Origin of the sequence: Pseudomonas sp. WS 5011 (assembly GCF_012985775.1) — a bacterium.
Lineage (GTDB): Bacteria > Pseudomonadota > Gammaproteobacteria > Pseudomonadales > Pseudomonadaceae > Aquipseudomonas > Aquipseudomonas peli.
Window position 1 is genome coordinate 56178 of sequence record NZ_JAAQXA010000006.1, and the last position, 57420, is coordinate 113597.

Here is a 57420-nt window from a genome sequence, read left to right on the forward strand (position 1 = left end):
TGGCTAGCGGCGGCCAAGGCAGTAATGGTCAGCGCCGTAAGAGGCGAGGCATGAAACAGCCCAGCGAATACAGCAGCCCAGCACAGCAGCCCAGTCATTGCATAGGTCGCCACTGCCATGCCGAAACGCTTCAGCAGCAGGCTTTGCAGTGATCGCTGGGTTACCCGCTGGCTACTTAGGCTCATGGGTTTATGGGCTCCGTCCCATGCTGGCATCTAGCCGCCACTCTACCCCTGTGATCACAGAATGCCTAGGCCGCTGCCGCGTCATTAGTCGGCTCAAATAGCCGACCAGCGACCATGGTCTGGGCCGGCACAGGTGTCCGCCTGGCGGTGTGCGCGGTATACTGCCGCGCCTTTTTATCTTGTGCTTTGGCTATGCCCTTTGACCTTGATAGCACTGCGCAGGGCCGTGACCCTGCGCTGTTCGAAGTTCCTGCCCTACTCCTCCCCTACAAAAAGGAGCGCCAAGCATGACCGTGATCAAGCAAGACGACCTGATCCAGAGCGTCGCCGACGCCCTGCAATTCATCTCCTATTACCATCCCGTGGATTTTATCCAGGCCATGCATGAGGCCTACCTGCGCGAAGAGTCCCCCGCCGCGCGCGACTCCATGGCGCAGATCCTGATCAACTCGCGCATGTGCGCCACCGGTCATCGGCCGATCTGCCAGGACACCGGCATCGTCACCGTATTTATCCGCGTCGGCATGGACGTGCGCTGGACCGGCGCCACCATGAGCGTCGACGACATGATCAACGAAGGCGTGCGCCGCGCTTACAACCTGCCGGAAAACGTCCTGCGTGCCTCGATCCTCGCCGACCCAGCCGGCGCACGTAAGAACACCAAAGACAACACCCCGGCCGTCATCCACTACTCCATCGTCCCTGGCGACAAGGTGGAAGTGGATGTCGCTGCCAAAGGCGGCGGCTCCGAGAACAAATCGAAGATGGCCATGCTCAACCCGTCCGACTCGATCGTTGACTGGGTACTCAAGACCGTCCCGGAAATGGGCGCCGGCTGGTGCCCGCCGGGCATGCTCGGCATCGGCATCGGCGGCACCGCCGAGAAAGCCGCGGTAATGGCCAAGGAAGTGCTGATGGAGCACATCGACATCCATGAGCTGAAAGCCCGCGGCCCGCAGAACAAGATCGAGGAAATGCGCCTCGAACTGTTCGAAAAAGTTAACCAGTTGGGCATCGGCGCCCAGGGCCTCGGCGGCCTGACCACCGTGCTCGACGTGAAGATCATGGATTACCCAACCCACGCCGCAAGCCTGCCGGTGTGCATGATCCCCAACTGCGCCGCCACCCGTCACGCCCACTTCGTGCTTGATGGCAGCGGCCCAGCCGAACTGGAAGCGCCAGATCTGTCCGCCTACCCGGAAATCGCCTGGGAAGCGGGCCCGAGCGCGCGCCGAGTTGATCTCGACACCCTGACACCAGAAGACGTGCAAAGCTGGAAGCCGGGTGAGACCGTGCTGCTCAACGGCAAGATGCTCACCGGCCGCGACGCCGCGCACAAGCGCATGGTCGACATGCTGAACAAGGGCGAAGAGCTGCCGGTGGACCTCAAAGGCCGCTTTATCTATTACGTCGGCCCGGTCGACCCGGTGCGCGAAGAAGTCGTCGGCCCAGCCGGCCCGACCACCGCCACGCGGATGGACAAATTCACCCGGCAGATCCTCGAAAGCACTGGCCTATTGGGCATGATCGGTAAATCCGAGCGCGGCCCGATTGCCATCGAAGCGATCAAGGACAACAAGGCCGTGTACCTGATGGCCGTCGGCGGCGCTGCTTATCTGGTCGCCCAGGCGATCAAGAAGTCGCGCGTGGTGGCATTCGCCGAACTGGGTATGGAAGCCATCTACGAGTTCGACGTGAAAGACATGCCAGTTACCGTGGCGGTCGACACCAAGGGCGAGTCGGTGCATATCACGGGACCTGCGATCTGGAACAAAAAGATCCACGACAGCCTGGCCGTCGAGATCAAGTAAGCCCTGCGGCAAAAACAACAAACCCGGCCATGTGCCGGGTTTGTTGTTTTTAGCACTCGCGAACGCAGCGTCAGATTGAGCGGCCAGCCAGGCTGTGAACTACCAGGCAAGCTAGGCAGAAATACCAACCATCCATCCAGCAACCCGTCTCTGGGTGAACTCCCCGCGCTCGCTAAGTGTCTGTCTGCTGTCGGCCCGCCGGGTGGATTGCATGGCCATTTGCCCAGCGAGCAGCTGCATAGCGCCACTCCATCCCGATCGCCTAACTGCTCATGGCAATGCGCCTGGCCGGCCTTTATCGCACCCGCCTGAGGGTTTCGTTCAATCGCCATGTGAAGATTGCCCCATGTCCCTATCTCGCCATCTCCCATACATTTCTAGCCCTTTGCACAACCTCGCCTTCGCTACCTGCCTGCTGGCAGGCGTGAGCGCTCAAGCCGAAGAAAACGCCAGCAGCAACCGCTGGGTCAGCGACAGCCTGAACACCTATGTACGCAGCGGCCCAACCGACGGCTACCGGATCGTCGGCACCCTGGTTTCCGGGCAAAAGGTCACCCTGCTGCAAACCTCCGGCGATTACAGCCAGGTGCGTGGCGAAAACGGCAGCGCCGTATGGATCGCCAACCGCGACCTGCAGGACGTTCCTGGTCAGGCAGAGCGCCTGCCGCAGCTGGAACAGCAAGTGGCGCAACTGAGCAGCGAACTGGAAGGCATCAACGACACCTGGAAAACCCGCGTGCAAGGCATGCAGGAAACCCTGGATTCGCGCAAAACCCTGATCGACGAACTGCAAACCGCGCGCTCATCCCTAGACAGCGAACTCAGCCAGGCCAACGCGGAATTACGTGAACTGCAAGCGCAACTGGGCGAGGAACACCAGCAAGTGCTAATGCGCTATATGGCCTACGGCGCTGGCATCGCCGGCGCCGGGCTACTCGCAGGGCTGGTTCTGCCGACCATGCTGCGCGTAAGGCGTAAGCGCAATGATCAGTGGGTTTGAGGGCTGGCCAAATAAACATGCCGGCAACCTGAAATAAAAGACTCTTGGCAGCCTGGCGGCCAACCATCTGTCACGGGTAGAGTTTGAATGAGCTACTTCTAAAATCTGGATAGTTTCTAGAACAACTGGGACGACTCAGTCGTACACATGCATGAACTGACTTTCTGGTTTAATACCAATCGCAACCGGCACGCCCATGCAGTCGCAACTCGATCCACGCTTCTACTACCTAGCCAATTTTCGCCAAGCCCTTACCTGGCTGCAGGCGCGCTATGCCGATCTGCTGAGCGAGGCAGAGCATGAGTTTGTTCGGCAGTTCTTCGCCCTGGATACGCCCTCCCAGGCCCTGCTGGTGCGGATGATCATGCGCAAGGGCAGCCACTTTCGGCTGAGCAAGTTGAGTTACGAGGAAATCGGTTGCGCGCGCCAGGCGGCAACTCCGCTGCTTGAGGCGGGCTGGGTGCGGCATGACGCAGAACTCTCCCTGGAGGAGCTGTTCAAGCTGCTGCGCAAGGATGAAGTGCTCCAGCATCTGGCTGGCCACGGCTCACGGAAGTCGCAGAACAAATCCGAGCTGTTGGCGCAACTGACCGAGACTTGTGCCGAGCCACGCGCCTTTGCCGCATGGTGCCCGGGCAGTGAAGAGCAGATTGTCTCCCTGACTATTGATGCGCTGTGCGAGCGTCTACGCCTGATGTTCTTCGGCAATCTACGCCAGGACTGGTCCGAATTCGTTCTCGCCGAGCTCGGTATCTTTCGCTATGAGCGCGTGGAGTTGACGCCCGACTCGCGGGCCTTTCGTCACCGGGCAGATGTGGACTGCTACCTGCACCTGCAGCGCAGCCGCGAGCAGTTCGAGGCCGGCGAGCCGCTTGCAGATGTGCTGCAGCAGATCAGCGCCTTGGTCTGCGATACACCCTTCCTGGCCGCGCGACGTAATAAGCTGTTGTTCCGTATGGGCCAGCAATTGGAACGTGAGGCCGACCTGGAAGGTGCACTGGCGTTCTACACCGACTGCCGCTATGTCGGCGCTCGCTTGCGGCAGATCCGCGTACTGGAGCGCCTGGGCCGCCCAGAGCAAGCCTACAAGCTGACGCTGCAGGCCATCCAGACACCGGAAAATGATGCTGAAGCCCAGGCGGTGGAGCGCGCGTGGACCCGGCTGGCCCGTCAGCTTGGGCAACCGCTGCCCGGCAAGGCCAAGCCAATACCACCCGCACGGATTGATCTGAGCCTGCCGAGGCCTGAGGCGCAGAGTGTCGAGTTTGCCGTCAAAGCTCATCTGCACGAGCCCGACGCGCCGGTTCATTACGTCGAGAACAGCCTGATCTGCAGCCTGTTCGGCCTGCTCTGCTGGCAGGCCATCTTCGCGCCGGTGCCAGGGGCATTCTTCCACCCGTTCCACACCGCCCCGGTTGATCTGTTCAGTGCCGACTTCCATACCCAGCGCGAAGAGCTGTTTGCCAGCTGCATGGCTCACTTCGACTCGGATACCTACAAACAGGTAATCCGCGAAAACTACGCGGCTAAATTCGGCATCCAGTCGCCGTTTGTATTCTGGGCCGCGCTGGACGAAACCTTGCTGGAGCAAGCGCTCGACTGCCTACCCGCCGCGCACCTGCGGGCCTGGTTCAAACGCCTGCTGCTGGACATCAAAGCCAACCGCGCGGGCATGCCTGACCTGATCCAGTTCTGGCCGGCCGAGCAGCGCTACCGGATGATTGAGGTGAAAGGCCCAGGCGACCGCCTGCAAGACAACCAGCGGCGCTGGCTGGCCTTCTGCGCCGAGCACGGCATGCCGGTGGATGTGTGTTACGTGCAGTGGGCCGACGCGTGAACTATCAGGTGGCGGTGCGCGCGTTGTGCGAATTTACCGCCAAGGTCGGAGACCTCGACTTGCGCTTTACCCCCTCGCCCACCGCCCAGGAAGGCATGACCGGGCACGCCATCGTGGTGGCCAGACGCGGCCCGAGCTACTACGCCGAATTACCGTTGAGTGGCGCATACCAGGGCTTGAAGGTTCGCGGCCGGGCGGACGGTTACGACCCCGAAGAAAACCTGCTGGAGGAAATCAAGACGCACAGGGGCGATATCAGCCGCATTCCGGAAAATCATCGCCTGCTGCACTGGGCCCAGGCCAAGGTCTACGGCTGGCTACTCTGCCAGGAACGCGACATGCCAGAGATCAACCTGGCAGTGGTCTATTTCAACGTCATCACCCAGCATGAAACCGCCTTCCACCTGACCGCCACAGCGGATGAACTGCGTAAATTCTTCGAGCTGCAGTGCAGCCTATATATCCGCTGGGCCGAGTACGAACGCGAGCACCGCCGCCAGCGCGATGAAGCCCTGGTGCGCCTGCGCTTTCCCCATGTCGAGTTTCGCAGCGGCCAACGCCAACTGGCGAATCAGGTCTACCGCGCCGCACGTGATGGCCACTGCCTAATGGCTCAAGCCACCACCGGAATTGGTAAAACCCTCGGCACCCTGTTTCCGCAGCTCAAGGCATTCCCCGAGCAGCAGCTGGATCGGTTGTTTTTTCTTACCGCAAAAACACCGGGCCGACGCCTCGCGCTGGATGCACTGGCCACCCTACGCAGCAAGGAAGAGGCGATGCCGCTGCGGGTGCTGGAACATGTGGCGCGCGACAAGGCCTGCGAGCACCCCGACAAAGCCTGCCATGGCGACTCGTGCCCGCTGGCCAAAGGTTTTTACGACCGCTTGCCCGCCGCCCGCCAAGCCGCACTCGAAGGCCAATGGCTGAGCCATGAAAGCGTGCGGGCAACTGCCCTAGCGCATCAGATCTGCCCTTATTACCTGAGCCAGGAACTGTGCCGCTGGGCGGATGTGGTGGTCTGCGATTACAACTATTACTTCGACATGGGCGGTCTGCTGTATGGCCTCACCCAGCTCAATGAGTGGCGCATCACCCTGCTGGTGGACGAAGCCCACAACCTGATCGAGCGCGCGCGCGGCATGTACACCGCAGAACTCAATCAGCAGCGCTTTGAAGCGGTACGGCGCATCGCGCCGAGCGTGATGAAGGCGCCGCTGGAGCGTATCAGCCGGCACTGGCGGCAGCTTGAGCGCGATCAGGAAGTGGCGTATCAGGTTTACCCCACCGCGCCGGACCTGTTCGTCATGGCGCTGCAAAAGGCAGTCAGCACCCTCACCGACCACCTGAGCGAGCAGCCGGCTGGTAATGCCAGCGAGCTGCTGCACTTCTACCTCGATGCCATGCTGTTCTGCCGGCTGGCCGAGGCCTTTGGCGCGCACTCGCTGTTCGATATCAGCCGCGACGAGGGTAGTGGTCAATCGGTGTCCACCCTGTGCATCCGTAATATCGTGCCTGCGCCGTTTCTCGCCCCGCGCTTCGACGAGGCCCACAGCTGCACACTGTTTTCCGCCACCCTGAGTCCGGCGAACTATTACGCCGACCTGCTCGGCCTACCGGAAGAAACACCCTGGATCGATGTGGAATCGCCCTTCAGCGCCGAGCAGCTGCAGGTCCAGGCCGTCAGCAATCTGTCCACCCGCTACGCCCATCGCGACTTCTCGCTGGCGCCCATTGCTGCCCTGATTGCCCGCCAATACGCGGAAAAACCGGGCAATTACCTGGCCTTCTTCAGCAGTTACACCTATCTGCAGGCAGTGCTGCATGAGCTGCAGATGGCGCACCCGCAGATCCCGGTCTGGCAGCAATCACGACAAATGGATGAAGTCGAGCGCCAGGCCTTTCTTGATCGGTTCTCCAGCACGGGCCGCGGCATCGGTTTTGCCGTGTTAGGCGGCGCCTTTGGCGAAGGCATCGACTTGCCCGGCGATAGACTGATTGGAGCGTTTATCGCCACCCTTGGTCTGCCGCAGATCAACCCGGTCAATGAAGAGATCAAACAGCGCATGGAGGTGATGTTCGGCAGTAACAACGGCTACGGCTACACCTACCTCTACCCGGGCTTGCAGAAGGTCGTGCAGGCCGCCGGCCGGGTTATTCGCACCGTTCAGGACCAGGGCGTGGTTTACCTGATCGATGACCGCTTCAACCAGCCGGCGATCCGCAAACTGCTGCCCACCTGGTGGAAGGTCGAACGCTGCCGTTTGCCGTTAAACAAGGACCCGGTTCTCTAGCCGCGCAAGCCGTTCATTGTCGGCCTGCTTTGCGCTCAGTCAGGTAAGCAATGACCGCCGCCTGGTCACCGGCAAACTCGATGCGTGCCGCTTTGCTCTCGCGCTGGTAGGCGTACATCGGGTCGTAATACTCGCGCAGCAACCCGGCAATCCAGTCGCGGTGCAGCTCAACCGCCCCGCGACGCTGTTCCTCCAGCGCCGTCTGCATGATGGTCAGCAAACGCTGGTAGCGTTCGCCGCCCAGGCGCTTCTGGATATTGCTCAAGCTTTGCAGCAGGCGCTCGGCGTAAAGCCGAAAGCCCTCATCCTCACCGTGCAGGGCAGTAAATTCGGCGCACAGGTTGACCACGTAATCGCGCAGGATGCGCTCCAAGCGGTCCTCGAAGGCATCTTCCAGCCACACCAGCGGGTACTGCTGCATGCCCTGGTACAGCGCCAGCGGCACAGTGCAGCTTCCAACCATGCGCCCTTCATCTTCCAGCACAAACTGCTCGGTGCCACGGGCGCGTTGCTTGAGCAGATCGATGGCCAAACGGTTTTCGAAGTCGATCTGCGCCGGCTGGCCGCTGGCGCGTTTGCCGAAGCTGGAGCCACGGTGGTTGGCGTGGCCTTCCAGGTCCAGGCTGTTGTCCAGTTGCACCAGCACGTCGGTTTTACCGGTGCCAGTGAGGCCGCCGAGGATCACGAAATCACACTCGGCCACGGCTTGCTGAGTGGTTTCCAGCAAAAAGGTACGCATCGCTTTGTAGCCGCCGATCACCCGTGGGTAGTCGATACCGGCTTCCGCCAGCCATTGCTGGGTGATCTGCGAGCGCAGGCCACCGCGAAAGCAGTACAGATAGCCATGCGGATTGGCCTTGGCGAAGGCCGCCCAGGCCTCAACCCGTTCGGCCTTGACCTGGCCGCTGACCAGCTGGTGACCGAGCGCGATGGCGGCGTCCTGGCCATGCTGCTTGTAGCAGGTGCCGACACGCTGACGCTCGCTGTCATCCATCAGCGGCAGGTTGAGCACACCGGGGAAGGCGCCCTTGCTGAACTCGACCGGGGCGCGGGCGTCCATCATCGGCAGGTCATTGAGGAAGATGTCGCGGTAGTTGCTGCTGTTGTCGCGCATCACAGCACCTCTACCGCGTAACGCTGTCGCTCAACCAGGCGGCCAATTGGCGCCAGGTTCAGGCCCAGCTCGGCGGCTACGGCGAGAAACTCCGCTTCGCCCTCTGCGGTGACCGCCACCAGCAGACCGCCGCTGGTTTGCGGGTCACAGAGCAGATCACGCTGTTCGTCGCTGATAGGTGCGATCTTCTCGCCATAGCTGTCGAAGTTACGCAGGGTGCCGCCCGGCACGCAGCCCTCAGCCAGGTAGTAGTCGACACCTGGCAGGCGCGGCACGGCATCGTAGTCGAGCTGGGCGGTGAGATTGGCACCATCAGCCATCTCGACCAAATGACCGAGCAGGCCGAAGCCAGTAACGTCGGTCATCGCCGTGACCCCGGCCAGCTTGCCGAAACGCGAACCGGGCTTGTTCAGGGTGCACATCCAGTCGCGCGCCAGGCCAACGTCCTCGGGACGCAGCTTGGCCTTCTTCTCGGCGGTGGTCAGGATGCCGATGCCCAGCGGCTTGCTCAGGTACAGCTGGCAGCCGGCCGTGGCGGTGTCGTTGCGTTTCATATGGCGTTTAAGCACTACACCGGTGACGGCCAGACCGAAGATCGGCTCCGGTGCGTCGATGGAATGCCCGCCTGCCAGCGGAATGCCCGCTTCATCACACACCGCACGGCCGCCGCGAATCACTTCGCGGGCCACTTCCGGCGGCAGCAGATTGACCGGCCAACCGAGGATGGCGATGGCCATCAGCGGATCGCCGCCCATGGCGTAGATGTCGCTGATCGCGTTGGTGGCGGCGATGCGGCCAAAGTCATAGGGGTCATCGACGATTGGCATAAAGAAGTCGGTAGTCGACACCACCCCGCGCTCGTCGTCCAGGGCATACACCGCCGCATCATCACGCGAGGCATTGCCGACCCACAGCTTGGGGTCGAGGTTCTGCGCGCCGCTGCCGGCGAGAATCACCTCCAGCACTTTCGGCGAAATCTTGCAGCCGCAGCCGGCCCCGTGGCTGTACTGGGTCAAACGGATCGGCTCGCTCATCGGTCAGGCTCTCGGCAAATCGGAAAACAGGCGCGGATTCTAGCAAAGCTGGCCTTTAACACAGCGCTCCATATAATCGCGCCACGTCGACTACCCTGACTACTCGCAGCCCACCTATTCGCGGGCCTGCCATTTAGATCCTTTTCCGCTATTGAACCGGAGAATCTTCATGCTCAAACGTACCCTGGCGCTCGCCGCCGGTTTTGCCCTGTGCCTGTCCGCCAACCTCACTCAGGCTGCCGAAACCCTGCGCGTCAGCGCGATTCCGGACGAAGCGCCGACCGAACTGCTGCGCAAATTCAAACCGCTGGGCGCCTACCTGGAGCAGCAACTGGGCATGAAAGTCGAGTTCACCCCAGTCGCCGACTACCCAGCCGTGGTCGAGGCCCTGGCTACCGACCGCCTCGACCTGGCCTGGCTCGGCGGTTTCACCTTTGTGCAGGTGCGCCTGAAGACCGGCAACGCCATTCCGCTGGTACAGCGCGAGCAGGATGCGCAGTTCACCAGCAAGTTCATCACCGCCAACCCGGACGTGACCTCGCTAGCCGACCTCAAGGGCAAGACCTTTGCCTTCGGTTCGGTGTCGTCCACCTCCGGCAGCCTGATGCCGCGCTACTTCATGCTGCAGGACGGCATCAAGCCGGAAAGCCACTTCAGCCGCGTTGGCTACTCCGGTGCACATGACGCCACCGCCGCTTGGGTGCAGGCCGGCAAGGTCGATGGTGGCGTGCTCAACGCCAGCGTGTGGGACAAGCTGGTTGCCAGTGGCAAGGTCGATAGCAACAAGGTCAAGGTGTTCGCCACCACCCCGACTTACTACGACTACAACTGGACCGTGCGTGGCACCCTCGACCCGGCTTTGGCCGAGAAGATCAAAGCTGCCTTCCTCGCCCTCGACCCGGCTAACCCGGAGCACAAGGCGATCCTCGACCTGCAGGCCGCCAGCCGCTTTATCGAAACCTCGCCTGAGAACTACAAGGGCATCGAGGACGCTGCGCGCGCCGCTGACCTGCTGAAATGACCCTGCGCCTCTCTGGCGCCAGCCTCAGCCACGGCAACGGAGTCCACGCCCTGCGCGGCGTGGACTTGCATATCGCCGCCGGCGAGCAGGTCGCCATCATCGGTCCCTCAGGGGCCGGCAAGTCGAGCCTACTCAACCTGCTGGCCAGCGCCCTGCAACCAAGCAGCGGCGAGATTCAGCTGCTCGGTGAGCAGCCCTGGCAACTGTCCAGCAGCCAGCGCCAACGCCTGCGTGCACGTATTGGTTTGGTGCATCAGGCGCCGCCACTGCCGGCGCGCCAGCGGGTGGTTACCGCCGTACTGGCTGGCAAGCTTGGCCAGTGGGGGCTGGGCAAAAGCCTGCTGAATCTGTTGCACCCGCTGGATATCCCTGGCGCTCGCCGTGAGCTGGCCAAGCTGGACCTGGCTGACAAGCTGTTCGCCCAGTGTCAGCAGCTTTCCGGTGGTCAGCTGCAGCGCGTCGGCATCGCCCGCGTGCTGTACCAGGCGCCGGAACTGCTGCTGGCCGATGAGCCGGTGTCAGCCATGGACCCGGTGCTGGCCGAACACACGCTGAACGTGTTGTGCCGACATGCCGAACAGCATGGCGTCACCCTGGTCGCCAGCCTGCATGCGGTGGAACTGGCCCTGGCGCACTTCCCGCGGATTATCGGCCTGCGTGACGGGCAGATTCTCTTCGACCGCCCTGCCGGCGAAGTCGACCAGGCGCAGCTCGACGCGCTGTATGCCAATGAGCAATTGCTCTCACCGCCCGCGCCCAGCGTGACCTTGAGCCTGCAGATCCCGCGATGCTAAACCGCGACACCCGCGACCCTGCCGCCCTGCCCCGCCTGCTGCTCACCCTGCTGGCGCTGGCGCTGCTGTGGCCGGGTATACAGCTCAGCGAGCTGGACCTGGGCGTGCTGTTGCAAGCCGACAGCCAGAACGAGATGAGCCGCTTTGTCGCCGCCTTCTGGCCGCCGACCCATGACGCGGACTTTTTGCAGTTACTGCTCGACGCCACCCTGCAAACCCTGGCCATCGCCACCGCAGGCATGGCCCTGGCGCTACTATTGGCGATTCCAGCCAGTCTGCTGGCCAGCCGCGCACTATCGCTGTCGGCGGCCTCCCGTGGTGGTCGGCCGAAGCCGTTGGCGCAGTTGCTGCGCTGGCCGGTACGCGGCCTGCTGATCTTCCTGCGCAGCGTGCCGGAAATTGTCTGGGCCCTGCTGTTCGTCCGCGCGGTCGGCCTCGGCCCCACCGCCGGGGTGCTGGCCATCGCCATCACTTACAGCGGCATGCTCGGCAAGGTCTATGCGGAAATCTTCGAGTCGGTCGACCAGCGCCCGGCCCACGCCCTGCTGCAGGCCGGCAGCGGCCGACTAGCGGCCTTTGTCTACGGCACCCTGCCGAATGCCGCGGCAGAGCTGACCTCCTACACGGTGTACCGCTGGGAATGTGCGATTCGCGCTTCGGTGGTGATGGGCTTCGTCGGCGCCGGCGGCCTGGGCCAGCAGATCGATCTGTCGATGCGCATGTTCGCCGGCGGTGAAGTGGCCAGCATGCTGCTGACCTTCCTCCTGCTGGTGTTGCTGGCCGACCAGCTCAGCCGTGTGCTGCGCAGGAGGCTGACATGAGCCGGCTGATCAACCTGTTACTGCTGCTCAGCATCGGCGCAGCGGTAATCGCTTCATTCATTTATCTGGGCATCGACCTGGGCGCACTGATCAGCGGCGACAGCCTGGGCCAGATGGCCGGCTATGTGCAGCGTTTTCTCAGCCCCGACCTCAGCGCTGAACACCTGTCGGCCATCAGTCGTGGCGCCCTGGAAACCCTGGCCATGTCGGCCCTCGGCACCTTGATGGCGGCGGTATTCGGCCTGCTGCTGGCCTTACCAGCCGCCGGGCGCTTTGGCTGGCCGCTGCAAAGCGCCGCGCGTTTGCTACTGAATGCCCTGCGCGCAATTCCCGAACTGGTCTGGGCCGCGCTGATGGTGCTGGCCGCAGGCCTTGGCCCGAATGCCGGCACCCTGGCCCTGGCCCTGCACACCGCTGGCGTGCTCGGCCGACTGTTTGCCGAAGCGCTGGAAAACACCCCGACCGCACCGGCCGAGGCAATTCGTTTGCAGGGCGGCAGCCAGGTCGCGGCGTTCTGCTACGGCACCCTGCCCAACCTGTGGCCACAGCTATTGGCCTACAGCCTGTACCGCTGGGAAAACAATATCCGCATGGCCAGCGTGCTGGGTTTCGTCGGTGCCGGCGGCCTAGGACAGATGCTCTATGTCAGCCTCAGCCTGTTTCAGGAGGCGCAGGCCAGTACAGTGATCCTGGCCATGCTGGTGCTGGTATTCGGCGTCGACGCGCTGAGCGGCTGGACGCGGCAGCGCTGGGTACGGGCGTAGGGCGGGTGAAACCGGCGGTGCGCGCCACGCGGGTTTCACCCGCCCTACTCGGCACCAAAGCTGGTCACCGCTGTCCAACCCGGCGCGGCACCGCTCAGGCGGCACGGGCCGGTCATCATTGTTTCGGGAGCTGTCCTTGCCTTCTGTTTTCTCACGTCGCACCTTTCGCCTGACGGCCCTGCTCGGCGGGCTCGGCCTGGCCGCCTCAGTGCTGGCCTGCCCGAGTGGGCAGCAGCAGGTCTGCACAGTGGTGTGCTTCTGTGCGCCGTTCAGCCAGGCGGATATCGGGGTGCTGTACGAGGACGTCAGCCAGATGGCCGCCTCGGGCTTGGAGCAATGGCTGCTGCAATCACGCGAGACGGTGGCTGCCAGCGGCACCCATCCGATTCCTCTGCATATCCGCGCCCAGTTGGAGCCCTACTACGGCATCGGTGTACTTGATGCGGCGCGCTACAAGGTGGGTGACAGCGAAACCCTTAGCGCCGCCAATACCCTGCTGCAGAACCCTGATGTGCAGGCGGTGACGCTGATCGACATCATCGTCTTCCGCAATGCCGCGGACGCGCAGGACAATGTCGCGCTCTGGGCCCATGAACTGCTGCATGTGCAGCAATACCAGCAATGGGGCGTTCGCGAATTCGCCCGGCGCTACACCCGCGACCACAACGCCATCGAAGCGCCTGCTTACAAGCTGCAGATTGAGGTCGAACGCGCCCTGCGCAATCAGCTGATTAGCAACACCAAACAGCGCTAGCAGTGCTCTAAGAACGATTCAGCATCGGACAGCCACGCGCACAATAAAGCCGCACACGGGCCATGGCCAAGCAATCAGCCAATGGCTGCCTAAGGGAAACACGCAGGTGGCCGATGTGGAACGGAGCGTGTAGCTCCGTTCCTGCGCCGCCGGGTAGGCGAGCGCAGCGCATCGAAATGCCAGAGGGGAAGAAACGCATCGCACCGGGTGGGTAACCCTCCGTTGCCGGATGTACGACGGGCGCTGCATTGCAGCATCAGACACCTGGGCAAGGTGCCTGGAGGTGGCGGTAAGCCGGTGTTGCCAACCACCCCGGCCGGCGAACCGGTCAGGGTGGGATGCTCGTAGAACCGTTTAACCGATGGTCATCAAACTGGCGTTGCCGCCCGCTGCTGCGGTGTTAATGCTCAACGCGTGCTCAATCAGCAGACGCTCCAGCGGGATATCCGTCTCGCCTTTGTGCAGGCCATGCACACCGATAATCGCGCCAGGACGCTGGGCCGCCAGTTGGCAGACTTCGCGCAGCTGATCGGAGTCACCGTGATGCAGGATGGCGTCGAACGTAGTGTCACTTTCGCTCCACTGGCTGAGCACGCTGATGCGTTGCTGCACGGCCTTGGGCAGTGCGGCAAACAGCTCGCGGGTCAGCTCGCCTTCCTGCCACAGCACCTGGCAACCCACAGCCAAAGCCGCTGCCAGCTGCGCCAGCAGATCACTGCGCTCATCCGCCAGGCACAGCACATGCTCACGTGGCAGCAGGCTGTAGCTGTTGCGCTCACCGGTTGGGCCGTTGAGCATCTGCACGGTGCCGCTCTGCGCCAACTCGACATACTGCGCGCTTAGTGCGCTCAGGCTCGGCTCATGCTTGGTCGCCCAATCCTGCAGCGCCTGAATCACCTTGGCCTGCTCTGCCGGGCGCTGGATTTCGCCACTTTCCTGTTGCAGCTGCTTGGCCACCGCGTCCTGCGGACGGGTTGCCAGCAGGCGATACATATACAGCGGGCCACCCGCTTTCGGGCCGGTGCCAGACAGGCCTTCTCCGCCGAACGGCTGCACGCCGACTACAGCGCCAACCATGTTGCGGTTCACATACAGGTTGCCGACCTTGGCGGTGTTGACCACCTGAGCGATGGTTTCGTCGATGCGCGTGTGCACACCGAGGGTCAGACCGTAACCGCTGTCGTTGATCTGCTGCAGCAACTTGCCCAGGTCAGCACGCTGGTAGCGCACTACGTGCAGTACCGGGCCGAAGATCTCGCGCTGCATCTCGTCGAAGCTGTCCAGCTCGATCAGGGTTGGCAGCACATAGGTGCCGCGCTTGATGTCGTCACCCACAGCGCGGGCGGTCTGGAATACCTTGCGGCCCTTCTCGCGCATCTTCTCGATGTGCTGGTCGATATTATCCTTGGCTTCCGCGTCGATCACCGGGCCGATATCGGTGCTCAGGCGCTCCGGGTTGCCCAGGCTGTATTCAGCCATGGCGCCCTTGAGCATGTTGATCACTCGATCCGCCACGTCTTCCTGCACACACAACACGCGCAGTGCCGAGCAGCGCTGACCCGCGCTGTCGAAGGCCGAGGCCACGACATCGACCACCACCTGTTCAGTGAGCGCCGAGGAGTCGACGATCATGCTGTTGAGGCCGCCGGTTTCGGCGATCAGCGGAATGGTGCGGCCCTGGGCATCCAGGCGACCGGCGAGGTTGCGCTGAATGATCCCGGCCACTTCGGTGGACCCGGTAAACATCACGCCACGCACTCGCTCGTTGCCGATCAGGCCAGCGCCGACGGTTTCGCCACGGCCCGGCAGCAGTTGCACGGCGCCGCTCGGTACACCGGCGTCGAGCAGAATGCGCACAGCCTGCGCAGCGATCAGCGGCGTTTGTTCGGCCGGCTTGGCCAGCACGGTGTTACCGGCAGCCAGAGCGGCGGCGACCTGACCGCTGAAAATCGCCAGCGGGAAGTTCCACGGGCTGATGCACACCACCGGGCCCAGCGGGCGGTGGCTGTCATTGCTGAAGTGATTGCGTGCCTGCGCCGCGTAATAGCGCAGGAAGTCCACCGCCTCGCGTACTTCGGCGATGGCGTTGGCGAAGGTCTTACCGGATTCACGCACCAGCAGGCCCATCAGCTGCTGCATTTCCGCTTCCATCTGGTCGGCGGCGCGATCGAGCACGGCGGCGCGCTCGGCCGGCAGGGTCGATTGCCAGATCTGCCCGCTGGACACGGCGCAGAGCACGGCGTTGCGAACATCCTGCTCGCTGGCTTCATGCACATGGCCGACGATGTCGCGGTGGTCCGCCGGGTTGCGTACCGGCTGCGCTTCGCTCAGCTCAGGCGTTTCGCAACCGAGCAGCGGCATGGCTTTATAGACGGTGTTGGTGCTGCTCAGCAGCGCCGAGGACAGCGAACCGAGGCGGTGCTCGTTGGCCAAGTCGATGCCTTCGGAGTTCAAGCGGGCATCGCCATACAGCGCACGCGGTAGGGAAATGCGTGGGTGCGGCAGGCCGAGGCCGCCTTCCTGCGTGGCCATCTGCTCGACCTGCAGCACCGGGTCGAGCACCAGTTCCTTGATCGAGATGCTGGTGTCGGCGATGCGGTTGACGAACGAGGTGTTCGCGCCGTTTTCCAGCAGACGACGCACCAGGTAAGCCAGCAGGGTTTCATGGCTGCCCACCGGTGCGTAGATGCGGCACGGACGGTTCAGCTTGCCATCGGCGACCTTGCCCACCACCTGCTCGTACAGCGGCTCACCCATGCCATGCAGGCATTGGAACTCGTACTGGCCAGGGTAGTAGTTCTGCCCGGCCAGTTGATAAATGGCCGACAGCGAGTGGGCGTTGTGGGTGGCGAACTGCGGGTAGATGGCTTCCGGCACAGCCAGCAGCTTGCGCGCACAGGCGATGTAGGAAATATCGGTGTAAGGCTTGCGGGTGTACACCGGGTACCCTTCCAGGCCTTCGACCTGGGCGCGCTTGATCTCGCTGTCCCAGTACGCGCCTTTCACCAGGCGGATCATCAGGCGGTGACGGCTGCGCTTGGCCAGGTCGATGACGTAGTCGATCACATACGGGCAGCGCTTCTGGTAGGCCTGGATGACGAAACCGATACCGTTCCAGCCGGTCAGCGCCGGGTCGAAGCACAGGCGCTCGAGCAGATCGAGGGAGATTTCCAGGCGGTCGGCTTCTTCGGCATCGATGTTCAGGCCGATGTCGTACTGCTTGGCCAGCTTGGTCAAGCCCAGCAGGATCGGGTACAGCTCGTCCATCACCCGGTCGTACTGGGCGCGGCTGTAACGTGGGTGCAGGGCGGAGAGCTTGATCGAGATGCCCGGGCCTTCGTAGATGCCACGGCCGTGAGAGGCCTTGCCGATGGCATGGATGGCCTGCTCGTAGGACGCCAGATAGCGTTTGGCGTCTTCATCGGTCAGCGCGGCTTCACCGAGCATGTCGTAGGAATAACGGAAGCCTTTGCTTTCCATGTTGGTGGCGTTGGCCAGGGCTTCGGCGATAGTTTCGCCGGTAACAAACTGCTCGCCCATCAGGCGCATGGACATGTCCACGCCCTTGCGGATCAGTGGCTCGCCGCCTTTGCCGATAATGCGGTTTAGCGAAGTTACCAGGCCGGCTTCGTTGTGCGTGGCCACCAGTTTGCCGGTGATCAACAGGCCCCAGCTGGCGGCGTTGACGAACATCGATGGGCTGTTGCCCAGGTGCTGGCTCCAATTGCCGTTGCTGATCTTGTCGCGGATCAGCGCATCACGGGTGGCCTTGTCCGGAATACGCAGCAGCGCTTCAGCCAGGCACATCAGCGCCACACCTTCCTGCGAGGACAGCGAGAATTCCTGCAGCAAGCCCTGCACCAGGCCCTGACGGCCACCGGCGTTCTTCTGGTTGCGTAGCTTCTCGGCAATGCCCATGGCCAGCTTGTTGCTCGCCTCGGCCATGTCCTTGGGCAGACGCGCCTGCTCCAGCAGCATTGGTACCGCTTCGGTTTCCGGCCGGCGATAAGCGCCGGTAATGGCGGCACGCAGCACTGACTGCGGCAGGATGCTTTCGGCGAAATCGAGGAACACCTGCAAACCTTGCTCAGTCAGGTTTTCCACCACTTCTTCGCCCGCCACAGCGGCAAGGCCAGAATGCTCGGCCGGGGTCAGACCACCCTCGATCTGCTCCAGGTAATTGAAGATCGCCTGCTTGATCAGCCAATGCGGCGTGCGGTCAATCGACTGCGCAGCCTGCTTGAGGCGATCACGGGTTGCATCATCGAGCTTTACGCCAAGGGTGGTAGTGGCCATTGGTTTGTCCTGTATGGGCTGAAGCACGGCAAAAAATCGCCGAAAGCAATTTGCGCTACCTCCGCAACCAACCAGGGTGGCGGCCATAGAAGGTGAGGCGCAAAAAATCTGGCGAAAGATTAAACCTCACAAGGCTCAGGGTGCAACTAGGTGCAACCAAACAAAATCGCAACTCTTTGCCGCACAACACGGGACACAGGCTCACTCATTTCAGGCTAAAACCCAGCGTCCGTAAGGCTTTTGCAAAAATTGCCAACACCTTGAGGAAAACGCTCGTTTTAAAAAAGCATCGAGCTTCCGACGACAGGTACAACCCAAACACCAACAAGGTTGCACTGCGACATTTATCCCTGCTCACTAGAGCAAAGCACAACGGGTCAAAATCCGTGCAATGGCCGACGGAGTGCACCTGCACTCAGCGCAACCGCACACCTGCGAGTGAAGCCAACAGCACCGAAGCAGGACGAGTGAATCAACGCGATGGAGCGGATAGCCGGGCAACACAATGTCGCGTTAAGCTCAGAAGGGGATTCATAAGGAGATGACCATGACTGCCAAGGAAGCGCAATTGACTGAGCTACTCAGCCTGTCCACACGCACCCTCACCCACCTGACAGCCGCCATCACCGCGATGTCATTTGAACTGCTCAATACCTAGGACAACGCCGTGAACGCCACGGCACACAAGATGATCGAGCGCATGCTGGCGATCAACAGCGAGCTGGATCAGCAATGGCAACTGCTCGGCCAACTGGCCGGCACCCAGCCAGAGCCCAGCAACGCACTGGAACAGGTGGTTTTACAGAGCCTGGAAACGGTAGGGACCGAGGTCTAACGCCCCCCCGGAGCAGTCGAAACAAGCACTCAACGGCCCAGCATGCCGCAGAACAGGTCATCATCTCCGGCGAGATTGATGCACCAAAACGCCGGCGTCATGGCGCGCAACAAGGAAGCCGTGCAACTGGCCGCGGAGCTGACCGAAAGCGTGATGTCCTATCTGCATGTGCCGAGCAGCGATAAGCCTGTACGCAAGCCCATCAAACGACGCGCCAGCACCACGCCGCGACAGAGTTAGCGCGCACCAAGTTAAGGCTAAAACTGTCCGACAGGTCAGTTATCAGTGCACGCAACGTATTTACATCCCCCCAAAAACCACTAGAGTGCGCGCCCGACGCGCGCCATCTGGCGGCGCCGTGAACGATTTCAGGACTTGGCCTTGTTCTTGCTCAAGCTCCGACAGCCTGACCAATCAGACAGGTTTAAAACGATAATTCAGCACTTTGGGGAGCACCACTTGATGAACCGTACACTTTCCTCTCTGGTCCTGGCAGGCGGGCTTCTGGCGGGCGGCCAGGCAGTCGCGGGTGACCTGCTGCATTGGCAGAACAACAGCCTGACCTACCTGTATGGCCAGGATTACAAGATTGACCCGGAAATCCAGCAGACCGTGACCTTTGAACACGCCAGTGGCTGGGCTATCGGCGACCTGTTCTTCTTCGTCGACACCATCAAGTACAACACCGACGCCACCAATGGCGCAGGCGACGGCCACACCTTCTACGGCGAGTTCTCACCGCGCCTGTCGTTCGGCAAGCTGTTCAACAGCAAGCTGGAATTCGGCCCGATCAAGGATGTACTGCTGGCCACTACCTATGAATTCGGTGAAGACGATGTCGAGTCCTACCTGATCGGCCCCGGCTTTGATCTGGCGATCCCCGGCTTTGACTACTTCTCGCTGAACTTCTACAACCGCACGACCGATGGCAAGCGCGACGGCGATAACGTCTGGCAGATCACTCCGGTGTGGAGCTACACCATCCCGGTGGGTAAATCCGACATCGTGATCGACGGCTTTATGGATTGGGTGGTCGACAACGACAAGAGCTACCACGCCAACCTGCACTTCAACCCACAGATCAAGTACGACCTGGGTAAGGCCATGAACTGGGGCGAGAAGCAGCTGTATGTCGGTATCGAATACGACTACTGGAAAGACAAGTACGGTATCGAAGACAGCGGTTTTGTCAGCGACAACTTTGTCGGCGCGACCGATCAGAACACCGCCAGCCTGTTGGTAAAAGCGCACTTCTGATACTCAGTAGCAAACCCGCCAGTACCTGTGATTAAGGCTGGCGGGCATCTCCTGCAACAACCCTTCTCGCGCTAATTTGCCCTGCTGCGGCGTAATCGCCGCGCTCTCGGGGTCTTCTACTCTGTGATTACTCAGCAGTGGAAACCTAGCATGCCCAACGCCCTTCACCGCACATTCGTCCGCGCCCTGTTTGTCAGCCTGCTGCTCACCCTGGCTGCGTGCAGCACCCTGGCCACGCGCGACCCTTTGCGCATCGAACTGGTCGGTATCGAGCCGCTGCCCGGTGAAGGCCTGGAAGCACGCTTCGCAATCAAACTGCGGGTACAGAACCCCAATGGCCAGGCCATCGATTTCGACGGCGTGGACCTTGAGCTGCAGGTCAACCAGCAACCGCTGCTCAGTGGCGTCAGTGACCAACGCGGGCAAGTACCCCGTTACGGTGAAAGCATCCTGCGTATTCCGGTCAGCCTTTCCGCCTACGCCGCACTGCGCCAGGCCTGGGGCATGGCCGGCTATCAGGACGGCCAGGGGCTGCCCTATGAATTGCGTGGCAAGTTGGCCAACGGCCTGTTTGGCACCTGGCGTTTTAATGACCGTGGCACGCTTAACTGGCCACAACCGCCAGCACCCGGCGCGACACCATAAAACCCTATACAATATGCGGCCTTTTCCTATCGACCTATCAAGGACCCGCCGTGAGCACGTTGCCGCCCTGCCCTAAATGCAACTCCGAATACACCTACGAAGACGGCGCCCAGCTGGTATGCCCGGAGTGCGCCCACGAATGGTCGGCCACTGGCGCGAGCGACGCGGCAGATGACGCCAAGGTGATCAAGGACTCAGTGGGTAATGTGCTGCAGGACGGCGACACGATCACCGTGATCAAAGACCTGAAAGTCAAAGGCTCATCCCTGGTGGTCAAGGTCGGTACCAAGGTCAAAGGTATCCGCCTGTGCGACGGTGACCACGACATCGACTGCAAGATCGACGGCATCGGCGCGATGAAGCTGAAATCCGAGTTCGTGCGCAAAGTCTGAGTCAACTTGCAGCAAAAAAAGCCCCGGTCAGCTGCCGGGGCTTTTTTCATTAGCTAGCATCAATGCAGAGCTATTCGCTCGTTCGAGGCGCCCGCCTGGAGGACCTCATGCGTATTGTTGCGCTGTGCTTGACGCTATTACTGCCCTGGGCTGTGCAAGCCGAACCCTGGAAGGTGGTGGGCGATGAGCAGTTTGCACCCTATAGCTTTGTCACCATTGAGGATGACCAGCCGCGCGGACTGGATGTGGAGTTGGTGGAGGCGGTGATGCAAGAGGCCAAAATCCCCTACAGCTTGCGCCTGTACCCCTGGGAGCGGGTCAAGCGCATGATCGATCGCAGTGAAGTGGCCATGGCCTTTCAGTTCGCTGGGACCCCCGAACGGATGCAGCAATACGAGCTGGCCGGGCCGATCCGTACCGGTTCAACGGTGTTTATGACCTCGCGTAAAACCACCCTTAACGACTGGGACAAACTGGACGATCTGTCACTCTTCACCATTGGCCAGGTACGGGGGTATGCCTACCAATCGGATTTCGACAAAGCCGAACTGTCACGCGATACCAGTGCGCAGAACCCACGGCAGCTGGTGTCAATGCTGCTCGCCGGGCGCATTGATGTGATCGTCGGTGATCGTGTGCAACTGATGTATTTCGTTCGCGAGCAGCGCGCAGAACAGAGCGTACGCATTCTGCCCAAACCCCTGGTGGAAATGCCGCGTTATGTGGCCTTCGCCAAAGGCGATAGCGCACGTGCCAAACAGTTCTCGGCAGCGCTGGAGCGTTTAAGACAGGCTGGTGCCCTGGAAACCATTTACTCGCGCTGGCATTAAGCCGCGCGCCACTTGCCAGGAGCCGCCATGCGCGCCACCCGTGTGTTTTTACTGCTCTCAGCCACCCTGGTTCTGAGCGCCTGCGGTATCGGTGAAACCGCCGCAACTGCCAGCCTGCATGCCGAGCAGGCCACCCAACTGCAACAACAGACCGAACAGCTGAAACAGCAGATCGAAGCCGCCAACGCGCAAAGCAATAAACGCTTGGAAGAAGGCTACTGAGGGTTTATTGCACGGGCAGGAAGTTCATAAACAGCAGGCCCTGGGCATAACTCACGCCCATGCGCCGATAACGCTCATCCAGCACATCGGTGAGCAGATCCAGACGCGCGACGATCTTGCCGAACTCCACGGCATAGCTGAGGTTATGCCCCTCGGCAGAAATCTCGTTGGACAGCAGCCAAGGCTTGCCGCCGGCATCGGTGCGCTGAGCGAGCATCCAGCTGGCCTTCTCGACATTGCGCGCAGCGTTGTGGACAAACTGCGGGTCCAGCGTATCGCTCAGGTAGTACTCCGTGCGTCCGCCGTGGGCGGTAATCAGCATGCTTGCCAGCGAATAGATAAACGCCCCCACCCGATCGCCCTGGTACTCCGCGCTCAGGGCATAACTCAGCGCCGCAACATCAGTGCGCCCGCCTAGCTGGGGAAGCGGCTGATCAAGCTCAATGGCGCGGTGCACCGCGCGCTTGGCGGACTCCACATCAGGTAAACCGGTTTTACGCCACTCGCGCGGGTTGCGCAGATACAGCTTGTCCATCAAACGATAGAGGCTGTTGAGGTTGTTGCGCATGCCCAGGGTAGCCATACGGTCAGCATGGCTCTGGAAGAATTCGGTGGGTTTGATCGGACTGCGGTTGCTGACAATGGTCTGGTGATCTTGCCGGGTTGCGCAACCAGTGACCGCCAGTAACAGCACAACCAGCAGCGACAGGCGCATTGCCACAGCGTTGCCGCCCGACCAGACGGGCCCATTTCTTAGCCATTGCCAACGCTGCACAGTACTCATCAGAGGAGGTCGTCCGCTGCGGTGTGATGGGGTAACGCTAGCAACAAAATCCAGATTGGCCAGTTTTCCTCCTGAATACATGACTTTCAGCACAATCAATCACCTAGCTGCATAAGCTCAGGTGGACTGCCAACAGACCGCCTCAGGCGCAAAAGATTGCTAACCGCTTATCAGCAGCGCGGCAAAAGGCCCGTCGCAGAGCGCTTTAATCGGTATGATCCGCAGCTTTTTGGCTGCCGAGTGCCCCATGCTGCGTCTGCTTGTCCTGTTTTGCCTGCTAGTTGCCCTACCCGCTTTTGCCGATGCCCCGAAAACCTTCAGTGCCGCGAAGAAAATCGCCTGGCGGTTATATGCCGAACGGCCCAGCACCTTTTATTGCCATTGCACGTACAGCGGTAACCGCGTCGACCTCGGCAGCTGTGGCTACAGCCCCCGCAAACAGCTGCGCCGTGCCCAGAGACTGGAATGGGAGCATGTGGTGCCCGCTTGGGTAATCGGCCATCAGCGCCAGTGCTGGCAGGACGGCGGACGCAAGAACTGCGCGCGCAACGACGCCCGCTTCAAAGCAGCCGAAGCCGACCTGCACAACCTGGTGCCAAGCATCGGTGAGGTGAATGGTGACCGCTCCAACTACGCCCTCGGCATGCTCAGCGACAAACCCACGCAGTACGGCGCCTGCCCGATGGTGGTCAACTTCAAGGCGAAAACCGCCATGCCGCCAGCCCATACGCGTGGTGCAGCAGCGCGTATCTATCTGTATATGGCCGAACGCTACCAGCTGAAACTGTCCAAGCTCGACCGACGCACCTACGAGGCCTGGAACCGCCAATACCCGATCAGCGAGTGGGAGCGCTGGCGCAACCAGCAAGTCGGCTGCGTGATGGGCCACGGCAACCCTTATGTCGGCGCCATCGATCCGGGCCGCTGCAGCCCATTGCGCCGCGCTGGCAACCCACAGCGCACCAGCGGCTGAACGCTGACAAGCGCCCGGCGAACCCTGCACGCCACTATTGACGCTAAACTTCACCCCACGCCAGCCCGAGTATTGCCCTATGTCCAGCACCACCCTCCCGAGCGCAGCCCACGCCATTGCCGAAACCCGCGCCTGGGTTGATCGTGCCGTGATCGGCCTGAACCTTTGCCCGTTCGCCAAAGCCGTGCAGGTCAAAGGGCAAGTACGCTACGTGGTGTGTACCGACAGCGAGCCGGAAGTACTGCTCAGCATGCTGATCGACGAGTTGCATGCGCTCGCCCACTGCGAGCCCAGCGAAACGGACACCACCTTACTGATCCACCCCGCCGCCCTGACTGACTTCCTCGATTTCAACGACTTCCTCGGGGTGGTCGATGATGCACTCGACGAACTCGGCTACAGCGGTACCCTGCAAGTGGCCAGCTTCCACCCGCAGTTCCAGTTTGCCGACACGGCCGCCAACGACCTCAGCAACGCCACCAACCGCTCGCCCTACCCGACGCTGCATATCCTCCGTGAAGCCAGCATCGACCGCGCCGTGGCAGCGTTCCCTGAGCCTGAGGCAATTTTCGAAGCCAATATCCAGACCCTCGAAGACCTTGGCGCCGACGGTTGGGCGGCCCTGCAGGCGCAGTGCCGCAAAGACGCACAAAACAGCTAAGCCCCCTCCCCCAGTGTGCCGTCAGACCACCTGACGGCACCGCAGCGACACCGCGTCAACCCGCCCCCTTGCTTACCAGCACCCGTTGGCAACTTCTGCGCGCGCGACCGATGACGCATTTACGGCAATTCATGCCAAGAATCTTGAGCGTTTTGCTAGCTGATCAACACAATTAATCAGCATGAATCCATAAGATCCCAGCACTTTCGACGCGGCCCATGCTGGCCGAACCGCGTGTTGAGCAGGCCGCCTGCAACTAAAACCGCACTCGATTCAAGACCCTTTCGCGGGTCCATCAACAGATCAACCAAGGGATAACGCTATGGCTCGGGTTCGTAAACTGGTGCTGGCAATTGCAGCGACTTCGGCGCTGTCATCCGGCATGGCGCACGCGCTAGGGCTGGGTGAAGTAACACTGCAGTCAGCACTCAACCAGCCTTTGGTGGCGGAGATCGAACTGCTGGAAAGCCGCGACCTGGCCGCCAACGAAGTGATGCCGACCCTGGCCTCTGCGGAAGCCTTCAACAAGGCAGGGATTGACCGGTAGTTCTTCCTGACGGACCTGACATTTACCCCGGTCCTCAAGCCCAATGGCAAAAGCGTTATCCGGGTGACCTCGAATAAGCCGATGCGTGAGCCTTACCTGAACTTCCTGGTGCAAGTGCTCTGGCCCAATGGCCAGTTGCAGCGTGAATACACCCTGCTGCTGGACCCACCGCTCTATACCGCGCAAAGCGTAATCCCTGCTGCCGTACAACAACCGGTAACCGCAGCGTCTGCTGCGCCACGCACACAGCCGCAGGTAGCGCGCCCAGCAGTTAGCGCAAATCAACCAGCATCCGCCAGCACGGCTGCCGCCACACCACTGGCAGGCAATGAGTACACGACCACCGCCAACGACAACCTCTGGGACATTGCCAACCGTGTGCGGGCTGACGGTAGCGTGCATCAGGCCATGCTGGCGATCCAGGAGCTGAATCCGCAGGCCTTTATCGATAACAACATCAACCGCATGAAAAGCGGTCAGGTGCTGCGCCTACCCGATGCCCAACACATCAACAGCCGCACACAAAGCGCCGCCATTGCTCAGGTTAACCAGCAAACCGCCGCCTGGCGTGAGAGCCGCAATGTTGCTGCCAGCGCCCGCCAGTTGGATGCCAGTAAGCGCAATACTGCGGCCGCTACGCCAGCCACAATTGAACGCCGCGATAACTTGAAACTGGTTGCAGAAGGCAGCGACAAGGCGAGCGCCGGCAGTGACAAAGGCAACGCAGGCAACAAGGCCCTGCTTGATCAACTGGCAATGACCCAGGAAAGCCTCGATTCGACCAATCGTGAAAACGCTGAGCTGAAAAGCCGTATTGCCGACCTGCAAAGCCAACTCGACAAACTGCAGCGCCTGATCCAATTAAAGAACGACCAGATGGCGAAGTTACAGGCCTACCTGGCCGCACAGAACCAGGCACCGGCCGTAACTCCAGGCGTCGCCGCTGCTACAACCGACAATCAGACACCCGCTATTCCTTAAGCCTAAGCCGCCACCAGGTACTACCGAGTAATACCCTTAGGTTGATGCCGCGAGGCTTCCTCTTATCAAGGCTGACCAGCAACGCTATTGCCCTCATGGGTCGCCGTCAGCCCGCCACCCCTGGCGGCCTTATCACCAGGCATTACGCGCCGTACTGTTTTACACAGGCTTTACATTGCGCCCTGCAATGCCGCGCAACACCCAGTGTCGAAACTACAAGCCGGGAAAGACCGGTTTGCACAGGAGTTTCGATCATGCTGTCGCGTATCCCCCTTATCACCGGCCTGGTGGCCAGTCTGGCGCTGTTTGCCCAGGCCCCAGCGCAGGCCTCCAACCGTGACGCAGCGATTGCCGGAGCCGTGGTGGGCGCGGTGATTGGCGGCGTACTTGTGAGCCAGAGCCGTCCCGCGCGGGTTTACGCTCCGCCACCACGCGAGTACTACCCACCGCCACCGGCGTATTACCCTCCGCAACGGGTGTACTACGAGCGCCAGCCGGTCTACTACCAGCCGGCCCCGGTGTATTACATACAGGAGCGGCCGCGCCATAAACGTTGGCATGGCCACAAACACCGTCGGCACGACGGCTATGGTCACGGCTATCGCTGGTAAACAAAAAAGCCCCGCAATTGCGGGGCTTTTTCTCGGTATAAAGCAGCGCGGCCGGCCTACTCCGTACGGAAACGTACCACCAGCTGTTTCAGCTCACTGCTCAGGCCGCTTTGTTCCTGGGCGTAGCTTTCCACCTCGGCGGCCTGCACGGAGATCTGCGTCACTGCATCGTTGATGGCGACGATGTTCTGGTTGATTTCCTCGGTCACCAGGTGCTGTTCCTCGGTCGCGGTGGCGATCTGCATGGTCATGTCGCGGATCATCTGCACCTTGCCTTCAATGCTCTCGAAGGCGGCCATGACCTCATCGGACAGCACGATAGCTTTGCCCGATTCGACCAGGCTTTGGTCCATGCTCACCGTCACTTCCTTGATGCGGTTGACCAGCAGGTTGAGGATATTGTTGATCTGCTCGGTGGAGTCCTGGGTGCGTTTGGCCAGGTTGCGTACTTCATCAGCCACCACCGCAAACCCTCGCCCCTGCTCGCCCGCGCGGGCGGCTTCGATGGCCGCGTTCAAGGCCAGCAGGTTGGTCTGCTCGGCGATCTGCTGAATGGTCGATAGGATGTTATTGATGTTGACCGTTTCCTTCTCCAGCTCCTGAAGCACCTTGTTGGAGTTCTGGATGCTGGCGCCGAGCTTGTTGACCCCGGACGTGCTGCGGGCGATCACCTCTTTGCCATTGCGCGTGGCCACCAGCCCCTGCTCCGACACATCGGCGGTTTGCACACAGGTCTTGGCCACCTCGTTGGCCGCCGAGGACATCTCGGTCACCGCCGTGACGATCTGCTCCACCGAACTCAACTGGCGTTGCAGCGTGGCGGACATCGCCGTGGTGCGCTTGTTGGTATCGCTGGAAACCCCATCCATGCTGATGGCGTTCTCCTTGATCACCCGGATCATGCCCTGGATCGACGCAATAAACTGATTGAACCACTTGGCCAGCTCGCCGGTTTCATCCTTGCTGAGCAGGTCCAGCCGGCGGGTCAGGTCACCTTCACCCTGAGCGATGGTGCGTAGCCCATCCTTCACCAGGTTGATCGGGTTGACGATACGGTTGGCGATCACCACCCCAGCCGCACCGAATACCAGCACCAGCACCACGCAGACAATCAGGGTGATCCAGGTCAGCTCGCGGGCGCTCGCGTAAATCTCGTCCGCCTGCTTGAAGCCAACAAACTTCCAGCCCAGCTCAGGCGAGGTGTAAACGTTGGCCATATAAGCCACCCCGTCGATCTCCACCTCCACCAGGCCGTTCTCGGTTTTACCGATAACCGCAAAGTGCTCGCCGGGCAGCTCGCTGACCTTCTTGAAGTTGTTATCCGGATTGAGGCCATCCACCAGCAAGGTGCCGCTGCCCTCCGCCAGCATCAGAAAACCGGTTTCACCAAAGCGCACCCTCTGCGCCATATCCGTCAGCGCCTTGAGCGACACATCCACCGCCACCACCCCGGCGAACTGCCCGGCGGTGTCCTTGAAGCCCTTGAGCACCGAGACATACACCGCGTCATCCGGCTCCCAGTAATAACCGTCGCGGCGGGCCAGGGTGAAGTTGGCGTCGCGGCCGATGGGGTACCACTCGCGTTGCCGCGGGTCCCAATCACCGTAATCCCCGGTGCCCGGCCACTCCACATAGCCACCCTTGGTATCGCTCATGTACACGTAGCCGAAGGTGGGGTTGTTCTTACCGATGCTGGAGAAGTAATCGAAGATCTGCTTCTCGCGTCCACCATTGGCGGTCGCCACCTCGCCCGGTTTGCGCGCCTCACCGAAGTAGGTGGTCAGCTCGCCGTTCTGGGCATCCTGCACTGCGGGGTATTCCGCCAGGGCGGAAACGGTGTGGCCCACAGAATCAAAGAAAGTGGCAAAGCTGTTGTTCACCAGCTTCATATCCAGGCTGCTGGACACCAGAAAGTTCTCTTTAGCCTGCTGCGTGACATTGCGAATCGTCAGCAGCGCCACCACCAGAACCGGAATCAGGGTTGCCACCAGAAAGCTCAGCAACAGTTTGGATTTGATATTCATGGGACATCGCCTTCTAGCTGGCCAGTAATACGCTCTATCGGCGCTTGTAGAGGATAGTTAAGGCATATGACAGCGCCAGCGCTGGCCTCACCACGACACAGCTGCGGCGCGAAAGCGACTGTCGCGGTAAATCGGCGGCTGATTGATCGCAGGTATTCCGCAGCCGCAGCGGTGACGCGGATTAAGGGTTTCGCCCTTACGGCGAGTTACTTGATTCGCTGCGCTCCCCTTCGGGCCAGCCTGCGGCTGTTACTGCGCTTCGCTCCGTATCTCTTTGCACGCGCAGAAAGTAACCAAAGAGAAAGCACATCCGCCCTGCGGGCTTTTTTCTTTTCACCCGCGATTTAACAGACGACGCCAACCGCCCCATCTGGAGGCCGAGTGGAATCTTTGCGGAAGGGGTTGAGCGGCATGGATGCCGCGAGAGCCGCGATGGGCCATGGATGGCCCTTCGCGGCGTGCCCCTGGAGCAATGATGGAACGAGGGAAGTCGAGCGCAGCGAGACCCGTATGCAAGGGGCAAGACCTCTTGGTTACTTCTGGGGCGTTTGCCAGAAGTGACCCGCCGTAAGGGCGGAACCAATAGACCGGTCAGCACACAAGCGGCGGATACACACCGGCCCAAGACCAAAAGCCAATGCGCAAACTATGGCGCATTGCCATCCATTCGCAGTAAGGTCGAGCCAACTTCATTCAAGGAAGAAGCATGGCCGCCAAACCCAGCCCGCCCCGGCAGCAAAAGCACCTTGCCGTGCTGATCGACGCCGACAACGCCTCCGCCGCGATTGTCGAAGGCCTGTTCGAGGAAATCGCCAAATACGGCGTCGCCAGCGTTAAACGCATCTACGGCGACTGGACCGGCCCACAACTGGGCGGCTGGAAGAAGGTACTGTTGGAACACTCGATCCAACCCATGCAGCAGTTCGCCTACACCACCGGCAAAAACGCCACCGACAGCTCACTGATCATCGACGCCATGGACCTGCTCTATACCCGGCGCTTTGATGGCTTCTGCCTGGTTTCCAGCGACAGCGACTTCACCCGCCTGGCCGCCCGCCTGCGTGAAGAAGGGCTGGAAGTAATCGGCTTTGGTGAACAGAAAACCCCCAAGCCTTTCGTCTCCGCCTGCGACAAATTTATTTACACCGAACTACTGCGCAACGATGCCGAACCCGCAGAGCCGGAAAGCACCGGCAATGGCACATCAACCGCTACGCCGGCACCTACCGCCACAGCAGAAAGCAAACCCAGCGCGCCGCCAGCATTGGCCAAGGTCAAACCGCAAAAAGTGCCGGTGGACTTTATTGCCAAGGTGATCGAAGACAATTCGGACGAGGATGGTTGGTGTCATCTCGGCGCTCTCGGCACCAATATCAGCAAGCTGCGCTCGGACTTTGACTCACGCCTTTATGGCCATAAGAAGCTGAGCGATTTGATCAAAGCGCAGAACAGCCGTTTTGAACTACAAGAGCGCGGGATCACTTCTACAGGTGGAAAATCTTTGTATGCAAGAAATCGCAGGCCTGGCAAGTCGTAACTCAGCGCTAGAAAACTCATGGAAAACTGAAAATAAAATCATGAAATTTATTATTAGATAAAAACCAATCCGCTTTTATTAAAACCAGACAAGAGCCAACACATGAATTTCACAGATATAGAGTTCGGAAAAGCCACTGGAGAGCAGGAGAGCCTTTCCTTCCCAATATTATTAGAGAAAGGCTTTATAAATAAAGATAACGCTCTTGAAAAACTAAAAAGCAGCGATAAATTCCTAATACTAGGTTTCAAGGGCAGTGGGAAATCAATACTAGGCGAAAAAATAAAACACGAAAGTTTCCCGGAGAATAAAGACTCAAAATTCTGCACAACTGTTAACCACCTAGCCGACTTTCCCTTCAAAAGTTTTGCAAAAATATTTTCTGGAGATGCTGAGCCCGAATCAAAATACCCAACAACGTGGCAATACCTAATTTTAACCACTCTCCTTGAGGCTTTTGTAGAAGACCCAAATGGTAGAGACACTGAAAACCTAGAGTTCAGAGAAAGCATTTCAAAACTAAACGAACATGGCTTACTGCCAATAAAAAATCTCAAAAGCCTAGCTCTACGCTCATCTAAAACCTCTTTTAAAGTCAACCTATTCAAGCTCCTAGAATACAATCAAGAAAACTCACAGAACCCCAAAGAGCAGGATATATTATTCCTAGAGGTTGTTGATTATTTAAAGGAGCTAATACCCGAATTCAACACACAAAGTAAACACCTCCTAATAATTGATGGTTTAGACGACATACTTACGCTGAGGGACATCCAGCTAAAATCACTGGGAGCTCTTATATTTGAGGCGCAGAGGCTAAACATCTGGATGCAAAGAGAAAAAATACCAGCAAAAATAATAATACTTTGCAGAACAGACTTATTTGAAAAACTACCAGTACCAAATAAAAACAAAATCAGACAAGACTATTCAGTAAGCCTAGATTGGTACCACGACCCCAGAGACGCCAGCAACTCAATGCTAGTAGAACTCGCAAACCTGAGAGCATCCTTGTTCTTAGACGGCACAAGTAACATCTTTGATAGCTTTTTCGAAAAAGAAACTGAAAACAAACCAACTACACATTTCCTACTTGATCACACCCGCCACACCCCTAGAGACTTCACTCAATTACTAAACAACATAAAATCATTCTACAAAAATGAAAAAATCAGCAGAAATGAAATAATAAACGGAATAAGGAAGTACTCAACAGAATACTTCCTACCAGAAATAAAAGACGAACTAGTCGGCTATATAGATGACATTGTTTTTGACAACTTCACCCAGGCAGTAACACAGCTAAAGCAAAGAGAGTTCAAATACACAGCCTTAATTGAAAATATAGACCTACAAAAAACACCAAGAGACTCCGTCGACTCACTACTCAATGCGCTTTTTAAATGCAGCGCAATAGGAAACAAATGGAGTCACTCAGGAAATGAACGGTATGAGTTCATCTTCAGAAACCCACATGCGCAGTTCGACAAGACAAAAACGATTGTTTTACACAAAGGCCTTTGGAAATCACTGAATCTTATATAGTTATAAGACCTATCAAAACAATAAAAAGGCCCATCATTCGACGGGCCTTTTTTCAATCACCAGCGCAGTTTTTAGGCCAACGCAGCCTCGCTGCGACGTTCAAGTTTCTTCACCTGATACTCCCGCGCCGCCTGATGAAACGCCCCCAACAGCGCGTTGTAATCCGCCTTCTCCCAATAGCGATACTCGGGATGCCACTGCACCCCAACAGCAAACGCCTTGGCGCCAATCACACTGACCGCCTCGATCTGCCCATCCTCGGCCACGGCTTCAACCTGCAAGCCCTCGCCCAGTCGATCAACCCCCTGACCATGCAATGAGTTGACCTTGATCTGCCGCTCGCCGAACAGAGAATGCAACACACCGCCCTCGGTCAGGGCGACGTTGTGCATCGGGCCGTAGGCCACATCATCCGGTACGTCCTTCACCTCACGGTGATCAAGACGCCCTTCCACCTCATGCACTTCACGGTGCAGGGTGCCGCCAAACAGCACGTTCATTTCCTGCATGCCACGGCAGATGCCGAGGAAAGGAATGCCGCGATCAATACAGGCGCGCAGCAGGCGCAGCACGGTTTCATCGCGGGGTTTGTCGGCCAGGCCGAGGCCGGGATGCTCGTCGCCATAAAAGCTGGGGTGCACGTTGGAGAGTGAGCCGCCGAACATGATGCCGCTGACGCTATCCAGTACGGTGTCCATGTCCAGATCATCGCCGAAGGCGGGGATCATCAGCGGGAAGGCACCGAAGCCGGTGACGGCGTGGATGTACTTCTCACCGACTAGGTGAAACCAGCCGATATCACGGCTGGTCAGCTGCCAACGGCACAGGGGAAGGCCAATCATGGGTTTGCTCATTGCAAGGAGTCCTCTTCATAAATAATTGAAGTGGGCTGCCCTTGGGAGAGCGGGCTTGCGGGTCAGGAAACCCTGAACCCGCTCACCCAAGGGGTGCCGTAACCTGCGGTCACTGCACCAACGCCGCGCCCGCGCGGCTGGTTTGTTGCGTAAAGCGATGGCTATGTATCCATTACGTGCTGCATACAATCGGTAGGTTGGTGTTGAGCGCAGCGAAGCCCAACAGGCATTGGTATCGCTCGTTGGGCTTCGTCACTACGTTCCTCAACCCAACCTACGTCTGATCGCCTGTTAATCGCGGCCAAGACGGAACGCCGTCCGACCGCTCCTACAAGCCGTCATCCACATCTAAAAAAGGGGGCTGATCCTGCGATCAGCCCCCTGGGTGTTACTTAGCCATTACTCGGGAACGCAAACTGAGCCGCCTCGTGGCTGGCGCGCTGCGGCCAGCGCTGGGTGATGGCCTTCTTGCGGGTGTAGAAGCGCACACCGTCCGGGCCGTAGGCGTGCAGGTCGCCGAACAGCGAGCGCTTCCAGCCGCCGAAGCTGTGGTAGCTGACCGGTACGGGCAGCGGTACGTTGACGCCGACCATGCCCACTTCGATTTCGTCGCAGAACAGGCGTGCGGCTTCACCGTCGCGGGTGAAGATGCAGGTGCCGTTGCCGTATTCGTGGTCGTTGATCAGCTGCATGGCCGCTTCCAGGCTGCCGACACGGACGATGCACAGCACGGGGCCGAAGATTTCGTCGGTGTAGATGGTCATCTCCGGGGTCACCTTGTCGAACAGGGTGCCGCCGACGAAGAAGCCGTGCTCGTTGCCTGCCACCACCAGGTCACGACCGTCGACCACCAGGCTTGCGCCCTGGGCCACACCAGCATCGATGTAGCCTTTGACCTTGTCACGCGCCGCGCCAGTAACCAGCGGACCCATGTCCAGGCCGCAGGAGGTGCCTGCACCGATTTTCAGCGCTTTGATCTGCGGCACGATCTTCTCGACCAGGGCATCGGCGATCTGGTCGCCCACGCACACGGCTACCGAGATGGCCATGCAGCGCTCGCCGCAGGAACCGTAGGCCGCGCCCATCAGTGCGCTAACGGCGTTGTCCAGGTCGGCATCGGGCATCAGCACGGCATGGTTCTTCGCGCCGCCCAGGGCCTGGACGCGCTTACCGCGCTTGGTGCCTTCGCTGTAGATGTATTCGGCAATCGGCGTGGAGCCAACAAAGCTCAGGGCTTTGACTTCTGGCGCTTCGATCAGCGCATCCACCGCTTCCTTGTCGCCGTGCACGACGTTGAGCACGCCTTTTGGCAGACCGGCCTCGATCAGCAGTTGGGCGATATACAGGGTGGAGCTTGGGTCACGCTCGGATGGCTTGAGGATGAAGCAGTTGCCGCAGACGATGGCCAGCGGGTACATCCACAGCGGCACCATGGCCGGGAAGTTGAACGGGGTGATGCCGGCCACGACGCCGATTGGCTGCATGTCGCTCCAGGCATCGATATTCGGGCCGACGTTGCGGCTGTACTCGCCCTTGAGGATTTCCGGGGCGGCACAGGCGAACTCGACGTTCTCGATGCCGCGCTTGAGTTCACCGGCGGCGTCTTCCAGGGTTTTGCCATGCTCTTCGCTGATCAGCTTGGAGATGGTCGCTTCATGCTGCTCCAGCAGTTGCTTGAAGCGGAACATCACCTGAGCACGCTTGGCTGGCGGGGTGTTGCGCCAGGCCGGGAAGGCGCTCTTGGCCGAGTCGATGGCCAGCTGCATGGTGGCGCGATCGGCCAAGGCAACTTTCTTGGTCGCCGCGCCGGTGGACGGGTTGAACACGTCAGCGCTACGGCCGGTACCGGCAGTCAGTTCGCCGTGGATCAGGTGGTTAACGAGGGTCATGGCAATTCCTTAATAACGGATCTTGTTTTTGCAGGAGCCTGGCTGCTGGCTCCTGCAGGGAATGAGGGGTCGCTTAGTCGAGGCTGTTCAGCACATCACCGACGGCGTTGAACACGGAGTCCAGCTGCTCGGGCTTGGTGTTGAAGGTTGGCCCGAACTGCAAGGTGTCACCGCCGAAGCGTACGTAGAAGCCAGCGTTCCACAGTTTGATACCGGCCTCAAACGGACGGATCACCGGGTCGCCGTCACGCGGGCTGATCTGGATCGCGCCGGCCAGGCCACAGTTGCGGATATCGACGACGTTCTTGCTGCCTTTGAGGCTGTGCAGCTTCTCTTCAAAGATCGGTGCCAGGGCGGCGGACTGCTCGATCAGGTTGTCGCGCTTGAGCAGCTCCAGGGTTGCCAGGCCGGCGGCGCAAGCCACCGGGTGGCCCGAGTAGGTGTAGCCGTGGCCAAACTCGACCATGTGCTCGGGGATCGCCTGGTTCATAAAGGTGTTGTAGATCTCGCTGGTGGCGATCACTGCGCCCAGGGGAATCGCGCCGTTGGTGACCTGCTTGGCGGTGTTCATGATGTCAGGCACCACCCCGAAGAACTCGGCACCGGTCCACTTGCCCATACGGCCGTAGGCGGTGATCACTTCGTCAAAGATCAGCAGGATGTTGTGCTGGGTGCAGATCTCACGCAGGCGCTGCAGGTAGCCGACTGGCGGCACGATCACCCCGGCGGAGCCGGACATCGGCTCGACGATGACCGCGGCGATGTTCGAGGCGTCATGCAGTTCGATCAGCTTCAGCAGCTCGTTGGCCAGCTCAACACCGCCAGTAGCCGCCATGCCTTTGGTGAAGGCCAGGTGCGACTGCAAGGTGTGCGGCAGGTGGTCGGCGTCCATCATCTGGCCGAACATCTTGCGGTTACCGCCGATGCCACCCAGCGAGGTGCCGGCGATATTCACGCCGTGGTAGCCACGAGCGCGGCCAATAAATTTGGTTTTGCTCGGTTGGCCTTTCAGGCGCCAGTAAGCCTTGGCCATCTTCACCGAGGTGTCGGCGCACTCGGAACCGGAGTCGGTGTAGAACACGTGATCGAGGCCGGCTGGGGTCAGCTCGGTGATTTTCTCGGCCAGCTGATAGGACAGCGGGTGGCCGTACTGGAAGCCCGGTGCGTAATCCAGGGTGCCCAGCTGCTTGGCCACGGCCTCCTGAATTTCCTTGCGGTTGTGCCCAGCGCCACAGGTCCACAGGCCGGACAGGCTGTCGAATACGCGACGGCCCTTGTCATCGATGAAGTGATTGCCATCGGCGCCGACGATCAAACGCGGGTCGCGCTTGAAGTTGCGGTTGGCGGAAAACGGCATCCAGTGCGCATCCAGCTTGAGCTGGCTGGCCAGGGACGGGACTTCGATCTGCGGCATGTTCATGGTGGCCTCGGTGTGGGCGATTGAAGCGGTAAAGTCGAATCTGTTGCCAGTAAAGGTGCCACGGGCTTAGAGTCAGGAAAACACGACTCTTCTTATCTTTAGTTAAGTGTTCGCTAAACAAAGACCTCACCATGAGCACCTCACCATGAGCACTCGCCGCCCCGACCCACTGGCCCAAGTCAGCGACTTTGATATCCGCTTGCTCAAGCTGTTTCGTAGCGTGGTGGAGTGCGGCGGCTTTTCTGCGGCGGAAAGCGCTTTGGGCATCGGCCGCTCGGCGATCAGCCAACAGATGAGCGACCTGGAACAACGCCTCGGCCTGCGCCTGTGCCAACGCGGCCGCGCCGGCTTTGCCCTGACCGAAGAAGGCCGCGAGGTCTACCAGAGCACCCAGCAGTTGCTGGCCGCACTGGAGAGCTTTCGCACTGAGGTCAACGGCCTGCACCAGCACCTGCGCGGCGAGCTGAATATCGGCCTGACCGACAACCTGGTTACAGTGCCGCATATGCGCATCACCAATGCCTTGGCGCGGTTGAAGGAGCGCGGCCCGGATGTGCATATCCACATCCGCATGACGCCGCCGAGCGAGGTGGAACAAGGCGTGCTCGACGGCCGCCTGCACATCGGCGTGGTGCCGCAGGTCACGCCGTTGTCCGGGTTGGAATACCAGGCGCTGTACGACGAGCGTTCGCTGCTCTACTGCGCGGTCGGCCACCCGCTGTTCTATGTCGATGATCAACAGTTGGAGGATGAGCGGCTGAACGCCCAGGAGGCCATCGCGCCGACCTTCCGCCTACCGCCCGAAGTGCAGAGCCACTACCAGGCGCTCAATTGCACCGCCAGCGCCTCGGACCGCGAAGGCATGGCCTTTCTCATCCTCACCGGGCGTTATATCGGCTACCTGCCCGACCATTACGCCCAGGCCTGGGTGCAGCAAGGCCGCCTGCGCGTGCTGAAACCGGCCAGCCGCTTCTATGACATCAGCCTAGCCTCGGTGACACGCAAAGGCCGCCGCCCGCATCTGGTGCTGGAGAGCTTTCTGGAGGCCCTGGCCGAGGCCTGAGACCCGGATCAAAACAGCGCAAAATACGCACAATGACGGTGCAAAGCCCGCTTAAATAGGGCTTGTAACGCTTTTTCCGCCCCTTGCGCTTGTCACCTTGGCGGCGCTGGGGTATCAGTGCAGGCGTCCGAAAACCTGACCACTGCGGAACCGCCCATGACTGTTGAAGTACTTGCGCACCGAGCCGATCCGACCAACAAACCTGCCGGCCGGATTCGGCAGAAAAACGAAGAGGCGATCATCAAGGCCGCCGAGGAAGAGTTCGCCCGCCACGGCTTCAAAGGCACCAGCATGAACACCATCGCGCAGAACGTTGGCCTGCCCAAGGCCAACCTGCACTACTACTTCAGCAACAAGCTGGGGCTGTATCAGGCGGTGCTGGTGAACATCCTTGAGCTGTGGGACAACACCTTCAACAACCTGAGCGTGGACGATGATCCCGCCATCGCGCTGGCCGGTTATATCCGCGCCAAGATGGAATTTTCCCGCCGCCACCCGAAAGCCTCGCGCATCTATGCCATGGAAGTGATCAGCGGTGGCGAGCACCTCTCGCAGATGCTCAATCAGGATTACCAGACCTGGTTCCGTGGCCGCGCGGCGGTGTTTGAAGCCTGGAGCGCCGCCGGCAAGATGGACCCGGTCGACCCGGTGCACCTGATCTTCCTGCTGTGGGGCAGCACCCAGCATTACGCCGACTTTGCCTCGCAAATCTGCCGCGTTACCGGCCGCTCGCGCCTGGTAAAAGCCGACTACGAAGAAGCCGCCGACCAGCTGATCGCCATCATCCTCAAGGGCTGCGGCCTAACCCAGCCATCCAAAGACGCCTGATGCCCTTCACCCTGCTCGGCCCTTGCGAGTACCGCGAGGAAATTCGCAAAAGCCGCTTTATCGCCCTCGCCGCGCCGGTTACCAGCGCGGCCGAGGCGCAGGCGTTTATCACGTTGCACTGCGACGCCAGCGCCAGCCATAACTGCTGGGCCTGGAAGGTTGGCCAGCAGTACCGCTTCAGTGATGACGGCGAACCCGGCGGCACGGCGGGTCGGCCGATCCTTGCAGCCATCGAGAGCCAGGAGATGGATCAGGTGGCGGTACTGGTGATCCGCTTCTACGGCGGCATCCAGCTCGGCACCGGTGGGCTGGCTCGCGCCTACGGCGGCAGCGCCAATAAATGCCTGCAAAGCGCACCGCGCATCGAGTTGGTGGCCCGCGAGCAGTATCGCTGCCATTGCCTGTTTGCCGAACTGCCGCTGCTCAAGGCGCACCTGGCCGAGCTCGACTGCCTGCTGGAGCACGAAAGCTACGACGCCACCGGAGCCGAATTGCACCTAGCCCTCCCTGCGCCACGGGTTGCCGAGTTGCAGCGACTGCTGGCGGATATCAGCCGTGGCCGGAGTGAGCTGCGGCCGCTCTAAATCCTGGCGCAACGCTCTGCACTGCGCCAAAACGCACCAGCATCTCGTCGCCTTGCACCAAGCTAGGGCCACTTAATGGCGTGGTATTACGGCAGGGCTTGCATCGACGCCGCCAGCAGGCTTTTCTGACTCACTGGCCAGCTTTTTGCTTTAGCCAGGGCAGTTGTCATTCCCGAGCCTCTGTCCATGTCCAGTTCCCCTTCTGTTCCACGCTTGCAGCTGAGCGGTATCAGCAAGCGCTACCCCGGCTGCCTGGCCAATGACCGTATCGATCTGAGCATCGCGCCTGGGGAAATCCATGCGCTACTCGGCGAGAACGGTGCTGGCAAAAGCACCCTGATGAAGATCATCTACGGCGTCACCCAACCCGACAGCGGCGAGATTCGCTGGCAGGGTGAACCGCTGAAGATGCGTGACCCAGCCATGGCGCGCAGCCTTGGCGTAGGCATGGTGTTTCAGCACTTCTCGCTGTTCGAGACTTTGAGCGTGGCGGAGAACATCGCATTGGCCATGGGCGCAGCGGCCGGCACACCGAAACAGCTGGAGCCGAAGATTCGCGAAGTCTCGCAGCGTTATGGCATGGCCCTGGAACCGGGCCGGCTGGTGCACAGCCTGTCCATCGGCGAGCGGCAGCGGGTGGAGATCGTCCGTTGCCTGATGCAGGACATCAAACTGCTGATTCTTGATGAACCGACCTCGGTACTGACCCCGCAAGAGGCCGATGAGCTATTCGTCACCCTGCGCCGTCTGGCTGCCGAGGGCTGCAGCATTCTGTTTATCAGCCACAAGCTCGGCGAGGTGCGCGCCCTGTGCCAGAGCGCCACGGTGCTGCGCGGCGGTAAGGTGTCGGGGCATTGCATACCGGCCGAGTGCAGCGACCTGCAACTGGCGCGGCTGATGGTCGGCGACGCCGAGGGGCTGGAAAGCAGCTACCCGAAAGCTGACGGCGGTCTGCCGCGTTTGCGGGTGGATGACCTCAGCTGGCACAACGCAGACCCGTTCGGCTGCACCCTCAGCCAGATCCGCCTGGAAGTACGCAGCGGCGAGATCGTCGGCATCGCCGGAGTCGCCGGCAATGGTCAGGACGAGCTGCTGGCTCTGCTCAGCGGCGAAGCACGCCTGCCGCGGAGCGAGCGCGAACGCATCAGCCTGGACACTCAACCCATCGCCGACCTGTACCCGGATGCACGGCGCAAGCTGGGCCTGGCCTTTGTTCCGGCCGAACGCCTGGGTCACGGCGCGGTACCGGATATGAGCCTGAGTGATAACGCCCTGCTCACCGCTTTCCAGCAGGGTTTGCTGAGTAAGGGGCTGATTCAGCGCGGCAAGGTGCGAGCCCTGGCCGATGAGATTATCCAGCGTTTTGCGGTAAAGACGCCGGATGCCGATGCGCCCGCGCGCAGCCTGTCCGGCGGCAACCTGCAGAAATTTATCCTCGGCCGCGAAATCCTGCAGAACCCGAAACTGCTGGTGGCGGCGCACCCGACCTGGGGCGTGGACGTGGGCGCGGCGGCGGCGATCCATCGCGCGCTGATTGCCCTACGCGATGCCGGCGCGGCGATTCTGGTGATCTCCGAAGACCTCGACGAGCTGTTCCAGATCAGCGACCGCATTGGTGCGTTGTGCAGCGGCAAGCTCTCGCCCCTGGCCGCCACCGCAGAAACCGAAGCCGTTGAAGTCGGCCGCTGGATGGCCGGCGAATTCGCTCCACTCCCCCCTATCACAAGCACGCCGGCAGCCGCTGCTGCCAGCCTGAGCTGACGGAGTTTTCCATGCTGTTATCCCTCGAACCGCGTGGTCAGCAATCGCGCGCCATGCTCTGGCTATCGCCGCTACTCGCCGCGGTGCTGACTCTGTGCAGCGGCGCGCTGTTATTCGCCCTGCTCGGCCACGACCCGCTGGACACACTGCACACCTTGCTGATTGCGCCGCTGGCCGACTGGTATGGCGTCTCCGAACTGCTGGTCAAGGCGCTGCCGATTCTGCTCTGTGCACTTGGCCTCGCCGTGGCCTATCAGGCGCGCATCTGGAATATCGGTGCCGAAGGTCAACTGCTGCTCGGCGCGCTGGCCGGCAGCGCCATGGCGATCCAGATCATCGACTGGGACAGCCGCTGGGCGCTGGTCTGGGTGGTGCTCGCCGGCGTGGCAGCGGGTGCAGCCTGGGGCGGCCTGACCGCCTGGCTGCGTACGCAGTTCAATGCCAATGAAATCCTCACCAGCATCATGCTCAACTACATCGCGCTGAACCTGCTGCTGTTCTTCGTGCATGGCCCGTTGAAAGACCCGGCCGGTTTCAACTTCCCTGAGTCGGCAATGTTCGGTGATGCCAGCCGCCTGCCGCTGGTGAGTGAAGACGGTCGCCTGCATGCCGGCCTGTACTTCGCCCTGCTGGCCCTGGTGGCGGTGTGGGTGTTGCTGCACAAGAGCTTTCTGGGTTTTCAGATCAAGGTGCTAGGCCTCGACCGCCGCGCTGCCGGCTTTGTCGGTTTTCGCGAGAAGCGCCTGGTGTGGTTTGCCCTGCTGGTCAGCGGCGGCCTGGCCGGGCTGGCGGGTGTCGGTGAAGTGGCCGGGCCGATTGGCCAACTGGTGCCGCAGGTATCGCCGGGCTACGGCTACGCGGCGATCACCGTGGCCTTTCTCGGCCGTCTGAATCCGCTAGGCATTCTGTTCGCCAGCCTGCTGATGGCCCTGCTGTACCTGGGCGGCGAGAACGCGCAGATGACCATGAACCTGCCCCAGGCGATCACCCAACTGTTCCAGGGAATGATGCTGTTCTTCCTGCTCGCCTGCGACGTGCTGATCCTCTATCGGCCACGGCTGAAGTGGAAATGGGCGCAGCGCACAACCAACGCCGAAGCAATGGCCTGACAACGTATCTGTAGGAATTCCCGATGGACCTCGACCTGTTAAGCAATATTTTCTACGCCATGGTGCGCACCGGTACGCCGCTGCTGCTGGTGGCGTTGGGTGAACTGATCTGTGAGAAGAGCGGCGTGCTCAACCTCGGCCAGGAAGGCATGATGCTGTTCGGCGCGGTGATCGGTTTTATCGTCGCCCTGAGTACCGGCAACCTGTGGCTCGGCGTGCTGCTGGCGATGAGCGCTGGCATGCTGCTGTCGATGCTGTTCGCCGCGGTGGCCCTGGGCTTTAACGCCAATCAGGTGGCCACCGGGCTGGCGCTGACCATCTTCGGCGTCGGCCTCTCCACCTTTGTCGGCGCGGCCTGGGTCGGCAAACCGCTGGCCGGTTTTGAGCCCATTGCCATTCCGCTGCTTAGCGAGACTCCACTGATCGGGCGCATGCTGTTTGCCCAGGACATTCTGGTTTACCTGTCCTTCGCCCTGTTCGGTTTAGTGGCCTGGGTGCTGCTGAAAAGCCGCATCGGTTTGATCATCCAGGCGGTCGGTGAAAACCCCGACGCGGCCAGCGCCATGGGCCTGCCGGTGCTGCGCGTGCGCACATTGGCGGTGTTATTCGGTGGTGCCATGGCCGGGTTGGCGGGCGGTTACCTGTCGCTGGCCTATACACCGATGTGGGCGGAAAACATGACCGCTGGGCGCGGCTGGATCGCCCTTGCGCTGGTGGTATTTGCCAGCTGGCGGGTATTCCGCGTATTGCTCGGCGCCTATCTGTTCGGCCTGGCCAGCATCATCCATCTGGTGGCACAGGGCATCGGCCTGTCGATCCCTTCCAACCTGCTGGCGATGCTGCCCTATGTGGCGACCATCCTGGTGCTGGTCCTGCTGTCGCGCGACGCGATCAAGACACGCCTGTTTGCCCCGGTATCACTGGGCAAACCGTGGCAGCCAGGGCACTGACCCTCACGCACCAGCAGGCAGCACAAGCAGCACCTGACGCACCAGCACAGCACCTCCACAGAACCTCGCTTCGGCGGGGTTCTGCGTTTTTACGCGGCGCGCAGCGCTAATTGTCCAGTTGGTCAGCTTTTTGCAATCCAACTGGCAGCTGTTTAACAACCACGTACCCACACACATCGGAGTTCCGCCAACCATGTTCGAGAAGAGCAAAAAACCGCTGCTGCGCACCCTCGTTGCCGCCCTTGGCTTTAGCGCCACATTGGGCGCTTCCGCCGCCGATCCGTTGAAGGTCGGCTTTGTCTACATTGGTCCGATTGGCGACCACGGCTGGACTTACCAGCATGAGCAAGGCCGTCAGGCGGTGATCAAACAGCTCGGCGACAAGGTTGAAACCAGCTACGTGGAAAACGTCCCGGAAGGTGCGGACGCCGAGCGCGTAATTCGCAACATGGCCAAGGGTGGTTATGACCTGATCTTCACCACCTCCTTCGGCTACATGAACCCGACGCTGAAAGTCGCCAAGCAGTTCCCCAAGCTGACCTTCGAGCACGCCACCGGCTACAAGCAGGACAAGAACCTCGGCACCTACCTGTCGCGCTCTTATGAGGGCCGTTATGTCGGCGGATTCCTCGCGGCGAAGATGACCAAGACCAAGAAAGTCGGCTACGTCGCCTCCTTCCCGATCCCGGAAGTCATCCGCGATATCAACGCCATCCAGCTGGCTTTGGACAAGTACAACCCCGGCACTGAGATCAAGGTGGTGTGGGTTAACTCCTGGTTCGATCCGGGCAAGGAATCCGATGCGGCCAACGCGCTGATCGACCAGGGTGTCGACGTGGTGTTCCAGCACACTGATAGCCCTGCGCCGATCCAGACCGCCGAACGTCGCGGCGTCTATTCCGTGGGCTACGCCTCGGACATGGCGCACTTCGGGCCGAAAGCCGTACTGACCTCAATCGTCAACGACTGGGGCCCGCACTACGTCAAATCCACTCAGGCGGTGATCGACGGCAAGTGGGCACCACAGGATTTCTGGGGCGGCCTGGCTGAAGACACCATTCGCCTGCCGATCAGCGACCTGGTGCCGGCGGATGTGAAAACCGAAGCCGAGCAGATCATTGCCGACATCAAGAGCGGTGCCTTCCACCCGTTCACCGGGCCGATCAAGGACCAGAGCGGCGTCGAGAAAATCCCGGCAGGCGTCGCCGCGACCAACGCCGAACTGGCCTCGATGAACTACTACGTGGAAAACGTAAAGGCTGAATTGCCGAAGTAAGTCATAACCCAGATGCCGTCCCTGCCTCACTGGCAGAACCGCATCACAGGGCGCCCTATAAATAGAGGCGCCCTTTTTCGCTGCTTGGAGCCTGTCGGGCTCAACCGTTCGTCGCGAGGGAAGGCCGGTTTGAGGCAGTTTTGTGGGTTTACCGAGGCGAATAGCGCGCTATTTAACGAGGGAAAGCCACAAAAGTGGCCAAATCCGGATTTTCCGCAGCAGAACAGTGTTGAGTTCGACAGGCTCCTTAGTACGAGAAGACTCGCAGCACCGCCCCACCCGGAGCCTCTATGAACACCCTACCGATTATCGACATCGCCGCGCTTTACTCAGCCGATCCAACCGCCTGGCCCGCCGTGGCTGAGCAGATAGACCGCGCCTGCCGCGAGTGGGGCTTTTTCTACATCACCGGCCACCCGATCAGCCCGGCGCGGATCGCCGAATTGCTGAGCGCCGCCAAGACTTTCTTCGCCCTGCCGGCTGCAGAAAAGCTCAAGATCGACATCACCCAGACAGCCCATCACCGTGGCTACGGCGCGATTGCCACCGAGCAGCTCGACCCGAGCAAACCGAGCGATCTCAAGGAAACCTTCGATATGGGTTTCCACATGGACCTCAATCATCCCGAGGTGCTGGCCGGCAAACCGCTGCGCGGCGCCAATCGGCATCCCGACCTGCCCGGTTGGGAAACACTGATGGAACAGCACTACGCCGATATGCAGGCGCTGGCGCAAACCCTGCTGCGCGCCATGACCATTGCCCTGAATATCGACCGCGATTTTTTCGACACGCGCTTCAATGAGCCGATCAGCGTGCTGCGCATGATCCACTACCCGCCGCGCCACACCGCCAGCAGTGCCGAACAGCAAGGCGCGGGTGAACACACCGATTACGGTTGCATCACCCTGCTCTACCAAGACGACGCCGGAGGCCTGCAGGTGCGCCACCGCGATGGCCAGTGGATCGACGCGCCGCCGATGGCCGGCAGCTTTGTGGTGAACATCGGCGACATGCTCGCGCGCTGGAGCAACGACCGTTACACCTCCACCCCGCATCGGGTGATCAGCCCGCTGGGGGTTGATCGCTACTCCATGCCGTTCTTCGCCGAGCCGCACCCGGATACCGAAATCAGCTGCCTACCGAACTGCTCGGACGCCAGCAACCCACCCAAGTATCCGTCAGTAACCAGCGCCGAATACCTACTCTCGCGCTTTGCTGACACCTACGCTTACAGGCGTGAAGAACAGACGGGCGCATAACACCGCCCGCACCCCGGAGGAACGGCCTTGGCCGCGAGAGCGTTGCGCGGTCAAGGCGATTTAGCGCCCGGCTGATTCGGCGAAATCCTGTCCTTACGGTTAAACTTTGTCGCGACCACGCCTGATAACGAGATCTGACCATGTACGACTGGCTCAACGCCCTGCCCAAGGCCGAACTGCACCTGCACATTGAGGGCTCGCTGGAGCCCGAGTTGCTGTTTGCCCTGGCCGAGCGCAACAAGATTGCCCTGCCCTGGAACGATGTTGAAGCGCTGCGCAGCGCCTACGCGTTCAACAACCTGCAGGAGTTTCTCGACCTGTATTACGCCGGGGCCGACGTGCTGCGCACCGAGCAGGATTTCTACGACCTGACCTGGGCCTACCTGCAAAAGTGCAAGGCGCAGAACGTCATCCACACCGAGCCGTTCTTCGACCCGCAGACCCACACCGACCGCGGCATTCCCTTTGAAGTGGTGCTGCGCGGCATCAAACAGGCGCTGGTCGATGGCGAAAAGCAGCTGGGCATCAGCCACGGTTTGATTCTGAGCTTTCTGCGGCATCTGCCCGAAGAAGAAGCGTTCAAAACCCTGGAACAGGCCAGGCCGTTCCACGATGCGTTTATCGCCGTCGGCTTGGACAGTTCGGAGATGGGCCATCCGCCGAGCAAGTTCCAGCGCGTGTTCGACAAGGCGCGCAGCGAGGGCTATCTGACCGTCGCCCACGCGGGCGAGGAAGGCCCACCCGAATACATCTGGGAAGCCCTGGACCTGCTGAAAATCAAGCGTATCGACCATGGCGTGCGCGCTATCGAAGACGAGCGTTTGATGCAGCGCATCATCGACGAGCAGATCCCGCTGACCGTCTGCCCGCTGTCCAACACCAAGCTCTGCGTGTTCGACGACATGCGCCAGCACAACATCCTGCAGATGCTCGAACGCGGCGTAAAGGTGACGGTGAACTCGGATGACCCGGCCTACTTCGGCGGCTACGTCACCGAAAACTTCGTCGCTCTGTACGACAGCCTGGGCATGACTCAGGAGCAGGCCAAGCGCTTGGCGCAGAACAGCCTGGATGCGCGCCTGGTTTAAGCAAAATCATCGCGACTGAAGCCCCGTCCACAGTCCGTATACGCTGTGGGCGGGACTTTAGCCGCGACAGATAAAAACTCAGTGATCCAGCTTGCGCCGCTTGCCGGTGACCATCGACAGCGGCAGGTTTTCCTTCAGGCGGTAGCTTTCAAAAAGCGCCGCCGCGATGTGCAGGCCCACCAGGGCCATCAGCCCATCGGCGCAGAATTCATGGATATCCAGCGGTAAATCAGCGCCCCAGAAGTAATCGACCTCCTCCATCAGAAAGCCGGTCACACCCAGGCCGAGCATCAACAGCATCATGCCGATCATCACCAAGCCGCCCAGCGGGGAATGCCCCATGCGGTGGTAATCACGTCCACTGAGCAATGCCCGCAGGTGTTCGGCCAGGCGCGCACGGGTCGGCCAGAAGTCCGCCCAGCGCGCTGCCGGTGTGCCGATAAAACCCCACACCAGGCGAATCGCCAACCAGGCCACGGCGTAGTAACCGAACCAGCGGTGCCAGTTCTCGCCCTCTTCGGTGAAGAAGTAATTGGCCAAGAAAGCGCTCGCCAGAGACCAATGGAACAACCTGACCAGCGGGTCCCAGAGGCGTGTGGTGGCGTTGTTCATCAGTCTTCAACGCCGCCTTTGATGACCTTGCCGCTGACCGGATCGAAGTAGATTTCGACCTTCTGGCCTTCTTTGTTGAAGCCGTAGATTTCGTAGCAGTTGCCACCGGTCACTTTGAACTTCTTGATCTCGTAGCCCTGGGCTTTGAGGTCGGCCTGGAATTTGTCCTGGTCCTGCCACTGCGCCTTGTCGGCGGTGGTGCATTGGGTGGCGGCGAGGGTCAGCGGGCTGGCCAGAACCAGAGACAGCAGAAGCAATTTGCGCATGGTGAAGTCCTCGTGATGCAGGGGAAGTTGTGTGTCTGCGGGGACTACTGTCGCGCGGCAAGCTTAAGGCTGTATTAGGAAACGCAAAGGGCCCATCAAATGATGAGCCCTTTGCCAACACGCCAGATCTATCAGGATCAGAAGTCGTAATCGACCTTGGCCCACAACGTCCGGCCTGGCTCGTCGATCCGGGTATCAGCCGGGAAGCCGAAACCGGAATCACCGCCCAGATTCAGGTGCTCGGCGTATTGCTTGTCGAGCAGGTTATCCACGCCGGCGCTGAGTTTGACCTGCTTGGTCACACGGTAAGCACCGTTGACCGAGAGCACGCCGAAGCCAGCGCTGTCGCTGAAATCCTGCCCCACCACGTTGCCGCGCCCATCCGCAATGCGGCCCTGGCCATCAACCACCCGCCACAGGGCGCCAACGCTCCAGTCGTCACGCTGATAGGTCAGCCCCAGGCGTGCTTCCAGCGGCGGCATCTGCGGCAGCGCTTCGCCATCGGAGCTGTTTTTGCCCCAGGCATCAGCCAGGGTGGCATCGGTCTTCCAGTTGGAACTCAGGTCATACGCCACGCCCAGCTCGCCGCCCATGATGCGCGCATCGATGTTATCGGCCTGGGTGCTCATGCCGCGGTAGTCGAACAGGATGTAGTCACGCACCTGACCGACATAGGCCGAGGCCCAGGCCTGCAGGGCGTCGCCCTGGTATTGAATACCGACATCCAGCTGGGTGGTCTTCTCCGGCTTGATGCCGTCGAAGGCGTTGTCCGCGCCAGCCGGGCCATTGAGGCCGGCGGAAAACAGCTCCCAATAATCGGGGAAGCGCTGCACGTGACCGATACCGGCATAGACGGTAGTCGGCGAGCCGGACAGGTCGTGCTCGTAGCGCACAAAGCCGCTCGGTAGGGTGTCGGCGCGGGTCTCGCCAGCCGTCGGGTTGGGCGTGGTCATGCCCATCATGTCGCTGAAGTTAGGCCGGTAATCCTTGGCCGAAGCGCGATCCAGGCGCGCGCCGGAGACCAGTCGATCACGCTCGTCCAGGCGCCAGGTAGACTCGGCGAACACGCCGTAGTTGTGCATCAGCGCGTCCTTGTCCCAGGGGAAACGATCGGCGTCGGTGTAGTTACCCATCATGCTCAGGGTGGAGCTGCGCTGGCGGTGCTCACTGCGCTGGGCATCGACGCCGGTGATCAGCTCGACATCCTCCCACGCCCAGGTGGCGGCCAGGCGTGCACCCAGGGTGCGGCGGTCAACCTGAGCCGCCATCGGGCCGCTCATCATGCTGGTCGGGTCGGGCATGCGCAGGCGGAAGTTGTCCATGATGTGATCGGCGTAGTTGTAGTAAACCTTGGCCTCGACCTTATCCAGCACGCCACCGAGGTTGCTGCGCTCCACGCGCAGGCCCAGGCTTTCACGCTGGAACTGAGTGCCGTCCATGCCACGGCCGCCGTAGCGCGCCTCGCCATCGCCACGGCCGGCGGTGAGCTCAATCAGCGTATCGTCATCCGGCGTCCAGCCCAGGGCCACGTCGCCGTTCCATTTGTCCCAGCGCGAGGGGATGGTGTCGCCGTTTCCGTTCTCGTAATCGTCCGAATGCGAGCGGTTGCCGGTCACCCGCAGGTAGCCCTGCTCGCCGCCCACAGCGCCATCAAGGGTTTGGTCGAAACGGCCGTTGGAGCCCGCCAGCACGCTGGCATGCAGACGCGCACCCAGCTCACCGAAACGCTCCGGCTCGCGATCAAAACGCGCCACACCGGCCGAGGCACCTGGGCCCCAAATCACCGTTTGCGGGCCCTTGGTCACGGTCAGCAGGTCAAAGGTTTCCGGCGAGATGTACGAGCTGGGCGCATCCATTCGCCCTGGACAGGCGCCGAGCATCTGCCCGCCGTCGGTGAGCAGCAACAGCCGCGAACCGAACATGCCGCGCAGCACGGGATCACTGTTGCTGCCGCCGCTGCGAATCGCGGAGAAACCGGGAATGGTCTTGAGGTAATCGGCGGCATCACTGGCCGGCACCGGCTGGCGCGGGTCCTTGGGGTCGGCCACCACAGTCAGTGGCGAGCTCTGCTGCACGGCGGTGACCACCGTTGGCGGCAATTGCAGCGCGTGGTGTTCCGGGTCGTGTTCGGTGGTTTGCGCGGCATGCGCCTGAGTGGCCAACAGCAGGCCGATACACAGCGGCGCCAGACGGAAAGGTGCAGCGCTGATCAAAAGCGAACGAGTAGACATGACTATTCCAGAATCGAGACAAAACCAGGGAATGGCCAGCACCGCATACGCGGCACCAGCAACAGGGCAATGGCGATCAGGAATAGGCAGGCGGTGCGCGGCTGCGCGAACCGGGGAAAATAGCTGAGCGGGCAACGCCGCTGCGTACCGGCGCACTATGCCGATCCGCAGGCGCAACGGCCGTCAGGGCTAGCGTTGGACTGGCACAACCGGTGGCTGGGCTGTTGAGCAACAGGGTGCAATAGCCGCACTTGGCCCACAGCGCGTCGTGATCCAGCGGGTTGTCATGGCTACCGGCATGCTCTCCGCAGGCCAGTTCCGTCAGCCAGGCCGGTTCAGCCGGCGCAGTGAGCTGCGACAGCAACGGCCCGACACTGAGCAACAGCATGGCCAACAGGGCCAGCCAGCTTGCGCGGTAATCGGCAGTAAAGGAACGATTGCGGGGCATTACGGCAACTCAAGAATCCTGCGCCGAGTATGGCCGAAGGTCGGCGTAGAACAGCTGATGCAAATCAATGGTGCATGGATCCTGAGCAGGTCCCAGCATAAGCGGCGCAGACCAGCGAGATAGGCTTGCCCACACAAGCAAGCAGCATAGCGTCCTGTGACAAACAGCGGCTGCCACAGGACCAGCAGCGGGTTACCTGACCTTACTTGGACATCCAGTCAATCACGGCCTTGTAGTCCTCAGCCGTACAATCCATGCACAAACCACGCGCCGGCATGGCATTGAAGCCCTCGGTCACGTGCTTGACCAAGGTATCCGTGCCCTGAGCCAGGCGCGGCTGCCAGGCAGCGGCATCGCCTTTCTTCGGCGCGGTTGGCAACTGACCGTTATGGCACATGCCGCAGGAGCGGTTAAACACCGCCTCAGGATCTTGCGCGGCCTGTACCGAGCCCATCGACAGCAGAGCAAACGTCAGCACGACAACTTTCTTCATATCAAGACCTCATCGGTTTATGTGTTGTTATAGGTATCTGGCAGATACAGCCGATCACCCTCAACCAGGCTGTAGGCATCTTGCGAATGAGGGTGGAAAAGAGGGCTCTCCCCTGAGGGAGAGCCGGTTACCGAGCCTTGGCCGATAAAGAGACCTTCGGGCTTAACCGTGGATGCCCAGACAAGGCAAATTCCTACCCGAAGTCGGCCCATCCTATGGGCAGCCTGGCAGCGCCTCAACTGCGACAACCCGCCACAGCCGTTCGCCATCACTCAGGGGGCTGGCACCTGGGCCAACCTGCGTCAGGCTGTCGCAGCGCTTATTCAGGAATCCGCAACCAACGGCGAAAACCCGCAACGCCGCTGCGACTTAACGGAGACCAGGCAAAGTCGAACCGTGCCGGCGGCAGCACCTGAATATCACCGCCCTGTGCAGCCCCACCGACCTTCCAATCCACCAGTGTCATCGGCTGAACAGAACAGGCCAACAGGATGCCCTGCGCCGAACTGGCATCACTGTTGACCCAGCGCGCTGCCGCCGCTGAAAGCAGACTCTCCACCTGTTCAGCGGTGACGTGGGGGGCATACTCAGACAGCAACAGCCAGCGGCAAACGCTGATATGAAAAGTCCAGTCCTGCGCGGGTTGGCGGCGGTAGGCCCAGACCATAAAACGCCGGAACAGGTTTAGCCCTTCCGGCGGATCAAGCTTGAGCAGTGAAGGGCACAGGTCATACAGCAGGTGCCAGTACGGCAGCAACTTGGCATCCAGCGCGATGAACGAGCGCGCGTTGCTCGGGTAATCCGGGAAGATCCGTTCGTTGGCGATACGCCTGTGCACAGGCAACGCCCGACTTTTGGATGAATGCATGATTCACGCTCCTTGCCATACAGGGTTACTGGCCGCGCAGGGCCAGTAACTCGCAGTGATGGAGCTCACTGAGGCTCCACTCGATCATCTCAATCGAGTGCAACAGGCGGGGCGCGTGATTGTGCTGCGGGGAAACGCATCGCCAACGCAGGCCACAGCCAACGCAACGACTGTGGAACCAGGCGCAGCACAGCGATGCTGAAATAGCCCCAATCCAGGCTACCCAGGGCTGGGCTGTTGATCAGTAACGAGCAATAACCGCATGCATCCAGCTTGAACTTCTGCGGCAAATCATCCGGCATGGCTGGCGATGCTGCTTGCGCCAGGCCTTCATGGCAGGCCAGTTCGGTTAACCACGACCAATCTTGCGACTCCGTGCGAGACTGGGAAAAGAGCGGTGCGAGGACAATCAGGGCGAGTGCCAGCACGCCGAGCGTGGCCCCCAGCCGATGCCCTCGCAGCGCGCTTATCATCAGTGCTGGTGCTGACCTTCACCGTGCGCACTGCCCTCAGGCGCATCCTTGTGCACGGCGATCTCCACCTCAACGGTGCCGGCCTTCTCGAAGGTCAGGGTCAGCGGGAAGCGCTCGCCGTCCTTGGCCTGCTGTTTCAGGTTGAACAGCATGACGTGGTAGCCCATCGGTTCAAACTTCACTTCACCACCGGCAGGAATCGCCACGTTCTGTACCTGCTGCATTTTCATCAGACCATCGGCGTGGATGTGTTCGTGCAGTTCGGCCTTGCCGGCCACAGGGGTGCTGGCACTGAGTAGGCGGTCAGCCTCAGCGCCTTTGTTGTGCACCACGAAATAGGCCGCAGCGGTGGGCGCTACGGCCGGCATTTCCCGCGACCAGGGGTGTTCGATATGCAGCTCACCGGCGGTGTATTCATGGGCCTGGACCAGCAGTGCCGGCAGCAACAGGGAAAGACCAAGCAGGGTTTTCTTCAGCATCATGGGTATTGCCTCCTTGTAGGAAAACGAAAGTCAGAAATCCAGGGTCAAACCAGCATACAACGCACGGCCATCGCCTGGGGCATGCAGGGAATCCAGCGCGCCATCGGGGTCATACCAGACGTACTCGTAGTAGCGGTTGGTGATGTTTTTCAGTTGCATGTCCACGCTTACACTCTCACTCAGGCGGTACTCCGCACCGAGGTTGAGCAGGGTGTAGCCGCCATATTGACCGGTGCTGTTGGTGCGTTCCAGGTAGTAGTCGCTCTGGCCGTTGACCCAGGCACTTAGCTTGAGTTTTTCACTGGCCTGATAATCACCGCCCAAGGCATACAGATGATGCGGTACGTGATCCATCTCCTTGCCCTTGCTGGCCGGCAGGCGTGGGCCAGGCGTGAGGATTTCCGAGAACTGCCGTGAATAGGAGAACCACACGCGCGCCAGGTCGTTGGGGTACAGGTTGAGCTGCACGTCATAACCTCGTCGCAGGGTTTCACCGACGTTCTCGGTATCCCCGGACGGTGCATTGAGCCGGCGCTGTACTTCATCGGTGGCGTGCTGTTCCCAGTACGCCACGCGACCATCGAGCCAGGTCACCGGGTTGAACTTGATGCCGGTTTCCCAGCCTTCGTTGATCGACGGTTTCAGGTCATCCTGCAAACTGGCCAGTTTGTAGGCACCCGAACCGACACCGATCTGGAAGGTACGTCCCCAGTTGGCGTAAAAGCTGGCCGTCTGCCAGGGGGAATAGACCAGGCTGAATTTGGGCTGGTTGATGGTGCCAAAATCATTGACGCTGGCCCGCTCGCCAGACAACTGATCGTGATAGTCGCCCTCGACGCGGTCCACCCGGTAGGCCGGGATGAGCTTAAGGGTTTCCCAGGGTTCGATCAGCGCCTGCACGTAAACACCCGTTGTGGTCAGATCGAACACCTGGTCGCGTGTCTGTGCGGTACGCACACGACTGACCGTCCGATAACGCTCACTGATCACCTCCTGGCGCTGGATATCGGCGCCACCTTCCAGGGCAAAGTCATGCAGCCCCGGTACATCAGGACGCCAAGTCAGGCTGCTGATTGCGCCGTACTGGTCTTCGTCGTTGAAGCGTTCCTGCTGCGCGGAGGTGATCCAGTACTTGGTCCAACGCCGGTCTTCAAACCGGTTGTAGTACGCCTTGCTCGACCAGGCGAGGTCGTCAGCCAGGTCGGTATCCAGATGCAGGCTGAGCGAATCCATGCTGCGCTCGCCCTTGTCCGTCGCGTTGTTCAGGTACGACTGGCGCGGGTCATGATGGGCATCGGCTTGGGTCAGGTAACCGGCCTCCAGGGCATCGGCTTCGTAATGCCGTGCGATCAGGCCGGCGCGCCAACCGGCGTCAGCGGTATAGAACCATTTGCCGGCGAAGCTCTGACGTTCGGCATCGGCATGGTCACGGTAACCGCCGCTCTTCTGGTAAGCGACGAAGTAGTTCTGCGACCAGTTGTCCGTCTCGATGCCTTTGACCAGTTGCAGCTCCTGGGTATCGAAGCTGCCGCTGCGCAGTCGCAGCTTGCCCTCGTTGCCGCCAATGCGGGTATTAATGCTGGCGTTGCCGGCAATGTTGTGCAGGCCGTAGCGCGGGTCATTGGTACCGCGCACCACTTCAATGTCTTCGATATCCAGCGGGAAGACCATGTCGATAAACGGCATGTTGCCGTCATTGGTGTTGCTCGGGATGCCGTCGATCAACAGCTTCACGGCATTCACCTCGCCTTCACCGTTGAAGCCACGGAATGACAGCTTGCCGGAGGTGGTGCCCTGGTTGAACTGGGTGAGCATCACGCCCGGCACACGGCTGAACAGCTCCCAGCTGTATTGCACCGGCTGTTTTTCCAGCACGTCGCTGCCGACGTAGTCCACCGAGCTGAGGATGTTGTAGCTGGACAGCGGGCCCTTCTCCTCGCCCGTCACCGTGACACTGCCCAGCGCCAGGGTGCTGTCGGCAAGCACGGGTAAGGTGTGAACACTCAGCGCGATCGCGCTCGTGGCCAACAACTGGCTGAGTGGTTTTAGCTGAAACTGCATGTGCGTTTATTCCTGAATCAAAGGCACGGCACAGGCCAATGCCCTGTATCGATAAGGTCGTTATGCCTCAGCCCGGTTTTGCCAGGGTAAGGTTGTTGTGGCAGCCAAGACGGTGGCCTTGGTTGCCAGAGGATCAGATGAATCAGGTCGAGGGGGTCAGAGCGACCCGTGGCCGTATGCGTGACAGCAGCCAGTCCAGCGCCCAGATCAACAACAGGGATGCGCCCACCAGCGGGAAGGCGGCGCCGAGCAGGCACATGATGACAATCGCGGTTTTCCAGCGTGGCAGGTCGTGGCGTAGCGGCGGTACACCGAGCTTGCCGCTCGGTCGGCGCTGCCACCACATGATCAGGCCGCTGATCGCGCTCAGCAGCACCAGCAGGCAGACCGCGAGCATCAGCAACTGGTTGGCCAGGCCGAACAGCTTGCCTTCATGCAGCATCACCCCGGTTTCCACGGTTTTTGCCACCACGCCGTAATCCTTCCAGCGCACATCGGCGAGCACCGCACCGCTGTACTGATCGATATGCAGAGTGGCGTCGTTACGCGGGTCGTCGGCAAACAGGGCGATGCTGTACACCCCGGTTTCACCTTTCGGCAGGGTGATGCTGTAACCCGGCTGTACGCCGCGCTCAGCGGCGGTGTCGACCACGTACTGCAGCAGATTGGCCGGGGCGGCAGGCGTCTCGGCAGTGGCATGGCCGTTATGCGCGGCGTGTGGATCGGAGGCCGGCAGTGGTGTGGTTTCCACCGCCCAGGCCACGGTCTGCTGACTACTGGTGTTCAGGCTGCCGGTGAGCTTGCCGGACTGCGGTACGTCGTCCCACATCGCGGCCGGGAAGTGGTTCCAGGCGCCGGCAAACTGGGCGCCCCAGAAGCCGGTCCAGGTCATGCCGGTGAGCAGCATAAACAGCAACAGCAGCGAGCCCCAAAAGCCTGTCACCGCGTGCAAGTCACGCCATAGCAAACGCCCACGAGCACTCAGCCTTGGCCACAGCACGCCCGCACCGGAACGCCCGCGCGGCCACCACAGGTACAAACCGGATACCACCAGTACGATGCCCCAACCGGCGGCCAGTTCGATCAGTCGATCGCCCAGGGTGCCGACCATCAGGTCGCCATGCAGCTGGCGGGCGATGGCCTGCAGATTGAGCAGCGCATCCTGGCTGCCGAGAATCCTGGCGCTGTAAGGGTCAACAAACACATTCAGGCTCTGGCCCTCAGCCTCCAGCACAAACTGCGCACTGCGCTCGGCGTTAACCGGTGGGAGGTACTGGCTGATGTTCGCCCCGGGATACGCCTGGCGCACCAACGCCAGCTGCTGATCCGCCGAGATAGCCTGCTCGGCAGGCGTGACCTGCAGCAGCTCGGCATACATCAGCTGGTCAAGTTGCGGCTTGAACAGGTAGATGATGCCAGTGACCGAGAGCAGGATCAGAAACGGAATCACAAACAGCCCGGCATAGAAATGCCAGCGCCAGGCCAGGTTGTAGAACGAGATGTTCGGCGTCGTCGGCTTCTGCATAGTCAGCTCCAGGCATGGCCACAGTCAGTGATGGATCGGCAGCGGTTCATCGGTGCTGCCCTCGGAGCAGCAGGCTCAGGCCCACCAGCGCCAACAGCACATGCGCCAACGCGACGATGCCCAGCAGCAGGTGCTTGTAGCCATTGCCTAAGCCTGCGAGAAATTCCCACTTGTGCAGGTAGGCAAACCCCCAACCTTCCGCACGGTCGGCATCCTGCACGCGGCTGGCCAGGGCACCGTCCAGTGGGTCAATAAACAGCGCGGTGTTGTGCGTATCGGCATAGCTGGCCTTGAACACCGGCAGGCGTTTGAAGACGAAGCCGTATTCATGGTCGAAGCTGTGCTGCAGCGTGAGCGTCTGCGCCTCACCCAGCCCCAGGGTCTGGGCGTAATGATCGAGGCGCTGCTGGGCATAACGGCGTGGGGTGTCATTGCCCAGCTCACGGCCCTGAGCATCCAGGTAATGCAGGCTGGACATACTGGCGAACTGCTGCCCCTGGGCGCGCCAGATCGGCTTGCCGTCGAGTTCAAGCAGGCTGAGCATGTACAGCTCTTCACCGGCCAGCAGCCAGTCGGCCGCCGGTGCCTTGTCCAGCTCGGCCACGTTAAAGCTCGGCACAAACGGCGCTGGCCAGGGCTGCGCACCTTGCTTGTGCAACAGGTGCCAGGCACCGCTGCTGGCAAAGCTCAACGTCGTCAATGCCAAGCCCAGCCCCCACCAGCCATGCAGCCGGCGGTTAAAGGTACGGGCACGCCGGCGGGCAATAAACAGCGCCACACCGAACAGCGTCGCCGAGACAATCGAGACCAGCAACACCAGCATCAGTAACGGCCGTAGCGGTCCTGCCGCATCCAGCCAGCGAAAGCTGTGCATCGTCTGGAAGAACGCACTGAACCAGGCCTTGCGCTCGTCCACCAGGGTGCCGAGGCGGTCATGGAACAGGTCAACATACAGGCGCAACGCGTCATCCCGCTGGGTGTCGACCCGCGCCACCGGCAGCAGGCGGTTGATAAAGGCATATTCACCGGTGAACCGCTCGATGCTGCCGGCGTAAGCCAGCGGCTCGTCGCGGCCCAGGTAATGCCGTGCCAGGCTCTCGGCATGGGCAGCGGCCAGCTCGACCGCCTGACCACTGCGTGCATGCCAGTAACGCGGCTGCAGTTCGCCAGCCAGACGCGCCTGGTAATACGGCTCACCGGCCAGCACCAGCAGGCGCAAGCCCTGCACCTGGGCAACACCCGCAGCGCCGAGCACCTGCGCAGGACTGCGCAGGTTATCCAGCGGCAACACCTGTTGCGGTGTGCCCATAGTTTGCGGACGCGGCTGCAGGTAGCCCATCAGCGGGTGCAGCATGCCGCTGCCCGCCCAGCTGAAGATGCCCAGGCAGGCCAGCAGCGCCAGGCGCTTATGCCACGGCATCAGCCGCAGCAGGCGCTGGCGCCAGGTCAGGCGCGGTAGCTCTTGTGCTTGCAGGGCCGCCGTCAAAGCTTCCACTCCAGGCCGACATACAGGCTGCGACCGTCACCGGGCATAAACAGCTCTGCATCCTGACCACGGGCATTGGCCACAACGCCGGTGGTGGCGATATAGGTTTTGTCGGAGAGGTTGCGCCCCTCGACGAAGAAGCCCAGACCTTCACGTGGACGATAGCCGCCCTTCAGCCCCCAGATCGCATAGGCTTCGGCATACAGCGACTCGGCGTGGTCGGCGGCGTAGTGCACCGGCACCCACTCGACGGTTGGGCCGGCGTACCAGCCATTGCGCTGCCACAGCGCTTCCCCTTTAAGGAACTGGCTCGGCACCCCAGCAATCCGGTTATTGCCGTAAGCCGGGTCGTTATCGAAGCGGAAGTCATTGAGCAGGTACTGGCCGCGCAACACCACCTCACCCAGCTGCCAGGCACCACCGAACTCGATGCCCTGGTGCACGGTTCGGTCGGCGTTGGTGGTGATAATCCGAGTCGGGGCTTGCGGATTGACATAACCCAGCAGCTCGTCGCGAATTTCACTGCGGTACACCGCCAGGTCCAGGTCCAGATTACCCTGGGTGAAGCGCATACCCGCCTCCAGGGTGGTGGCCTTCTGCGCCTCGTTCTCGGTGACGATGGCGCCCCCGGTCAGCTCACTGAAAGTCGGCGGCTCGTAACTTTGGCTGAGGTTTGTGAACAGCTGCACACCGTCGGCCAGGTCATGACGCAGACCGATCCGGCCGATGCGCGCGCTGTAGCTCTTGGTAAAGGAGTCATCGCGAAAACCAACCGGCTGATTGGCCGGATTGAACGCAATTTTCAGTTTGTCATCGATATCGCGTTCG

51 protein-coding genes and 1 pseudogene (2 of these 52 running past the window's edge) are annotated in these 57420 nt (G+C 60.9%); 31 read left to right on the forward strand and 21 right to left on the reverse strand.

Annotation, left to right across the window (positions count from 1 at the left end):
• A protein-coding gene (locus HBN63_RS08540; protein ID WP_160088758.1) for a GGDEF domain-containing protein crosses the window boundary here: on the reverse strand, window positions 1-185 show its start. 943 nt of this gene lie to the left of the window's left edge; 185 of the gene's 1128 nt are visible here — the first part of the coding sequence; it begins with the start codon at window positions 183-185; the stop codon falls past the left edge of the window.
• 287 nt (window positions 186-472) lie between these two features.
• Between HBN63_RS08540 and HBN63_RS08545 the strand changes: the two genes are divergently transcribed.
• From HBN63_RS08545 to HBN63_RS08560, 4 genes are all read left to right on the forward strand, one after another.
• Window positions 473-1996: a fumarate hydratase gene (locus HBN63_RS08545; protein WP_170049103.1), complete on the forward strand. Its 1524-nt coding sequence runs from the start codon at window positions 473-475 to the stop codon at window positions 1994-1996.
• A 346-nt stretch (window positions 1997-2342) separates the two neighbouring features.
• A complete protein-coding gene (locus HBN63_RS08550; RefSeq protein WP_170049104.1) occupies window positions 2343-2996 on the forward strand; it encodes a TIGR04211 family SH3 domain-containing protein in 654 nt (217 codons plus the stop codon).
• A 196-nt stretch (window positions 2997-3192) separates the two neighbouring features.
• The gene (locus HBN63_RS08555) at window positions 3193-4833 is read left to right on the forward strand and encodes a VRR-NUC domain-containing protein (RefSeq protein ID WP_170049105.1); all 1641 of its coding nucleotides are present in this window, start codon (window positions 3193-3195) and stop codon (window positions 4831-4833) included.
• Window positions 4830-7124 carry an ATP-dependent DNA helicase gene (locus HBN63_RS08560; protein ID WP_170049106.1) on the forward strand — a complete coding sequence of 765 codons (2295 nt, stop codon included), beginning with the start codon at window positions 4830-4832 and terminating at the stop codon, window positions 7122-7124. The genes HBN63_RS08555 and HBN63_RS08560 overlap by 4 nt, the downstream gene beginning before the upstream one ends.
• A 13-nt stretch (window positions 7125-7137) precedes the next feature.
• On the opposite strand, the gene mnmH is transcribed toward HBN63_RS08560, so the two are convergent.
• The gene (gene mnmH, locus HBN63_RS08565) at window positions 7138-8238 is read right to left on the reverse strand and encodes a tRNA 2-selenouridine(34) synthase MnmH (protein ID WP_170049107.1); all 1101 of its coding nucleotides are present in this window, start codon (window positions 8236-8238) and stop codon (window positions 7138-7140) included.
• Window positions 8238-9272: a selenide, water dikinase SelD gene (gene selD / locus HBN63_RS08570; RefSeq protein WP_170049108.1), complete on the reverse strand. Its 1035-nt coding sequence runs from the start codon at window positions 9270-9272 to the stop codon at window positions 8238-8240. Before selD ends, mnmH begins: the two co-directional genes overlap by 1 nt.
• 169 nt (window positions 9273-9441) lie before the next feature.
• On the opposite strand from selD, the gene HBN63_RS08575 reads away from it, so the two are divergent.
• The 5 genes from HBN63_RS08575 to HBN63_RS08595 all read left to right on the forward strand — a co-directional run bounded on the left by HBN63_RS08575 (window position 9442) and on the right by HBN63_RS08595 (window position 13426).
• Window positions 9442-10293, forward strand: coding sequence for a putative selenate ABC transporter substrate-binding protein (locus HBN63_RS08575; RefSeq protein ID WP_170049109.1), 852 nt, complete (start codon window positions 9442-9444; stop codon window positions 10291-10293).
• A complete protein-coding gene (locus tag HBN63_RS08580; protein ID WP_170049110.1) occupies window positions 10290-11087 on the forward strand; it encodes an ATP-binding cassette domain-containing protein in 798 nt (265 codons plus the stop codon). The genes HBN63_RS08575 and HBN63_RS08580 overlap by 4 nt, the downstream gene beginning before the upstream one ends.
• Entirely contained in the window at window positions 11081-11908 is an 828-nt protein-coding gene (locus tag HBN63_RS08585; RefSeq protein WP_160088960.1) for an ABC transporter permease, read from the forward strand. The genes HBN63_RS08580 and HBN63_RS08585 overlap by 7 nt, the downstream gene beginning before the upstream one ends.
• A complete protein-coding gene (gene phnE, locus HBN63_RS08590) occupies window positions 11905-12672 on the forward strand; it encodes a phosphonate ABC transporter, permease protein PhnE (protein ID WP_170049111.1) in 768 nt (255 codons plus the stop codon). Before HBN63_RS08585 ends, phnE begins: the two co-directional genes overlap by 4 nt.
• 136 nt (window positions 12673-12808) lie before the next feature.
• Window positions 12809-13426: a DUF4157 domain-containing protein gene (locus HBN63_RS08595; protein WP_170049112.1), complete on the forward strand. Its 618-nt coding sequence runs from the start codon at window positions 12809-12811 to the stop codon at window positions 13424-13426.
• A 354-nt stretch (window positions 13427-13780) separates the two neighbouring features.
• On the opposite strand, the gene putA is transcribed toward HBN63_RS08595, so the two are convergent.
• Complete coding sequence (putA, locus tag HBN63_RS08600) at window positions 13781-17722, reverse strand: trifunctional transcriptional regulator/proline dehydrogenase/L-glutamate gamma-semialdehyde dehydrogenase (RefSeq protein ID WP_170049113.1); 3942 nt, start codon at window positions 17720-17722, stop codon at window positions 13781-13783.
• A gap of 667 nt (window positions 17723-18389) precedes the next feature.
• On the opposite strand from putA, the gene HBN63_RS08605 reads away from it, so the two are divergent.
• The 7 genes from HBN63_RS08605 to HBN63_RS08635 all read left to right on the forward strand — a co-directional run bounded on the left by HBN63_RS08605 (window position 18390) and on the right by HBN63_RS08635 (window position 21903).
• On the forward strand, window positions 18390-18557 hold the full coding sequence (locus HBN63_RS08605) for a hypothetical protein (RefSeq protein ID WP_170049114.1): 168 nt from the start codon (window positions 18390-18392) through the stop codon (window positions 18555-18557).
• Window positions 18558-18635: 78 nt separating this feature from the next.
• Window positions 18636-18797 carry a hypothetical protein gene (locus HBN63_RS08610; protein WP_167354476.1) on the forward strand — a complete coding sequence of 54 codons (162 nt, stop codon included), beginning with the start codon at window positions 18636-18638 and terminating at the stop codon, window positions 18795-18797.
• 222 nt (window positions 18798-19019) lie between these two features.
• Window positions 19020-19814: an outer membrane protein OmpK gene (locus HBN63_RS08615; RefSeq protein WP_090255356.1), complete on the forward strand. Its 795-nt coding sequence runs from the start codon at window positions 19020-19022 to the stop codon at window positions 19812-19814.
• A gap of 150 nt (window positions 19815-19964) precedes the next feature.
• Window positions 19965-20459, forward strand: coding sequence for an LEA type 2 family protein (locus HBN63_RS08620; RefSeq protein WP_170049115.1), 495 nt, complete (start codon window positions 19965-19967; stop codon window positions 20457-20459).
• A gap of 50 nt (window positions 20460-20509) precedes the next feature.
• Window positions 20510-20851, forward strand: coding sequence for a zinc ribbon domain-containing protein YjdM (locus HBN63_RS08625; RefSeq protein ID WP_090255361.1), 342 nt, complete (start codon window positions 20510-20512; stop codon window positions 20849-20851).
• Between the two features lie 107 nt (window positions 20852-20958).
• Complete coding sequence (locus HBN63_RS08630) at window positions 20959-21681, forward strand: transporter substrate-binding domain-containing protein (protein WP_170049116.1); 723 nt, start codon at window positions 20959-20961, stop codon at window positions 21679-21681.
• 27 nt (window positions 21682-21708) lie between these two features.
• Entirely contained in the window at window positions 21709-21903 is a 195-nt protein-coding gene (locus HBN63_RS08635) for a hypothetical protein (protein ID WP_170049117.1), read from the forward strand.
• 4 nt (window positions 21904-21907) lie between these two features.
• Here the strand turns inward: HBN63_RS08635 and HBN63_RS08640 are convergent, their stop codons facing one another.
• Entirely contained in the window at window positions 21908-22618 is a 711-nt protein-coding gene (locus HBN63_RS08640; protein WP_170049118.1) for a hypothetical protein, read from the reverse strand.
• Between the two features lie 316 nt (window positions 22619-22934).
• Here HBN63_RS08640 and HBN63_RS08645 point away from each other — a divergent pair, with 316 nt between their 5' ends.
• The 4 genes and pseudogenes from HBN63_RS08645 to HBN63_RS08660 all read left to right on the forward strand — a co-directional run bounded on the left by HBN63_RS08645 (window position 22935) and on the right by HBN63_RS08660 (window position 26460).
• Window positions 22935-23660, forward strand: coding sequence for an endonuclease (locus HBN63_RS08645; protein ID WP_090255811.1), 726 nt, complete (start codon window positions 22935-22937; stop codon window positions 23658-23660).
• Between the two features lie 79 nt (window positions 23661-23739).
• Window positions 23740-24321 (forward strand): DUF1415 domain-containing protein, encoded by a 582-nt coding sequence (locus HBN63_RS08650; protein ID WP_170049119.1) that lies wholly within the window; start codon window positions 23740-23742, stop codon window positions 24319-24321.
• Between the two features lie 322 nt (window positions 24322-24643).
• Window positions 24644-25774: pseudogene (locus HBN63_RS08655) on the forward strand (FimV/HubP family polar landmark protein); the annotation flags it as partial.
• A 329-nt stretch (window positions 25775-26103) separates the two neighbouring features.
• Window positions 26104-26460: a hypothetical protein gene (locus HBN63_RS08660; protein ID WP_090255373.1), complete on the forward strand. Its 357-nt coding sequence runs from the start codon at window positions 26104-26106 to the stop codon at window positions 26458-26460.
• Window positions 26461-26516: 56 nt separating this feature from the next.
• On the opposite strand, the gene HBN63_RS08665 is transcribed toward HBN63_RS08660, so the two are convergent.
• The gene (locus HBN63_RS08665) at window positions 26517-28484 is read right to left on the reverse strand and encodes a methyl-accepting chemotaxis protein (RefSeq protein ID WP_170049120.1); all 1968 of its coding nucleotides are present in this window, start codon (window positions 28482-28484) and stop codon (window positions 26517-26519) included.
• 706 nt (window positions 28485-29190) lie between these two features.
• Between HBN63_RS08665 and HBN63_RS08670 the strand changes: the two genes are divergently transcribed.
• Complete coding sequence (locus tag HBN63_RS08670) at window positions 29191-30021, forward strand: NYN domain-containing protein (RefSeq protein WP_170049121.1); 831 nt, start codon at window positions 29191-29193, stop codon at window positions 30019-30021.
• 102 nt (window positions 30022-30123) lie between these two features.
• The gene (locus HBN63_RS08675; RefSeq protein WP_170049122.1) at window positions 30124-31566 is read left to right on the forward strand and encodes a hypothetical protein; all 1443 of its coding nucleotides are present in this window, start codon (window positions 30124-30126) and stop codon (window positions 31564-31566) included.
• Between the two features lie 71 nt (window positions 31567-31637).
• On the opposite strand, the gene HBN63_RS08680 is transcribed toward HBN63_RS08675, so the two are convergent.
• The 3 genes from HBN63_RS08680 to HBN63_RS08690 all read right to left on the reverse strand — a co-directional run bounded on the left by HBN63_RS08680 (window position 31638) and on the right by HBN63_RS08690 (window position 35729).
• The gene (locus tag HBN63_RS08680) at window positions 31638-32408 is read right to left on the reverse strand and encodes a gamma-glutamyl-gamma-aminobutyrate hydrolase family protein (protein ID WP_170049123.1); all 771 of its coding nucleotides are present in this window, start codon (window positions 32406-32408) and stop codon (window positions 31638-31640) included.
• Between the two features lie 404 nt (window positions 32409-32812).
• Window positions 32813-34309 (reverse strand): CoA-acylating methylmalonate-semialdehyde dehydrogenase, encoded by a 1497-nt coding sequence (locus tag HBN63_RS08685; RefSeq protein WP_170049124.1) that lies wholly within the window; start codon window positions 34307-34309, stop codon window positions 32813-32815.
• Window positions 34310-34382: 73 nt separating this feature from the next.
• A complete protein-coding gene (locus HBN63_RS08690) occupies window positions 34383-35729 on the reverse strand; it encodes an aspartate aminotransferase family protein (protein ID WP_170049125.1) in 1347 nt (448 codons plus the stop codon).
• 145 nt (window positions 35730-35874) lie between these two features.
• Here HBN63_RS08690 and HBN63_RS08695 point away from each other — a divergent pair, with 145 nt between their 5' ends.
• The 9 genes from HBN63_RS08695 (at window position 35875) to HBN63_RS08735 (ending at window position 45647) form a co-directional block, all read left to right on the forward strand.
• A complete protein-coding gene (locus HBN63_RS08695) occupies window positions 35875-36792 on the forward strand; it encodes a LysR family transcriptional regulator (RefSeq protein WP_170049126.1) in 918 nt (305 codons plus the stop codon).
• Between the two features lie 156 nt (window positions 36793-36948).
• A complete protein-coding gene (locus tag HBN63_RS08700; RefSeq protein ID WP_170049127.1) occupies window positions 36949-37620 on the forward strand; it encodes a TetR/AcrR family transcriptional regulator in 672 nt (223 codons plus the stop codon).
• A complete protein-coding gene (locus tag HBN63_RS08705; RefSeq protein ID WP_170049128.1) occupies window positions 37620-38204 on the forward strand; it encodes a YigZ family protein in 585 nt (194 codons plus the stop codon). The genes HBN63_RS08700 and HBN63_RS08705 overlap by 1 nt, the downstream gene beginning before the upstream one ends.
• 180 nt (window positions 38205-38384) lie before the next feature.
• Entirely contained in the window at window positions 38385-39965 is a 1581-nt protein-coding gene (locus tag HBN63_RS08710) for an ABC transporter ATP-binding protein (RefSeq protein ID WP_170049220.1), read from the forward strand.
• A gap of 11 nt (window positions 39966-39976) precedes the next feature.
• Window positions 39977-41074, forward strand: a complete 1098-nt coding sequence (locus HBN63_RS08715; RefSeq protein ID WP_160089023.1) for an ABC transporter permease — start codon at window positions 39977-39979, stop codon at window positions 41072-41074.
• Between the two features lie 23 nt (window positions 41075-41097).
• Window positions 41098-42024, forward strand: a complete 927-nt coding sequence (locus HBN63_RS08720; protein WP_170049129.1) for an ABC transporter permease — start codon at window positions 41098-41100, stop codon at window positions 42022-42024.
• A gap of 193 nt (window positions 42025-42217) precedes the next feature.
• On the forward strand, window positions 42218-43300 hold the full coding sequence (locus HBN63_RS08725) for a BMP family ABC transporter substrate-binding protein (RefSeq protein WP_090255395.1): 1083 nt from the start codon (window positions 42218-42220) through the stop codon (window positions 43298-43300).
• Window positions 43301-43590: 290 nt separating this feature from the next.
• Window positions 43591-44559, forward strand: a complete 969-nt coding sequence (locus tag HBN63_RS08730) for a 2-oxoglutarate and iron-dependent oxygenase domain-containing protein (RefSeq protein ID WP_170049130.1) — start codon at window positions 43591-43593, stop codon at window positions 44557-44559.
• A 140-nt stretch (window positions 44560-44699) separates the two neighbouring features.
• Complete coding sequence (locus HBN63_RS08735; RefSeq protein WP_160089028.1) at window positions 44700-45647, forward strand: adenosine deaminase; 948 nt, start codon at window positions 44700-44702, stop codon at window positions 45645-45647.
• A gap of 78 nt (window positions 45648-45725) precedes the next feature.
• Here the strand turns inward: HBN63_RS08735 and HBN63_RS08740 are convergent, their stop codons facing one another.
• From HBN63_RS08740 to HBN63_RS08795, 12 genes are all read right to left on the reverse strand, one after another.
• Window positions 45726-46259, reverse strand: coding sequence for a cytochrome b/b6 domain-containing protein (locus tag HBN63_RS08740; RefSeq protein WP_160089030.1), 534 nt, complete (start codon window positions 46257-46259; stop codon window positions 45726-45728).
• Window positions 46259-46525, reverse strand: a complete 267-nt coding sequence (locus HBN63_RS08745) for a PepSY domain-containing protein (RefSeq protein ID WP_160089032.1) — start codon at window positions 46523-46525, stop codon at window positions 46259-46261. Before HBN63_RS08745 ends, HBN63_RS08740 begins: the two co-directional genes overlap by 1 nt.
• 137 nt (window positions 46526-46662) lie before the next feature.
• The gene (locus HBN63_RS08750) at window positions 46663-48756 is read right to left on the reverse strand and encodes a TonB-dependent copper receptor (protein ID WP_170049131.1); all 2094 of its coding nucleotides are present in this window, start codon (window positions 48754-48756) and stop codon (window positions 46663-46665) included.
• Between the two features lie 76 nt (window positions 48757-48832).
• Window positions 48833-49204 (reverse strand): DUF2946 domain-containing protein, encoded by a 372-nt coding sequence (locus HBN63_RS08755; RefSeq protein ID WP_170049132.1) that lies wholly within the window; start codon window positions 49202-49204, stop codon window positions 48833-48835.
• Window positions 49205-49406: 202 nt separating this feature from the next.
• Window positions 49407-49697 (reverse strand): cytochrome c5 family protein, encoded by a 291-nt coding sequence (locus tag HBN63_RS08760; RefSeq protein WP_160089038.1) that lies wholly within the window; start codon window positions 49695-49697, stop codon window positions 49407-49409.
• Window positions 49698-50016: 319 nt separating this feature from the next.
• Window positions 50017-50565: a putative natural product biosynthesis protein gene (locus HBN63_RS08765; RefSeq protein WP_167147522.1), complete on the reverse strand. Its 549-nt coding sequence runs from the start codon at window positions 50563-50565 to the stop codon at window positions 50017-50019.
• A gap of 89 nt (window positions 50566-50654) precedes the next feature.
• Window positions 50655-51038, reverse strand: coding sequence for a DUF2946 domain-containing protein (locus tag HBN63_RS08770; protein WP_170049133.1), 384 nt, complete (start codon window positions 51036-51038; stop codon window positions 50655-50657).
• The gene (locus HBN63_RS08775; protein ID WP_170049134.1) at window positions 51038-51520 is read right to left on the reverse strand and encodes a copper chaperone PCu(A)C; all 483 of its coding nucleotides are present in this window, start codon (window positions 51518-51520) and stop codon (window positions 51038-51040) included. Before HBN63_RS08775 ends, HBN63_RS08770 begins: the two co-directional genes overlap by 1 nt.
• 30 nt (window positions 51521-51550) lie before the next feature.
• Window positions 51551-53581 carry a TonB-dependent receptor gene (locus HBN63_RS08780; protein ID WP_170049135.1) on the reverse strand — a complete coding sequence of 677 codons (2031 nt, stop codon included), beginning with the start codon at window positions 53579-53581 and terminating at the stop codon, window positions 51551-51553.
• Window positions 53582-53723: 142 nt separating this feature from the next.
• Window positions 53724-55106 carry a PepSY domain-containing protein gene (locus HBN63_RS08785; protein WP_170049136.1) on the reverse strand — a complete coding sequence of 461 codons (1383 nt, stop codon included), beginning with the start codon at window positions 55104-55106 and terminating at the stop codon, window positions 53724-53726.
• A gap of 46 nt (window positions 55107-55152) precedes the next feature.
• On the reverse strand, window positions 55153-56592 hold the full coding sequence (locus HBN63_RS08790; protein WP_170049137.1) for a hypothetical protein: 1440 nt from the start codon (window positions 56590-56592) through the stop codon (window positions 55153-55155).
• Window positions 56589-57420, reverse strand: partial view of a TonB-dependent receptor gene (locus tag HBN63_RS08795; RefSeq protein ID WP_170049138.1) — the final stretch only. Its footprint extends 1214 nt past the window's final position; only the last 832 of its 2046 coding nucleotides appear in the window; its start codon lies off the right edge, out of view — the gene reads right to left on this strand; the stop codon is at window positions 56589-56591. The genes HBN63_RS08790 and HBN63_RS08795 overlap by 4 nt, the downstream gene beginning before the upstream one ends.

Excerpts from the sequence above, each read along its gene's own strand:
- HBN63_RS08715 (WP_160089023.1), top strand. The coding sequence starts at position 39,977 with ATGCTGTTATCCCTCGAACCGCGTGGTCAGCAATCGCGCGCCATGCTC.
- HBN63_RS08720 (WP_170049129.1), top strand. The coding sequence starts at position 41,098 with ATGGACCTCGACCTGTTAAGCAATATTTTCTACGCCATGGTGCGCACC.
- HBN63_RS08685 (WP_170049124.1), bottom strand. The coding sequence starts at position 34,309 with ATGACCCTCGTTAACCACCTGATCCACGGCGAACTGACTGCCGGTACC.
- HBN63_RS08775 (WP_170049134.1), bottom strand. The coding sequence starts at position 51,520 with ATGATGCTGAAGAAAACCCTGCTTGGTCTTTCCCTGTTGCTGCCGGCA.
- HBN63_RS08615 (WP_090255356.1), top strand. The coding sequence starts at position 19,020 with ATGAACCGTACACTTTCCTCTCTGGTCCTGGCAGGCGGGCTTCTGGCG.
- HBN63_RS08555 (WP_170049105.1), top strand. The coding sequence starts at position 3,193 with ATGCAGTCGCAACTCGATCCACGCTTCTACTACCTAGCCAATTTTCGC.
- HBN63_RS08700 (WP_170049127.1), top strand. The coding sequence starts at position 36,949 with ATGACTGTTGAAGTACTTGCGCACCGAGCCGATCCGACCAACAAACCT.
- HBN63_RS08755 (WP_170049132.1), bottom strand. The coding sequence starts at position 49,204 with ATGCCCCGCAATCGTTCCTTTACTGCCGATTACCGCGCAAGCTGGCTG.
- HBN63_RS08640 (WP_170049118.1), bottom strand. The coding sequence starts at position 22,618 with ATGCGCCTGTCGCTGCTGGTTGTGCTGTTACTGGCGGTCACTGGTTGC.
- HBN63_RS08745 (WP_160089032.1), bottom strand. The coding sequence starts at position 46,525 with ATGCGCAAATTGCTTCTGCTGTCTCTGGTTCTGGCCAGCCCGCTGACC.
- HBN63_RS08735 (WP_160089028.1), top strand. The coding sequence starts at position 44,700 with ATGTACGACTGGCTCAACGCCCTGCCCAAGGCCGAACTGCACCTGCAC.
- HBN63_RS08580 (WP_170049110.1), top strand. The coding sequence starts at position 10,290 with ATGACCCTGCGCCTCTCTGGCGCCAGCCTCAGCCACGGCAACGGAGTC.
- HBN63_RS08725 (WP_090255395.1), top strand. The coding sequence starts at position 42,218 with ATGTTCGAGAAGAGCAAAAAACCGCTGCTGCGCACCCTCGTTGCCGCC.
- HBN63_RS08585 (WP_160088960.1), top strand. The coding sequence starts at position 11,081 with ATGCTAAACCGCGACACCCGCGACCCTGCCGCCCTGCCCCGCCTGCTG.
- HBN63_RS08770 (WP_170049133.1), bottom strand. The coding sequence starts at position 51,038 with ATGATAAGCGCGCTGCGAGGGCATCGGCTGGGGGCCACGCTCGGCGTG.
- HBN63_RS08705 (WP_170049128.1), top strand. The coding sequence starts at position 37,620 with ATGCCCTTCACCCTGCTCGGCCCTTGCGAGTACCGCGAGGAAATTCGC.
- HBN63_RS08635 (WP_170049117.1), top strand. The coding sequence starts at position 21,709 with ATGCGCGCCACCCGTGTGTTTTTACTGCTCTCAGCCACCCTGGTTCTG.
- HBN63_RS08695 (WP_170049126.1), top strand. The coding sequence starts at position 35,875 with ATGAGCACTCGCCGCCCCGACCCACTGGCCCAAGTCAGCGACTTTGAT.
- HBN63_RS08620 (WP_170049115.1), top strand. The coding sequence starts at position 19,965 with ATGCCCAACGCCCTTCACCGCACATTCGTCCGCGCCCTGTTTGTCAGC.
- putA (WP_170049113.1), bottom strand. The coding sequence starts at position 17,722 with ATGGCCACTACCACCCTTGGCGTAAAGCTCGATGATGCAACCCGTGAT.
- HBN63_RS08760 (WP_160089038.1), bottom strand. The coding sequence starts at position 49,697 with ATGAAGAAAGTTGTCGTGCTGACGTTTGCTCTGCTGTCGATGGGCTCG.
- HBN63_RS08750 (WP_170049131.1), bottom strand. The coding sequence starts at position 48,756 with ATGTCTACTCGTTCGCTTTTGATCAGCGCTGCACCTTTCCGTCTGGCG.
- HBN63_RS08675 (WP_170049122.1), top strand. The coding sequence starts at position 30,124 with ATGAATTTCACAGATATAGAGTTCGGAAAAGCCACTGGAGAGCAGGAG.
- HBN63_RS08780 (WP_170049135.1), bottom strand. The coding sequence starts at position 53,581 with ATGCAGTTTCAGCTAAAACCACTCAGCCAGTTGTTGGCCACGAGCGCG.
- HBN63_RS08550 (WP_170049104.1), top strand. The coding sequence starts at position 2,343 with ATGTCCCTATCTCGCCATCTCCCATACATTTCTAGCCCTTTGCACAAC.
- HBN63_RS08690 (WP_170049125.1), bottom strand. The coding sequence starts at position 35,729 with ATGAACATGCCGCAGATCGAAGTCCCGTCCCTGGCCAGCCAGCTCAAG.
- HBN63_RS08765 (WP_167147522.1), bottom strand. The coding sequence starts at position 50,565 with ATGCATTCATCCAAAAGTCGGGCGTTGCCTGTGCACAGGCGTATCGCC.
- selD (WP_170049108.1), bottom strand. The coding sequence starts at position 9,272 with ATGAGCGAGCCGATCCGTTTGACCCAGTACAGCCACGGGGCCGGCTGC.
- HBN63_RS08680 (WP_170049123.1), bottom strand. The coding sequence starts at position 32,408 with ATGATTGGCCTTCCCCTGTGCCGTTGGCAGCTGACCAGCCGTGATATC.
- HBN63_RS08665 (WP_170049120.1), bottom strand. The coding sequence starts at position 28,484 with ATGAATATCAAATCCAAACTGTTGCTGAGCTTTCTGGTGGCAACCCTG.
- HBN63_RS08730 (WP_170049130.1), top strand. The coding sequence starts at position 43,591 with ATGAACACCCTACCGATTATCGACATCGCCGCGCTTTACTCAGCCGAT.
- HBN63_RS08575 (WP_170049109.1), top strand. The coding sequence starts at position 9,442 with ATGCTCAAACGTACCCTGGCGCTCGCCGCCGGTTTTGCCCTGTGCCTG.
- HBN63_RS08670 (WP_170049121.1), top strand. The coding sequence starts at position 29,191 with ATGGCCGCCAAACCCAGCCCGCCCCGGCAGCAAAAGCACCTTGCCGTG.
- HBN63_RS08610 (WP_167354476.1), top strand. The coding sequence starts at position 18,636 with ATGCACCAAAACGCCGGCGTCATGGCGCGCAACAAGGAAGCCGTGCAA.
- HBN63_RS08740 (WP_160089030.1), bottom strand. The coding sequence starts at position 46,259 with ATGAACAACGCCACCACACGCCTCTGGGACCCGCTGGTCAGGTTGTTC.
- phnE (WP_170049111.1), top strand. The coding sequence starts at position 11,905 with ATGAGCCGGCTGATCAACCTGTTACTGCTGCTCAGCATCGGCGCAGCG.
- HBN63_RS08650 (WP_170049119.1), top strand. The coding sequence starts at position 23,740 with ATGTCCAGCACCACCCTCCCGAGCGCAGCCCACGCCATTGCCGAAACC.
- HBN63_RS08645 (WP_090255811.1), top strand. The coding sequence starts at position 22,935 with ATGCTGCGTCTGCTTGTCCTGTTTTGCCTGCTAGTTGCCCTACCCGCT.
- HBN63_RS08545 (WP_170049103.1), top strand. The coding sequence starts at position 473 with ATGACCGTGATCAAGCAAGACGACCTGATCCAGAGCGTCGCCGACGCC.
- mnmH (WP_170049107.1), bottom strand. The coding sequence starts at position 8,238 with ATGCGCGACAACAGCAGCAACTACCGCGACATCTTCCTCAATGACCTG.
- HBN63_RS08785 (WP_170049136.1), bottom strand. The coding sequence starts at position 55,106 with ATGCAGAAGCCGACGACGCCGAACATCTCGTTCTACAACCTGGCCTGG.
- HBN63_RS08660 (WP_090255373.1), top strand. The coding sequence starts at position 26,104 with ATGCTGTCGCGTATCCCCCTTATCACCGGCCTGGTGGCCAGTCTGGCG.
- HBN63_RS08630 (WP_170049116.1), top strand. The coding sequence starts at position 20,959 with ATGCGTATTGTTGCGCTGTGCTTGACGCTATTACTGCCCTGGGCTGTG.